This is a genomic window from Promicromonospora sp. NPDC059942, assembly GCF_042731755.1.
GTDB lineage: Bacteria > Actinomycetota > Actinomycetes > Actinomycetales > Cellulomonadaceae > Promicromonospora.
The window spans coordinates 329184-369595 of sequence record NZ_JBHWLR010000002.1 but is presented as its reverse complement, the minus strand read 5'-3'; the positions used below and the strand labels follow the sequence as shown (position 1 = coordinate 369595).

37 protein-coding genes and 2 pseudogenes are annotated in these 40412 nt (G+C 73.8%); 11 read left to right on the top strand and 28 right to left on the bottom strand.

Features of this window, described 5'->3' with window-relative positions; translation table 11 throughout:
• The first annotated feature begins 148 nt into the window (after positions 1-148).
• Positions 149-538, top strand: coding sequence for a hypothetical protein (locus tag ACFV9Q_RS04190; RefSeq protein ID WP_377233294.1), 390 nt, complete (start codon positions 149-151; stop codon positions 536-538).
• 4 nt (positions 539-542) lie between these two features.
• Here ACFV9Q_RS04190 and ACFV9Q_RS04185 read toward each other — a convergent pair whose 3' ends face one another.
• Entirely contained in the window at positions 543-2270 is a 1728-nt protein-coding gene (locus ACFV9Q_RS04185) for an endonuclease/exonuclease/phosphatase family protein (protein ID WP_377233293.1), read from the bottom strand.
• 221 nt (positions 2271-2491) lie between these two features.
• Between ACFV9Q_RS04185 and ACFV9Q_RS04180 the strand changes: the two genes are divergently transcribed.
• Positions 2492-3472, top strand: coding sequence for a hypothetical protein (locus tag ACFV9Q_RS04180; protein WP_377233292.1), 981 nt, complete (start codon positions 2492-2494; stop codon positions 3470-3472).
• Between the two features lie 32 nt (positions 3473-3504).
• Here ACFV9Q_RS04180 and ACFV9Q_RS04175 read toward each other — a convergent pair whose 3' ends face one another.
• From ACFV9Q_RS04175 to ACFV9Q_RS04165, 3 genes are all read right to left on the bottom strand, one after another.
• A complete protein-coding gene (locus ACFV9Q_RS04175; protein ID WP_377233291.1) occupies positions 3505-3987 on the bottom strand; it encodes a hypothetical protein in 483 nt (160 codons plus the stop codon).
• A 172-nt stretch (positions 3988-4159) separates the two neighbouring features.
• Positions 4160-5149 carry a zinc-dependent alcohol dehydrogenase family protein gene (locus ACFV9Q_RS04170; protein WP_377233290.1) on the bottom strand — a complete coding sequence of 330 codons (990 nt, stop codon included), beginning with the start codon at positions 5147-5149 and terminating at the stop codon, positions 4160-4162.
• A gap of 79 nt (positions 5150-5228) precedes the next feature.
• Positions 5229-5855: a TetR/AcrR family transcriptional regulator gene (locus tag ACFV9Q_RS04165; RefSeq protein WP_377233289.1), complete on the bottom strand. Its 627-nt coding sequence runs from the start codon at positions 5853-5855 to the stop codon at positions 5229-5231.
• A gap of 72 nt (positions 5856-5927) precedes the next feature.
• Here ACFV9Q_RS04165 and ACFV9Q_RS04160 point away from each other — a divergent pair, with 72 nt between their 5' ends.
• Positions 5928-6728: an SDR family NAD(P)-dependent oxidoreductase gene (locus ACFV9Q_RS04160; RefSeq protein WP_377233288.1), complete on the top strand. Its 801-nt coding sequence runs from the start codon at positions 5928-5930 to the stop codon at positions 6726-6728.
• A gap of 60 nt (positions 6729-6788) precedes the next feature.
• Here the strand turns inward: ACFV9Q_RS04160 and ACFV9Q_RS04155 are convergent, their stop codons facing one another.
• Entirely contained in the window at positions 6789-8351 is a 1563-nt protein-coding gene (locus ACFV9Q_RS04155) for an alpha/beta hydrolase (RefSeq protein ID WP_377233287.1), read from the bottom strand.
• 359 nt (positions 8352-8710) lie between these two features.
• Between ACFV9Q_RS04155 and ACFV9Q_RS04150 the strand changes: the two genes are divergently transcribed.
• Positions 8711-9613 (top strand): PhzF family phenazine biosynthesis protein, encoded by a 903-nt coding sequence (locus tag ACFV9Q_RS04150; protein WP_377233286.1) that lies wholly within the window; start codon positions 8711-8713, stop codon positions 9611-9613.
• Positions 9614-9617: 4 nt separating this feature from the next.
• Here the strand turns inward: ACFV9Q_RS04150 and ACFV9Q_RS04145 are convergent, their stop codons facing one another.
• Both ACFV9Q_RS04145 and ACFV9Q_RS04140 read right to left on the bottom strand, forming a co-directional pair.
• On the bottom strand, positions 9618-9998 hold the full coding sequence (locus tag ACFV9Q_RS04145) for a zinc-binding dehydrogenase (protein WP_377233450.1): 381 nt from the start codon (positions 9996-9998) through the stop codon (positions 9618-9620).
• Positions 9935-10573, bottom strand: coding sequence for an alcohol dehydrogenase catalytic domain-containing protein (locus tag ACFV9Q_RS04140; protein ID WP_377233285.1), 639 nt, complete (start codon positions 10571-10573; stop codon positions 9935-9937). The genes ACFV9Q_RS04145 and ACFV9Q_RS04140 overlap by 64 nt, the downstream gene beginning before the upstream one ends.
• A gap of 123 nt (positions 10574-10696) precedes the next feature.
• Here ACFV9Q_RS04140 and ACFV9Q_RS04135 point away from each other — a divergent pair, with 123 nt between their 5' ends.
• Positions 10697-11977 (top strand): hypothetical protein, encoded by a 1281-nt coding sequence (locus tag ACFV9Q_RS04135; RefSeq protein ID WP_377233284.1) that lies wholly within the window; start codon positions 10697-10699, stop codon positions 11975-11977.
• On the opposite strand, the gene ACFV9Q_RS04130 is transcribed toward ACFV9Q_RS04135, so the two are convergent.
• Positions 11974-12729, bottom strand: coding sequence for an aspartate/glutamate racemase family protein (locus tag ACFV9Q_RS04130; protein WP_377233283.1), 756 nt, complete (start codon positions 12727-12729; stop codon positions 11974-11976). The two genes, ACFV9Q_RS04135 and ACFV9Q_RS04130, sit on opposite strands and share 4 nt — an antisense overlap.
• On the bottom strand, positions 12726-13934 hold the full coding sequence (locus tag ACFV9Q_RS04125) for an amidohydrolase family protein (protein ID WP_377233282.1): 1209 nt from the start codon (positions 13932-13934) through the stop codon (positions 12726-12728). The genes ACFV9Q_RS04130 and ACFV9Q_RS04125 overlap by 4 nt, the downstream gene beginning before the upstream one ends.
• Positions 13935-14212: 278 nt before the next feature.
• Between ACFV9Q_RS04125 and ACFV9Q_RS04120 the strand changes: the two genes are divergently transcribed.
• The gene (locus ACFV9Q_RS04120) at positions 14213-15709 is read left to right on the top strand and encodes a DUF222 domain-containing protein (protein WP_377233281.1); all 1497 of its coding nucleotides are present in this window, start codon (positions 14213-14215) and stop codon (positions 15707-15709) included.
• Between the two features lie 134 nt (positions 15710-15843).
• Here ACFV9Q_RS04120 and ACFV9Q_RS04115 read toward each other — a convergent pair whose 3' ends face one another.
• From ACFV9Q_RS04115 to ACFV9Q_RS04050, 14 genes and pseudogenes are all read right to left on the bottom strand, one after another.
• The gene (locus ACFV9Q_RS04115) at positions 15844-16632 is read right to left on the bottom strand and encodes a ferredoxin reductase (protein WP_377233280.1); all 789 of its coding nucleotides are present in this window, start codon (positions 16630-16632) and stop codon (positions 15844-15846) included.
• Entirely contained in the window at positions 16625-17176 is a 552-nt protein-coding gene (locus tag ACFV9Q_RS04110) for a sulfite oxidase-like oxidoreductase (RefSeq protein ID WP_377233279.1), read from the bottom strand. Before ACFV9Q_RS04110 ends, ACFV9Q_RS04115 begins: the two co-directional genes overlap by 8 nt.
• A gap of 271 nt (positions 17177-17447) precedes the next feature.
• Positions 17448-17849 (bottom strand): 4-carboxymuconolactone decarboxylase, encoded by a 402-nt coding sequence (gene pcaC, locus ACFV9Q_RS04105; protein ID WP_377233449.1) that lies wholly within the window; start codon positions 17847-17849, stop codon positions 17448-17450.
• 755 nt (positions 17850-18604) lie between these two features.
• Positions 18605-19471 carry an alpha/beta fold hydrolase gene (locus ACFV9Q_RS04100; RefSeq protein WP_377233278.1) on the bottom strand — a complete coding sequence of 289 codons (867 nt, stop codon included), beginning with the start codon at positions 19469-19471 and terminating at the stop codon, positions 18605-18607.
• Complete coding sequence (locus ACFV9Q_RS04095; RefSeq protein ID WP_377233277.1) at positions 19468-21114, bottom strand: lyase family protein; 1647 nt, start codon at positions 21112-21114, stop codon at positions 19468-19470. Before ACFV9Q_RS04095 ends, ACFV9Q_RS04100 begins: the two co-directional genes overlap by 4 nt.
• A pseudogene (locus ACFV9Q_RS04090) lies at positions 21107-21313 on the bottom strand (hypothetical protein); the annotation flags it as partial. The pseudogene ACFV9Q_RS04090 and the gene ACFV9Q_RS04095, both read right to left, overlap by 8 nt.
• Positions 21314-21496: 183 nt before the next feature.
• Positions 21497-21937: pseudogene (pcaG, locus tag ACFV9Q_RS04085) on the bottom strand (protocatechuate 3,4-dioxygenase subunit alpha); the annotation flags it as partial.
• A 100-nt stretch (positions 21938-22037) separates the two neighbouring features.
• Positions 22038-22952, bottom strand: coding sequence for a protocatechuate 3,4-dioxygenase subunit beta (gene pcaH, locus ACFV9Q_RS04080; RefSeq protein ID WP_377233276.1), 915 nt, complete (start codon positions 22950-22952; stop codon positions 22038-22040).
• A 56-nt stretch (positions 22953-23008) separates the two neighbouring features.
• Positions 23009-24331 carry a 4-hydroxybenzoate 3-monooxygenase gene (locus ACFV9Q_RS04075; protein ID WP_377233275.1) on the bottom strand — a complete coding sequence of 441 codons (1323 nt, stop codon included), beginning with the start codon at positions 24329-24331 and terminating at the stop codon, positions 23009-23011.
• A 110-nt stretch (positions 24332-24441) separates the two neighbouring features.
• Entirely contained in the window at positions 24442-25200 is a 759-nt protein-coding gene (locus tag ACFV9Q_RS04070; RefSeq protein ID WP_377233448.1) for an IclR family transcriptional regulator C-terminal domain-containing protein, read from the bottom strand.
• Positions 25201-25438: 238 nt separating this feature from the next.
• Positions 25439-26458 carry an ABC transporter ATP-binding protein gene (locus ACFV9Q_RS04065; protein ID WP_377233274.1) on the bottom strand — a complete coding sequence of 340 codons (1020 nt, stop codon included), beginning with the start codon at positions 26456-26458 and terminating at the stop codon, positions 25439-25441.
• Position 26459: 1 nt separating this feature from the next.
• Positions 26460-27284, bottom strand: coding sequence for an ABC transporter permease (locus tag ACFV9Q_RS04060; protein WP_377233273.1), 825 nt, complete (start codon positions 27282-27284; stop codon positions 26460-26462).
• Between the two features lie 155 nt (positions 27285-27439).
• Entirely contained in the window at positions 27440-28207 is a 768-nt protein-coding gene (locus tag ACFV9Q_RS04055; RefSeq protein ID WP_377233272.1) for an ABC transporter permease, read from the bottom strand.
• 77 nt (positions 28208-28284) lie between these two features.
• Complete coding sequence (locus ACFV9Q_RS04050) at positions 28285-29292, bottom strand: ABC transporter substrate-binding protein (RefSeq protein WP_377233271.1); 1008 nt, start codon at positions 29290-29292, stop codon at positions 28285-28287.
• Positions 29293-29635: 343 nt separating this feature from the next.
• Between ACFV9Q_RS04050 and ACFV9Q_RS04045 the strand changes: the two genes are divergently transcribed.
• Entirely contained in the window at positions 29636-30433 is a 798-nt protein-coding gene (locus ACFV9Q_RS04045; protein ID WP_377233270.1) for an NPP1 family protein, read from the top strand.
• Here ACFV9Q_RS04045 and ACFV9Q_RS04040 read toward each other — a convergent pair.
• Positions 30417-31457 carry an RNA polymerase sigma-70 factor gene (locus tag ACFV9Q_RS04040; protein ID WP_377233269.1) on the bottom strand — a complete coding sequence of 347 codons (1041 nt, stop codon included), beginning with the start codon at positions 31455-31457 and terminating at the stop codon, positions 30417-30419. The genes ACFV9Q_RS04045 and ACFV9Q_RS04040 overlap by 17 nt on opposite strands.
• Before the next feature lie 198 nt (positions 31458-31655).
• On the opposite strand from ACFV9Q_RS04040, the gene ACFV9Q_RS04035 reads away from it, so the two are divergent.
• Together ACFV9Q_RS04035 and ACFV9Q_RS04030 are read left to right on the top strand one after the other, a co-directional pair.
• Positions 31656-32720 carry an alpha/beta hydrolase gene (locus tag ACFV9Q_RS04035; RefSeq protein WP_377233268.1) on the top strand — a complete coding sequence of 355 codons (1065 nt, stop codon included), beginning with the start codon at positions 31656-31658 and terminating at the stop codon, positions 32718-32720.
• Complete coding sequence (locus tag ACFV9Q_RS04030) at positions 32717-33433, top strand: alpha/beta fold hydrolase (RefSeq protein WP_377233267.1); 717 nt, start codon at positions 32717-32719, stop codon at positions 33431-33433. The genes ACFV9Q_RS04035 and ACFV9Q_RS04030 overlap by 4 nt, the downstream gene beginning before the upstream one ends.
• 279 nt (positions 33434-33712) lie before the next feature.
• Here ACFV9Q_RS04030 and ACFV9Q_RS04025 read toward each other — a convergent pair whose 3' ends face one another.
• Both ACFV9Q_RS04025 and ACFV9Q_RS04020 read right to left on the bottom strand, forming a co-directional pair.
• The gene (locus ACFV9Q_RS04025; RefSeq protein ID WP_377233266.1) at positions 33713-34540 is read right to left on the bottom strand and encodes a helix-turn-helix transcriptional regulator; all 828 of its coding nucleotides are present in this window, start codon (positions 34538-34540) and stop codon (positions 33713-33715) included.
• An 82-nt stretch (positions 34541-34622) separates the two neighbouring features.
• Complete coding sequence (locus ACFV9Q_RS04020) at positions 34623-35714, bottom strand: SDR family oxidoreductase (RefSeq protein ID WP_377233265.1); 1092 nt, start codon at positions 35712-35714, stop codon at positions 34623-34625.
• A 178-nt stretch (positions 35715-35892) separates the two neighbouring features.
• Between ACFV9Q_RS04020 and ACFV9Q_RS04015 the strand changes: the two genes are divergently transcribed.
• Entirely contained in the window at positions 35893-37401 is a 1509-nt protein-coding gene (locus tag ACFV9Q_RS04015; protein WP_377233264.1) for an NAD(P)/FAD-dependent oxidoreductase, read from the top strand.
• Complete coding sequence (locus ACFV9Q_RS04010) at positions 37391-39085, top strand: cytochrome bc complex cytochrome b subunit (RefSeq protein WP_377233263.1); 1695 nt, start codon at positions 37391-37393, stop codon at positions 39083-39085. The genes ACFV9Q_RS04015 and ACFV9Q_RS04010 overlap by 11 nt, the downstream gene beginning before the upstream one ends.
• Here the strand turns inward: ACFV9Q_RS04010 and ACFV9Q_RS04005 are convergent.
• Both ACFV9Q_RS04005 and ACFV9Q_RS04000 read right to left on the bottom strand, forming a co-directional pair.
• The gene (locus ACFV9Q_RS04005; RefSeq protein WP_377233262.1) at positions 39048-39230 is read right to left on the bottom strand and encodes a hypothetical protein; all 183 of its coding nucleotides are present in this window, start codon (positions 39228-39230) and stop codon (positions 39048-39050) included. The two genes, ACFV9Q_RS04010 and ACFV9Q_RS04005, sit on opposite strands and share 38 nt — an antisense overlap.
• A gap of 124 nt (positions 39231-39354) precedes the next feature.
• Positions 39355-40212: a phosphotransferase gene (locus ACFV9Q_RS04000; RefSeq protein WP_377233261.1), complete on the bottom strand. Its 858-nt coding sequence runs from the start codon at positions 40210-40212 to the stop codon at positions 39355-39357.
• Positions 40213-40412: the final 200 nt, after the last annotated feature.

Sequence of the window (40412 nt, the reverse complement as noted above, 5' to 3'; positions counted from 1 at the left end):
CAGCACAGCGGGGGCGGAAGGAGCCCCCGCTTTGGGGCCCCCCCCCCCTTGGTCCGGGGGGTTTTCCTTCAGGTGGGGGGGGGGAACCTCTTCTCCCCTCCCCCCCCCCCCCCCCGCCCCACCGCCCCCTCCCCGGGTCGCGCTCGGCGTGCTCTGGCTCAACGAGGGCCACATCAAGTACCGGGCCGGGTTCGGGGCCGCCGACATCCAGCTCGTCGTCGACGGCGCCGCCGCGAACCCCAGGGTGCCCGGATATTTCCAGGTCTTCGCGGAGCACCTGCTGGGCGCGGCGCCGGAAGTGTTCGGCGTGCTGATGCCGCTGCTGGAGACCGGCCTGGGCGTCGCCCTGATCGCCGGGGTGCTGACCCTGCCCCTCGCGTTCGTGAGCGTCGGAACCCTGCTGAGCTATTGGTCGGCCGACCAGCTCACGGAGTCCTACCCGGTCATGGTCGCCCTCGCCGTGGTGCTGGTCGCGTGGCCGGTGCTCGCCTCGCGGGTGTCGGTTCCGGCGCTCGTGCGACGTGTCCGGCGGCGGTGAGCCGCTAGCCCTGCGCCCTCCACGGCCCCCACTTCGTGCCCGGCTTCTCGTTGCGCGTCCACCACTGCGCCTCGTACGCCCGGCCGTCGTGCACGGCCACCGACCCTGCCTCGAAGATGCGGGACGGCGTCCACCCCGCCACGCCGTTCCGCTCGACGATCTCCTGCCACGGGCCGTAGGCGGCGCCCGGCTCCTGGCCGCGCGTCCACCAGGCCGCCCGCCAGGTCGAGCCCTCGTACGAGATCTCGTCGCCCGCGGTGTAGACCGCCGACGCGTCCCAGGCAGGCACGGCCGCCGCGCAGGCGTCGTCGCACACGCTGAACGAGGCGAGCACAGCCTTGTGGTCGGACGGCCAGACGGCGTCCGGGGTGAGGATCTGGTCGGCGCTGTCGTCGTCGACCCGCTCGTTGCGGACGATCGTCGACTGCGGCCCGACCACGACCGCGTCGTCGACCGTGACCCGCTCGTCGGGGGTGACGAACACGTAGTCGATGCGGTCGCGCTCGTCGGCCTCGGGCGCCCAGGTGAGGTCCGTCGTCGGGAACAGCGGGTTGTCGGACGGCCACGTGACGCCCGGGTTCGCGACCGGATCGGGGTGCACCTCGCGGAACGCGTCGACCAGCCCGCCGTCGAGCAGCGCCTGCGTCGACTGCCACGGGATCACCAGGCCGTTGTGGTCCTGCAGGTCGGCGGTCGCCTCGGTCCAGTCCTGCACCGACGGCTCGTTGAAGTCGCCGCCGACGACGGCGATGCGGCCCGCCGCGCGCTCGGCCGCGACGTCCGCCACCAGTGCGGCGGCCGTGGCCGGGCGGCCGGACTGCCGGTTGGCCTCCAGGATCGCGTCCACGTCGGTGACCGGGCCGCCAGGCAGCTTGTCCCACGTGTCCCAGCCGTCGGGCCAGTCGCCGAGGACGGCGCCGCCGTAGCCGCGCGGCAGGTAGGTGGCGTACCAGCGGTACTCCAGGTGGCCGCCATAGGCGACGACCTCGGTGCCGTTCACGTCGAGCACCGCCTTGGTCCACCAGCGGTCCACGGTGCTGGTCTCCAGGATCGGGTACCGCGAGACGATGCCGGTGTCCGTGGCGATCACGTGGTCGTAGCCGAGCAGCGCGGCGACCTGGCGCGGGGCGTCGCCCTGTTCGGGCAGGAACGTGACGTCGGCGTCGGTCTCCTTGAGGACGTCGGCGATCTCGCGCGCGCCGTCGTCGATCTGGGTGCCGCCGTGCCACACGTTGAACGTGAGCACGTTGAGCTCGCTCACGCCGTCCACCTCGGGCTTGGGCTCCGCCGGCGGCACGGCCTCGCCGCCGGTGACGGTGAGGTCGACCGGGCCGGCGAGCACGTCGTAGCCGTCGTCCTCCAGGAGGTAGACGTCGTACTCCCCCGCGCCGATCGAGGCGGCGTTGTGCGTCCAGCCGGACCGGTCCGCCGGGCCCCAGGCGACCGTGCCGGTCGCGTCGGGCACGTACCGCCAGTCGAGCGAGGCCGGCCCGCCCGGCGTCGCGCCGTCGCGGTAGATGCCGATCCAGTTGCGGTCGTGCGCGGCGTCGCCGGCGTCGAACGTGATCGAGACGGACTCGTCGGCCGCGATGGCGGCCCGGTCGAGGCTCAGCGCCGGATCGGCGGCAGACGGCGCGGCGCCGGCCGACGGCGCGGCGGCCACCGCGGCGAGCGTCGCGCCGACGGCGACGGCCGCGAGCGACCGTCGAAGGCGTACAGGTGCGGATGACATCGGTTCTTCTCCCCGGGTCGGAAATCGGTGCGGCCGCGACGCTACGAGGCACGCGTGGCCGGGCCGTGGCCGCGAGGTGAACGCGCCCGGGGTTGATAGGTCGCATGATCACCTTGACCCCCGGACCGCGGACGCAAGAGATTCGACCCCGAACGGCCCGGGCGGTTTCCGCGCCGCCGCGCACCGGAGCGCGGCGACCTCCGGGCCGGAGCGGAGTGACCATGGAACCGGACCGAAAGCTCGTGCTCGACCGGCGCAGCCTGCTCGTGGGCTCGGCGGTGCTCGGCTCGGCGGCCGCCCTCGGCGTCGCGGCGCCGCCCCGTGCGGCGGCCGCAGTGCCGGGCTTCCCCACGTTCCACCGGGTCGGCGCCGCCCTGGACAAGTCGGCGCTGGCCTACAACCCGACGGGCGAGCTCATCTTCCCGTCGATCCGGAACGTCGCCGGCCGGGTCCAGAACCCCCTGGGCGCCTGGTACATGTACTACGCCCCGCACGACGCGCCGGGCGGGATCTGCCTGGCCTACGCCGACTCCCTCGACGGCCCCTGGCGGGAGTACTCGGGCAACCCGGTGATCTCCCGCACCTGGTCACCGCACTACTCGGTGAGCCACGTCTCCAGCCCGCACGCCGTCTGGAACGCGGCGGACGGCCGCCTCTACCTGTACTTCCACGGGGAGAACACCACCACCCGCGTGGCATCCTCCGCCGACGGGCGCAGCTTCACCTACGAGGGCACGGTGCTGACCACCGCGATGCTGCCCTCGAACGTCACCGAGACGTCCTACGCGCGGGTCTTCCCGCACCCCACGAAGTCCGACACCCAGATCATGCTGTTCATGGGCGCACAGGCGGGGACCCGGAAGATCTTCATCGGCTGGTCCAACCGGCTCACCTCGGGCTGGCAGTTCAAGCCCGAACCGCTGATCTCGCCGGCCGCAGGCGAGGGCGGCCAGCTCTCCGGCGCCCACTACTGGTCGCGCAACGGGGGCGGGCACGTGGTCTACCACGGTGGTTCCGGCAGCATGCACGTGGCCGACGTCGGCACCAGCTTCGACCGGGAGAACCACCTCGGGGTGCTCTACACGGAGCCGGTGGCCACCCGCGCCGCGGCGCCGAGCTTCGCCGAGGAGGCCGGCCGGCTGTACATGTTCTACGAGGCCGGCCAGCGCGGGAACACCAACATCGCGGTGGCCCGCGCCTAGGACCGGCACCCGGGTCGGCCGAGCCCCGGCGCTCAGCCGGCCCGGGCGGGTTCGGCGGCCGCCCACCGTTCGGCCCGCAGCAGCAGGAACATCGGCGGGAGCATGAGCAGCACCCACGCCAGCTCCATCCATCCGAACAGCCACAGGGCGAGGTAGAAGACGATCACGCACCAGTACGCGAACCGGGTCAGCCGGCCGCCGCACATCGCCAGCACCCCGACCACCGCCTCGAACGCCGCCAGCAGGCCGATGAAGAGGACCTGGTTCGGCGCCACGACGGCGTGCCACGTGTCGGTCACCCAGACGAAGTAGGACGGGTCCGCGAAGTCGTCGTAGCCGACCCCGGTGACGAGGTTGACCAGGTGCACGACCGCGCCGCCCAGGAGGAACAGCACGCCCACGGCGTAGCGCCCCACGTACCGCGCCACCGCGCTCCGGTACGCCAGCAGTCCCGCGACGAGCGTCGCCACCCCGCAGGCCACCCACAGGATGATCACGAACGTCTCGTCCTGCACGGTCATCACCTCCGCCGGGCCAGTGCCGCGCCGGGCCCGTCCTGCTCTCCTGCCCAGTCTCCGCCGGGCCACCTCCGGCGGGCACGAGCCGAAGGTCCCGCCACCCGGCGGCATAGGTCCCTGGCCTGGCGGGACCCCCGGGTGAAGGATCGGGCCGAGCGTCGGCCGCCCGTCAGTCGAGCACGACGACGAGCGAGCCCGAGGCCCGGCCGGACCGGAGGTCCGCGAGCGCCGCGCCGGTCTCGCCGAACGGGTACCGCGTCACGGTCGGGACGATCCCGAGCGTGTCCGCCAGCCGCAGGAGGGCCGCGCCGTCGGCCCGGGTGTTGGCGGCGACCGTCCGCAGGTCGCGCTCCTGGAACAGGTTCTCGATGTAGGACATCGCGGGGATCTCGCTCATGTGGATGCCGGCCAGGACGACGGTGCCGCCCCGCTCGGTGGCCTGGAGCGCGCACGGCACGAGGGTGCCGGCGGGCGCGAAGACGATCGCGGCGTCGAGCCTGGTGGGCGGCACGGCCGTGGCGCCGCCCACGAACTCGGCCCCGGCCAGGCGGGCGAGCTCCCGGTTCGCCGTGCCGCGGGTCATGACGGACAGCCGCGCGCCGTTCGCCACGGCCAGCCGGGCGGTCAGGTGGGCGCTGGAACCGAACCCGTAGATGCCCAGCATCCCGCCGGGCGGCAGGTTGGCGCGGGTCAGCGCGCGGTAGCCGATGATGCCGGCGCAGAGCAGCGGCGCGACGGCGCCGGGGTCCTGGCCGGTGGGCAGGCGGTAGGCGTAGGCCTCGGGCACGGTGGTGTGCTCGGCGAACCCGCCGTGGGTGTCCCACCCGGTGTAGCGGGAGCCGGGGCAGAGGTTCTCCCGCCCCTCGCGGCACCACCGGCAGGTGCCGCAGGTGCTGCGGAGCCAGGCGATGCCGACCCGGTCGCCCCGGCCGAGCTGCCGCACGGCGGCCCCGACATCCTCCACCACGCCCACCACCTGGTGTCCTGGCACCACGTGCGGCAGGTGCACGGGGAGCTCGCGGTCGATCACGTGGAGGTCGGTCCGGCACACGCCGCACGCCTCGACGCGCACCAGCACCTCGTCGGGGCCCGGCCGGGGCAGCGGGACCTCGCGCAGCCTCAGGCTGCCCGCCGTGTCCCCCGTGGTCCAGGCCCGCATGGCGCCAGGGTCTCCCGGGCGCGCCGCGCGGTGCCAGGGCCCAATGTCCCGGCGTCCCGGGACGGACGGCAGGGACGGCTCAGGACCCGGCCACAGGTTCGGCGCCAGGTTCGACGGCGGTTTCGACGCCGGGCTCGACGACGACCGAGAGCATCGCGGTGACCTGCTCGGCGAGCAGGGCCGGCGGCGCGTCCCGCAGCGCGGGGGTGGTGAGGACGGTGCGCATCAGCCAGACGCCGGCCAGGAGCGCGAGGCCGAGCTCGGCCCGCTCGTCGGCGTCCGGCCCCTGGAGCGCGCCGGCGAAGCGGGCGCCGACGTGCCGCTCGATACCGGCGCGGACGATCTCGGCGGCCCGCGGGTTGGCGGCCGAGCGGAGCATGAGCTCGAACGGGCCGAGGTGCTCGGCCCCGGGCGCGGTCCGCTCGACCAGCGCCTGGGCCGTGGTGCGGGCCAGGTCGGCGGGCCGCTCGGGGTCGGCCGGGACCATCGTCGCCGGCTCGAAGGACGCCTCGACGACCTCCGTGAACAGCCCCTCCTTGGACCCGAAGTAGCGGTTGACCAGCATCGCCGTGACGCCGGCGTCCGCGGCGATCTCGCGGACGCCCACGCCGTCGTACCCGCGGCGGGTGAACGCGACGAGGGCGGACGACAGGATCGCCTGGCGGGTGGCGGCGGCATTGCGGGAGCGTGCGGGGCTCGTGTCCATGCGCCAAGTCTACGTGTGTATACTCGAAGGGTAAGTCTACGAGCGTAGACATACGGGGAAAGGAACGAACTCATGGATCTGCACCTCGCAGAACGACGCGCTCTGGTCACCGGCTCGACGTCGGGCCTGGGCGAGGCGACCGCCCGGATGCTCGCGGCGGAGGGTGCGGCCGTCGTCGTGCACGGCCGCGACGCCGGGCGGGCCCGCGCGATCGCGGACGACATCATCCGCGACGGGGGCCGCGCCTCCGTCGCCGTCGGGGACCTGACCACGGACGAGGGGGCCGACGCGGTCGCCGACGCCGCCCTCGCCGGCGGACCGGTCGACGTGCTCGTCAACAACGCGGGCGCCTACGAGCACCTGAGCTGGGCGGACGCGACGTCGGAGGCCTGGGCGGTCACCTACGACCAGAACGTGATCTCCGGCGTCCGGATGATCCAGCGCCTCGTCCCCGCGATGCGGGAGCGGGGCTGGGGCCGTGTCATCACGATCGGCGGCGGCCTCGGCGGCCAGCCGATGAACAGCCACCCGCAGTACAACGCCACCCTGGCGGCCCGGCACAACCTCGCCGTCTCGCTCGCCCGCGAGCTCAGGGGCACCGGCGTCACCTCGAACGTGGTCGCGCCCGGGGCGATCCTCGTCCCGGCCGTCCGGGAGCTGCTGACCGGCATCGCCGGCGACCGTGGCTGGGGCGAGACCTGGCCCGAGATCGAGGCCGCCTCGGTGCGCGAGCTCGTGCCGAACGACACCGACCGCTTCGGCCGCCCCGACGAGATCGCCGGCGCCGTCGCCTACCTGTGCGGCCCGCTGGCCGACTACATCAGCGGCGCGTCCCTGCGCGTCGACGGCGGGACGGTCCGCAGCGTGCAGTGAGCAGCAGACGACGCGGGGCCCGCAGCTCACGGCTGCGGGCCCCGCGCTGCTATCGCGGCCTCAGCCGGCCCGGCAGGACACGTCCCGCTTCGGCAGGGTGCCGTCCACCAGGAACTTGGTGGTGGTCTCCAGGCCACAGGCGTTGTCGTGCAGCACGTAGGCGCCGTGCCCGCTGTTGTCGACGGTCACCAGGCGCGACCGGTCGCCGAACTGCTCCCGGGCGAGCTGGCCACCGCGCAGCGGCGTGGCGGGGTCCCGCTCGTTCTGCACGATCAGGATGTTCCGCTTGCCCTCGGACGAGATCTCCGCCTGCTCGACGGGCTCGTACGGCCAGTAGGCGCACGGCGTGATGTTGGCCGCCGCGGCGCCGAACATCGGGAACTCCGCCCGGTCCTCGGCCACGGTGTCCTTGTAGTGCTGCACGTCCTCGGACCAGTCGGAGTCGTTGCAGCTCACCGAGAGGAACACCGTCAGGGCGTTGTCGAGCTCCCAGGGCTCCTCGGCCTGCACACCCGGCAGCGCGCCGGTCGGCACGACCGCCGCCAGCTGCTCCGCCGCCGCCTCGGTGTCGTCGGCCAGGACGGACTCCCAGAGCTCGGCGATCTTGGAGTACCCCGCCGGGCTGTAGAGGTACCCGAACGTGCCCATCCGGAAAATCACGCCGTCCACCCCGAGCACCGGCTGCTCGTCGAGCCGCTCGGCGAGCTCGAAGAAGGTGGCCCGCACCTGGGCCGGCGTCCGGCCGAACCCGTAGGTGCCGTGCCGCTTGGCGGCCCACTTCGCGAAGTCGGGGAACGTCTCCTCCATCCCCGGACCCCACAGGCGCAGGACGTCCTGGTTCAGGTGCGTGTCACCGATGTTGCTGTCCAGCACCACGCGGTCGGCCCGCTCGGGGAACATCGCGTCGTAGGTGGCGCCCAGCCCGCTGCCGTAGGAGTAGCCCAGGTAGCTGGCCTTCTCCTCGCCCAGCGCGGCCCGGATCTGGTCCAGGTCGCGCGCCGTGTTGGGCGTGCTCAGGTGCTGGATCAGCTCGGCGTCGGGCGACGCGGCGCACTGCTCGGCGATGCCCTTGACGACCTTCGCCTGCGCTTCGACGGCAGCCTCGTCCACGGCGTAGGGAGGGAGGTTGCCGAAGTGCGGGGTCTCGGCGGTGAAGCCGCAGCGCGCGGCCGTCGAGTGCCCGATGCCGCGGGTGTCCATCGCGATGATGTCGTAGGCGTCCCGCACGCTCTTGGGCAGACCCTTGGACGCCAGCAGCGTGGACAGCGTGAGGCCGGAGCCGGACGGGCCGCCCGGGTTCAGCAGCAGGATGCCGCGGCGCTTCTCCGGGTCGGTGCTGGCCATCCGGGAGATCATGAGGTCGATCTGCCGGCCGTCGGGCTTGGCGTAGTCCAGGGGCACCTGCACGGTGGCGCACTCCAGCACGTACGGGACGGCCGCCTTGGCGACGTCGGCGGGGCAGGCCTCCCACTCGGCGGGCGCCGGGACGGGCGCCTGCGCCGTCACGGCCGACGTCGTCACGGCCGTCGACGTCACCGTCGTCGTCGCCGACGGCTCCTCGGCCATGGCGGGCAGGCCCGCGGCGGCGCTCACGGAGGCGGTCAGGCCCACCGCCAGCAGCACGGCGATCCCCCGCCGCGCTCTGCTCCGAGGTGGCCGGAGCCGCCTGGGGACTCGGGACTCGGTCTGGTCCGGTACGGGTGCGGCAGGCCCGCCCTCGGTTCGGGACGGCTTCGCGCGGTCTGGCATCGTGACCCTTCCTCCAGCGGAGCGGCTTCACCTCCGGGAGCAGCCATCAGTGCAGGTCGACCAGCCCCCGAGGTCGGTCCAGCCAGTCTCCGGGCGGGCCCGGCACGCGGCACAGTGACGAGACGTCACCCGCTCCTGGGAAGATGTCACCCGCGACCCGTGACTTGTGTCACGAGGCCCGGGCACCCCCTAGCATGTGGCCACCGACCGTCGTCGCCGACAAGGAGCCCTTCGTGGACGTCCCGTTCTACTGGGTGGACGTGTTCGCGGCCACGCCGCTGACCGGCAACCCCCTCGCCCTCGTCCCCGACGCGGACGCCCTCCCGGAGCACACGATGGGCGCGATCGCCCGGGAGCTCAACCAGTCCGAGACGACGTTCCTGGTGCGGCCCGACCGCCCCGGCGCGGACCACCGGCTGCGCTCGTTCACCCCGGGCGGCGTCGAGGTCTTCGGCGCGGGGCACAACGCGATGGGCGCCTGGATCTGGCTGGCGCTGTCCGGCCGGCTCGAGGCGGACCGGGAGAAGTTCGTGCAGCAGATCGGCGACGACCTGCTCAACGTGCGGGTCTCGGGACGGCCCCCGGAGGCCGTCGAGGTCTCGATGGAGCAGTCCGCCCCGCGGTTCCTGGGCCGCGTCGAGGACCGGGCCGCGCTGGCCGCCGTCCTGGGCCTGGACGCCGAGGACCTCGACGCCGACCGGGCCGCCGAGGTGGTCTCCACCGGCGCGGAGCACCTGCTCGTGCCCCTGCGGAGCACCGCGGCGGTCGACGCCGCCCAGCCGGACACCGCCGCGCTGCGGGCGCTCCTGGCCGACGCCGGGGCCGAGGGCTGCTACCTCTACACGGTGCAGCTCGACGACGCGGCAGCCGCCGCCCCGGCGGCCGGGATCAGCGCCTACACCCGGTTCTTCAACCCCACCGTGGGCATCGCCGAGGACCCCGCGACGGGCACCGCCGCCGGTCCCCTGGCCGCCGTCCTGGTCCGCGACGGGCTCGCACCCGACCCTGCGCGGATCGTCGTCGAGCAGGGTCGCAAGCTCGGTCGCCCCAGCCTCATCACGCTCGGCGTCGACGGGCCCCTGGTGACGATCAGCGGCTCCGGGATCGTCGTGGCCGAGGGGACGCTGCACCTCTAGGGCGTCAGGGGACCTCGACCACGAGCTTGCCCAGGTTGTCCCCCGCCGCCAGCCGCGCGAACGCGGCGGGCGCCTCCTCCAGCGGGCACACCGCGTCGATCGCGGGCACGACGGCGCCGTCGGCCACCAGGGCGGTGACCTCCTCCAGGTCCGCGCGCGACTGGGGCACCATCAGCACACCCACCCGCTTGCCGGTGGCGCCGCGGAGCACCGGCGCGGCGGCGAACGTCGCCAGCAGCACGCGCGTGCGGCCGCCGACCATGAGGTAGGAGCCGCAGGCCCGCAGCGCCCCGTGCACCCGGTACGGCGAGCGGGAGGCGATCAGGTCCACCACGCGGTCGTACCGGTCGCGCTGGTCGGCCCAGTCGCAGCGCTCGTACGCGATGGTGTCGTCGGCGCCGAGCCGGAGCAGGTGGCCGGCCTTTCCCCGCGGTCCACGGCCGTGACCCGGGCACCGAGGTGCTTGGCCAGGCCGATCACGAACGCGCCGCCCGCGCCGCCCGCCCCGTTGACCAGGAGCCGGTCGCCCTTGTGCAGGCCCCGGGTGGCCCGCAGCGCGATGCACCCGGCCTGCGGGATCGTCGCGGCGTCCGCGAAGGAGAGGGCGGCCGGCTTGCGGGCGAGCAGCCCCGGCGACGTCGCGACGTACTCCGCGAGCCCGCCGCGGTAGCCCGCCAGCTCCCCGAACACGTCCTCGCCCGGGGCGAACGCGGTGACGGAGCGGCCCACCGCGACGACGGTCCCGGCCACGTCCGACCCGGGCACCGGGTTGCGCGGCCGGCGCAGCCCGCCGACGCGGGCGTACGCGGGCCGACCGACGAGGTTCTCGCGGTCCGACCCGTTCAGCGAGACCGCCCGGACGCGGACCAGGACCTCGTCGTCCGCCGGGACGGGATCGGGGAGGTCGCCCACCTCCACCACGTCGGCGCTGCCGTACCGGTCCTGGATGACGGCCCGCACGATGCCCTCCTGTCACGTGGTCGAGGGCCCCCAAGGTAGCGGCGCGAGACGTCCGGCGCAGGTGATCCGGGACGGGTTCACCCGGGTGGTTCTCCGGGCCCGCCGGTCCGCTACATTCTGGCCATGCCTCCCCAGCCGCGCCCCCTCCCGGCCGACGCGCCGACGCCGACCGGACACTTCGCGGAGGTGTCCCCCGGCCCCGTCGGACGGGTCGTCGACGCCCTGCACGCCCTGGCTCTCGGCGCCGCGACCGGCCTGCTGCTCGCCGTGCTGGCCCACGTCGTGGTCGGTCTCCTGGTCGAGAGCGGCGCCGTCGCGGCCCCCGCGCCCCTCGACGAGGCGCTCACGCAGGGCTTCGCCCGCGACCTCGTGGTGCTGCTCGTGGCGATCGTGGCCGCGCTGGCGCTGTCCACGGCGCGGACCTTCGCGCACGCGCGCGCCGTCCGCGACGCGTCGGAGACCGGCGCCGACGGACGGGCCCTGCCGGTCCCCGAGTACCAGGGCCAGGTGGCCTCGGGCGAGACGGCGAACGGGCGGCCGTTCGTGCGCTGGCTGTTCCTGGCCGTCCCGGTGCTCGTCGTCGGCGCCTTCCTCGGCGTCTTCTGCCTCGTGGAGTGGATCGGCGACCCGGACGTCGACGGGCTGGGCGGCGCGACCGTGCTCGCCGTCGGGCTCACCGCCGGGAGCGTCGCGGCCATGCTGCTGGTGCGGTGGTGGCGCGGGCGGCTCGCCGACGTCCACCTCGCGACGCGGCACGCGCCCGTGACGTTCGGGGCGGACCCGGGGATCGAGCCCGTCGAGCTGCCCGCGGTCTACCGCTGGGCAGGGCGCCTCGCCTCGGTCGTGGGTGTCGTGACGGTCGTGGTGCTGCAGGCCGTCTGGCTGGCCGTGGCCGCCTGGGGCGCGCTGTCGGGCCGGGGCCTCGCGATCGGCGGGCGGTTCGTCCTGCTCCCGGGCGGCTCCGAGCGGGCCGCCAACGTCGACGCGGTGGTCGGGTCCCCGGTCTCGGTCGCCGTCACCGTGCTCGTGGCCCTGGCGCTCGGGCTCGCCGCCCTGCGCCTGGTCGCGAACGACCTGCGGTACGTGCTCGCCCGGCGCGCGCTGGTCGCCCGCCTCGACGCGCCGCTGCCGGACGGGCAGCGGCCGCAGCCCGAGCTGACGGGTCTGGTGCTGACGTTCGACACCCCGGTGCGGCGCGCCACGACGACGGTCGCCGCCGTCGGGAGCCTCGCCGTGGCGCTGACGACGACCCTCCAGCCGTTCTGGGACCTGGGGCCCGCGCCCCGCGCCGCGGCGGTCGTGGTCGACGGCGCGACGGCCGGGCGCCGCCGCCGGCTGCGCAACCGGATGCTCGCCGCCTGGCCGGCCGCGACACGTCCGCAGGCGCAGCCGATCCGCGGCTAGCCGCCCGCCCCGGGCCGTGGCCCCACCCACGCCTTCGCCGGGTCGGGCCGGCGGTACGGCCCCGCCGTGCTCGTCGTCTTGCCCAGCGCGACGAGCGACTCCGCGAGCCGCACCGCGCTGGTCACGCTGTCCAGCACCGGCACGCCGAGACGCCGCTCCAGCGCGACGTCGAGCCCGGCGAAGCCGGCGCAGCCGAGCACGAGGGCGTCCGCGCCCGCCGCGACGAGCCGGGCGCCCGCGGACTCCAGGGCCCGAGCCGTCCCGGCGACGTCGCCGATGTCGAGCACGGCGACGTCGGCCGCGGCCACGCCCGCGCACCGCCCGAGCACGCCCGCATTGCGCAGGGAGTCCTCGATGCCGGGCACGGCCGTGGCGACCGTCGTCACCACGCCGAACCGGTGGGCGACGAGGCACGCGAGGAAGGCGGAGGCCTCGGTGATGTCGACGACCGGCACGTCGATCGCCTGCCGCAGGCCCTCCCGCCCGTGCTCGCCGTAGCCGGCCATGATCACGGCGTCGTACGGGTCGGGGTGGGCGAGCACGGCGTCGAGCACCGCGAGCGCCGTCACGTAGCTCTCGAAGTAGCCCTCGGCGGAGGCGGGGCCCCAGGACGGCGTGAGGCCGACGACGGTGGTGCCGGGCGAGGCGGCGCCCGCGGCGACCGACGCGATCGCCTCGGTCATGGCGCGCGTCGTGTTGCAGTTGACGACCAGGAGCGTCGGGCCTGGCCGGCCCGCCGGGGGCGCGGTCACACGAGCTCGCCGTCGGCGGCCACGACGCGGCCGGCGTGGATCACCGTGCGCCCCGGGAGACGGTCCATGACGGCGGACGTCGGCGTCTCGCCGCGCAGGATGACGAGGTCGGCCGGGTCGCCGACGGCGATCCCGGGGTGGTGACCGGCGCCGGTGAGCCGTGGCGTCCGCCCGTCGATGACGGACGCCCCGCCCCAGGTCGCGACGGCGAGGCCGAGCTCGATGAGGTCGTCGCGCGACCAGCCCTGGGAGTGGGCGAGCAGCCAGGCGCGCTCCAGCATGTCGGCGTTGCCCCAGGGGGACCAGTAGTCGCGCTGGCCGTCCATGCCGAGGCCCACGCGCACGCCCGCGGTGACCAGTCGTTCGAGCGGCAGCTCCAGGCGCCCGCCGGGGGCGATCGTGGTGATCGCGACGTCCAGCTCGGCGAGCTCGTCGATCGTCCGCTCCACGGCCGGGAGCCCGGAGCCCAGGGCGAAGGCGTGCGAGACGGTCACGCGGCCCTGCATGCCGAGCGCGCGCACGCGCTCGGTGACCAGGCTCATCGAGAAGAGGCCGAGCTCGCCGGGCTCGTGCAGGTGGATGTCCACGCCCTTCTGGTGGCGTTCGGCGAGCTCGAACACGGTGTCGAGGTGGCGCCGCGGGTCGCGGTCGATCTCGCAGGGGTCGATGCCGCCCACGAGGTCGCCGCCGGCGCGCAGCGCCTCGTCCATGAGCTCCGGCACGCCCGGTTCGAGGTGGATGCCGACCTGCGGGAACACGACGATCTCGACCGACGCCGACGCGGCGTGCGCCGCGCGGGCGGCGAGCACGCCCTCGAACTTCTCCAGCTTCGAGTCGGCGTCGACCTGGGCGTGCGAGCGCACCCGGGTGACGCCCAGCGCGATCATGCGGCGCAGCGTCTCGGTGGCCCGGTCGGCCACGGGGGCCTCGGCCGTGCGCCAGTGCGCGCGGTCGTTCATGATCCGGTCCCAGCGGGTGGGTCCCGCGGTCAGCGGGCGGAAGGGCAGGCCGAGGCGGGTGGAGTCGAGGTGCACGTGCACGTCGGAGAACGACGGGACGAGGATGCCGTCGTCGCCCGCGATCTCGGCCTCGCCGGCGGCGGCCGTGCCCGCCGGGACGACCTCGCGCACGAGGCCGTCGTCGAGCACGACGTCGGCGGGGTCGCCGCCCCACGGGCGGACGGAACGGATGACGGTGCGGGGCATGGGGGTTCCTCCAGGTACGGCGGGGGCGGGCGGACGACGGCGGTGGGGGGGGGGGGGGGGCGGGGTCGGGGGCCCCTCCCGGCCCGCTGCTTTTCTCGGTGGGTGCCGGTCAGCTGCGCGGCACCGAGCGCCGGGGCCGCCGCTTCGCGGACCGAAGAGTTATCCACAGATCTCCTGCTCACCCAAACAACAGCACATTCGTTCGATAGGCTCGTTTCAGCGCCTTCGGCCGACCTGGCCCCGGCGTTCGAGACCGCGCACGAGAGGTGGTGTGAACCATGGCAAGGGAAGAACGTGGAGGCACCCCACGTGCCCTGGAGGACGTCCTGACCGACCTCGATGCGCTCCTGGACGAGCTCACCGCAGCACCACACGAGGCCATGACGACCTCGGGTCTGGTATCGACGTCCGCCCGCCTGCGCGTGGCCGGCGCCCGCCTGGATGCCATGCGCTGGTCGATCCTGCCCCGGATCGAGTCCGCCGGACTGTGGGCGCAGACGGGCGCTCGCACGTTCGCCGTCTGGCTGGCCCGCGCCGAGGACGTCCAGACGGGGACCGCACGACGCGACGTCCGCACGGCCAGGGCCTTGCGCGACCATCTGCCCGCCACGCTGTCGGCGGCTCTGGTGGGTCGGGTCGGCGTCGACAAGCTCCGCGCCCTGGTCGACGTCGCCACCACCAGCACCAACCGAACCGAGGCCCTGGCCGCCCCGGCGGTCGACGTGCCCACCATCGACCGAGCCGGCTCCGTACCTGACCCGGGGCCCGCTGAGGACCCGCCCACTGAGGACGCAACCGCTGGACCTGTGCCTGTACTTGACGAGCCGACCGCGGAGACACCGACGACTTCGGCTGCGCCGACCTGGGAGGAGCAGCTGCTCGACTGGTCGACCCAGAACGGGCCCGACCGGTTCCGCGGTCTGGTGCGCTACTTCGCCCGCCACGCGGACCCCGAAGCCGACGAGCGCGGCTACACGAAGGCCAGGCAGCGCGAGTACCTCGACGTCGCACCCACGCTGGGCGGCTACCACCTGAGCGGGTTCCTCACCGAGGAGCACGGCCAGACGCTGACCACGGCGATCGGCTCGATCATGGGCGCACCGGCCGCCGACGACGACCGCACGCCCGGTCAGCGCCGCGCCCAGGCTCTCGCCGATCTGAGCCGCATCGTGCTCGACACCGGCCGCACCGGCACCGGCGCCTCCGTCCGCCCGCACCTGAGCGTGACCGTCTCGTTGACCGAGCTCCAGGCTCTCGCCGCCCAGAGCGACGGCGAGGAGCCGGGCGCGGGCGGGCCGGGCGAGGCGGGTGTCCCGACCGGGCCGACCCGCCCGATCAGCCCGGACGGCGTCCCTCACATCAAGCGTCCTGCCGTCTTTACCGAGACGAGCACCCCGGTGCCGACCTCGCTCCTGCGCCGTATCGCCTGCGACAGCGAGGTCACCCGGATCGTGTTCGGGGCCGACTCGCAGATCCTGGACGTCGGCCGGAGCAGACGGACGGTCACCGGGCAGCTGCGCCGGGCCGTCATCGCCCGCGACCAGCACTGCGTCTACGGCGAGTGCGACCAACCGCCGACGCGGTGCGAGGTCCACCACGCCCTGCGCCACTGGGCGCACGGCGGCGAGACCTCCACCACCAACGCCGCCCTGCTCTGCTACCACCACCACGACCTCGTCGATACGCAGAACATCACCATGCACTACGACGACGGCTGGTACTTCACGCACCCGAACGGCCACGTCACGCACCCCACCCGCACGTGCACCACATGACCAAGGGAGTCACCGACCCGCGCCGCACGACAGCACACCGCCACCGAAGCAGTTCCGTTGCCGAAGCGCTGCCGAAGCAGCCCGGCCCGGCCGGGCAGCCACACCCACCAGCCGATCATCGACACCAGGGCCGGTCAGCTCCCCGCGGGCCCGAACCGTTCGGTCCGGATCCGGGCCGGGTCGTGGCCCTGGGCCACGAGCATGCGGGCCACCCCTTCGACGAACCCTGTCGGACCGCACACGTACACCCGCGGCTCCAGCTCGGGCGGCCAGCCCCACGAGGCCAGCTCGGAGGACGTCAGCCGGCGCGGGCCCCGCAGCGCCGTCAGGGAGACCGCCCGCGTGAAGATCGTGCTCGCCTCGAACCCGTCGCCGCGGGCCACGAGCGCGTCGAGCTCGTCGGTGTACAGCCGGTCCTCCGGCGTGCGCACCGAGTAGATCAGGCGGAACGGCGTCCGGTCGCCGGACTGGCGGCGTGCGCGGGCCATGGACATCACGGGGACCAGCCCGGAGCCGCCGGCCAGGAGCAGCACGGGCGTGCCCGCGTCCCGCTGCGGGTCCCAGACGAACCATCCGCCGATCGGCCCGCGCACCTCGATGGCCGCACCGGGCGGGAAGTCGTCGACCAGGTAGGGCGACACCTCGCCGTCCCGGACGCGCTGGACGGTGACCTCCACACCCCCGCTGCCGGACGGCGTGGGGCCGCTCGCCAGCGAGTACGACCGCTCGGCGGTGTAGCCGTCGGGCGCGGTGAGGCGGAGGTCGAGGTGCTGGCCCGCCTGGTGACCGGGCCACTGCGGGATGTCGAGCACGAGGGTCTCCGCGGACGCGCTCTCCGCACGTCGTTCCACCAGGGTCGCGACCTGCCAGCCGGACGGGACCGCGTAGCGCTGGCCGAGCCGGGCGCCCACCGCCTCAGTCACCCTGGTACCTCTGCTCGCGCCACGGGTCGCCGAGGTCGTGGTAGCCGAGCTTCTCCCAGAAGCCGGGCCGGTCCGTCGGCATGAGCGTCAGCGAGCGCACCCACTTCGCCGACTTCCAGAAGTACAGGTGCGGCACGAGCAGCCGCGCGGGGCCGCCGTGCTCGGGGTGCAGCGGCGCGCCGTCGAAGGTGTGCGCGATCCACGCCTTGCCGCCCAGCAGGTCGGCGACCGGAAGGTTGGTCGTGTATCCGCCGTAGGAGCCGACCATCGCGAAGTCGGCGGTGGACTCGACGTCCGCGAGCAGCACGTCCAGGGACACGCCCCGCCAGCTGGTGCCGAACTTGGACCAGCGGGTGACGCAGTGGATGTCGACCGTCGGCTTCTCCTGAGGCAGCTCCATCAGCTGCGCCCACGTCCAGGTCTTCGCGGCACCGGACTCGTCGGTGACGGTGAAGCTCCAGGTCCGGCTGTCGACGTTGGGCGTCGGCCCGGCGGAGAGCACCGGGAAGCCCTCCTCCTTGTACTGCCCGGGAGGGAGTGTCACGCCCGCGGGCCGCGGCCGCCCGCGAAAACCTGGGGTGAGCGTGGCCCCGGCGCCGCGGTCGGCAGGGGAACGGTCGGCGGGAGAACGGTCAGCGGGAGAACGGTCGGCGGGAGAACGGTCGGCGGGGGAACTGACGGATTCCGGGGCTGCAGAATCCAGGGCTGCAGAATCCGGGACTGCGTAATCTGGGCCGCCCGGTTCGGGCGGCGTCGCGCTGGTCATGCCCCAAAGATAGTGCGGGACAGGGAGTGGAGTACGGCTGCTGCGGGACTCAGACGAGACCCTCGTCGGCCAGCGCCTGCTGGGCAATCTTGAAGGCGTGGTTCGCGCTCGGCACCGAGCAGTAGATCGCCGTCTGCAGGAGCACCTCCTTGATCTCGTCGACGCTCAACCCGTTGCGGACCGCGGCCCGTACGTGCAGCGCCAGCTCGTCCCAGTGCCCGCCGGCGACGAGCGCGGTCAGCGTGATCATCGAGCGGCTCCGCCGGTCCAGGCCCGGACGATTCCAGATCTCACCCCACGCGTAGCGGGTGATGAGGTCCTGAAAGTCGGCGGTGAACGCCGTCGTGCCCACGATCGCGTTGTCCACGTGCGTGTCGCCCAGCACCTGACGCCGGACGGCGGCGCCGTCGTGACGCCGCACGTCGTCCCCCCGCTCGGGCCGACGACTCAGAGGGCCGCTCAGGGGAACACTGCTCGCGCGAACACCCCCTGCGCGGGCGCTGCCTGAGGGGGTGCCGCCAGAGGGGCCACTGCCTGAGGAGGCACTGCCTGAGGGAGCGCCGCTTGTGCGGGCTCTGCCTGGGGGGACGCTGCTGCCGGGCGCGGCCCCACCACGCACCGTGTCTCCGGTGTCAGGCGGGTCGCCGGTCGGTGCCCCGCCCGCATTCGGCGCGTCGCCCGCGTTCGGCGCGTCGCCCGCATTCGGCGCATCGCCCGCATTCGGCGCATCGCCCGCATTCGGCGCATCGCCCGCATTCGGCGCGTCGCCCGCATTCGGTGCCCCGCCCGCGTTCGGCGCATCGCCCGCGTTCGGCGCATCGCCGCTACGGGGTGCCGCGCCGCTGTCCGGCACGTCCCTCCCGATCGACGGCCCCGACTTGCCCGACCCCTCGCCCTTGTCCGACGACACGTCGCTGCTCGATGCTTCGCCCGCGGTCGACGTCTCGCCCTGGTCCAACGACACGTCGATGCTCAATGCTTCGCCCGCAGTCGACATCTCGCCCTTGTCCAACGACACGTCGATGCTCGATATCTCGCCGCGGTTCGGCCGTTCGCTGCTGCTCAGGACCTTGCTGCTGTCCGAGGCCTCACCGCTGTCCAGGACCTTGCTGCTGTCCGACGCCTCGTTGCTGTCCAGGACCTCACTGCTGTCTGGGACCTCGCCGCTGTCCGGGACTTCGCTGTTCGGGACTTTGCTGCTGTCAGTCACGCTGTCACCCTTCCCCGGACGAGATCGCGCACCAGGTCGGCCACGGCCTGCGGCCGCTCCGCCGGCGCGAGGTGTGCCGCTCCGTCCAACACCTGGAGCCGTGCGCCGGGGACGGCGTCGGCGATCTCCTCGAGCTTCGCGGGCGGGGTCGCCGGGTCCGCGGCGCCCGCGATCGCGACGACGGGGACGCCGACCGCGCCGAGCCGTCCCCGCAGGTCGTGGGCGCCCACGGCGTCGCACACCGCGGCGTAACCGAACCGGTCGGCGGTCTGCAGGCCGGCGAGCAGGCGGAGGACCACCTGCGGTTCACGGTCGAGGAACCCGGGCCCGAACCAGCGCCGCACCGCGGCCTCCACCTGGGTGGGGGTGCCCGCCCGGCGCACGAGCTCGGCCCGTTCGGCCCACCCCGACGGCTCGCCGAAGTAGGTCGCCGTACAGATCAGGGCCGCGCCGAGCACCCGGTCGGGCGCGTCCAGCAGCAACCGCTGACCGACCGCCCCGCCGACCGAGACACCGGCGTACCAGAACGGCGCCCCCACGTCCCCGCGCCGCGCCTGTGCACGCTCGACGACGCCGAGGACCGCATCGGCGAGCTCACCGATGCTGAGCCCGTCGAGCTCGTCCGCGGACGGCGCCGGCGCCGTGCCATGGCCCGGCAGGTCCCAGCCGATCACGTCGAGCTCGCCGGCGCCCCCGGCGACTCGATCGCCGTCGACAGAACCGCTGGCTCCGGCCAGCAGCCCGACCGCGTCGCCCCACAACGCCGCTACCGACGTGCCCAAAGAAGGGCCCAGCACCAGCAGCGGGCGGGTGGCGTCGCGCAGCACGAACTCGACGGCGCCCAGCCTGGGTCGCGCGGTCATGCGCCCTGCCCCGTCTGCTCGGCGTACTGGTCCAGCACACGGCCGACGACGGCGGCAGCCGCCGCGACGTCGGGCGCCGGTCCGGTGCCGGACATACCGTCGGAGATACCGTCGGACATACCGTCGGACAGGCCGCCCGGCAGGCCGTCGCGCAGGTTCCGGGCCACGGCGTCGGTGTCGACCTCCAGACCCTCCAGAAGCTCCGCCGCCGCGTGCGCCGACGCGATCGCGTGCCGGGCGAGCAGCTGCAGGCCGGGCCACTCGGCGTGCCATGCGCCGTCGGACCGCTCGTCCACGGCGAGCCCCGCCGCCCCGAGCACCTGGGCGGCCAGGTGCGGCGCGGCGATCGCGGAGCGCCGCACGAGCACCGACAGCACGGGGTTGCGCTTGTGCGCCATGGCCGACGACGTCCCGCGTCCCGGCGCGGGCGGCTCACGCAGCTCACCGACGCCCGGCCGGACCGCCTGCAGCACGTCGTTCGCGACCTTCCCGAGCGCGGTGCAGGTCTCGGCGAGCGCCGAGGCGATCCGGACCACCGGCGTCCGCGTGGCGTGCCACGGCGCCGGGCCGACCGGCAGCCCGAGCTCCGCACCCCAGGCCTCGACGAGGGCGAACTCCGGGCGCGCGGTCCCAGTGTCGTCTGCCGGCCCCGTCGACCCGGGCGGCCCGGTCACTCCGAACGGCTCAGTCGCTACGGACGGCTCAGTCGCTACGGACGACTCGGTCGCGGCGGACGGCTCGGTCGCGGCGGACGGCTCGGTCGCGGCGGACGGCTCAGTGGCCCCCGGCGGTACGGCCGCTCCATACGGTTCGGTCGCCCCCGACAGCGCAGCCAGCCCGGACAGCTCGCCCGCCGCGCCGCCGTAGGCCAGCGGGAGCGCGTCGGAGACCGCGTCCAGGAAGGCCCGCGCGGCGAGGATGCCCTGCAGCCAACCGGCGAACCGCGCTCCGAGCGTCGTGGGCACCGCCGCCTGGGCGAGGGTGCGGGCGAGGGCGGGCCGGGCGCGGTGCTCGGCCGCGAGGCGGGCCGCCGCAGCGGCTGCTCGGTCGAGGTCGGCCACGGCGGCGCGTGCGGCGTCGCGCAGCACGAGGACCAGCGCGGTGTCGAGCACGTCCTGCGAGGTGAGGCCCGCGTGCACGGCGGGCGCGAGCCGCGGTCCTGCCGCCTCCCGCAACGCGGCGACCAGCGGAATCACCGGGTTTCCGCCGGCACCGCCGGCGCGGGCGAGCTGCGTGGCGAGAGCCAGCGCGTCGTCGTCCGACCCGGCGATGCGCTCGACGACGGCGTCGATGTCAACGTCTGCGTCGATGTCGGGGTCGACGTCGACGTCGACGTCGATGTCGGCGTCGATGTCGGCGTCGAATTCGGCGTCGAATTCGGGATCGGGATCGGCAACGCGGACAGAGGCAACCGCACCGGACGGACCTGCCGAGTCAGCTGCGGGGTCCAGGCCATCACGGACGGCGGACTCGACACCGCCGGCGGCGTCAACGTGGTGGTCGCCCTGGTGCCCGACGACGACGCGCACCCAGGCCGCCTCGACGCGGAGCATCGCCCGCAGCACCGCCACGTCGTCGGTGACCGCGGCCGGGGACCCCGGGCCGAGGTCGGCGCCGGGGGTCAAGAGGCCGACGTCAGGCATCGGCGTCGCCCCGCTGACCGCCGTGCGCACTGCTTCCGTGCGCAGCCGTGCCGTACGTGAGGAACACGGTCTCCTCCTCGCCCTCCGGGCCGCCCTGGAGACGGATGTCGAACCGCAGCGACCCGTCGGGTTCGCGCGATGTGACCAGCGTGGCGCGCCCGCCGGGTTCGAGCGAGGCGAGCAGCGGGTCGGCGGCAAGCAGGCCGGCGCCGGTCGGGTCCGCGTCGCGCAGGGCAGCATCCGCCGGGCCCACGTCGTGCGGAGCAGCACCGGCCATGCCGACATCGTTCAGCGCGACATCGTTCAGCGCGACATCGTTCAGCGCGAGATCGCGCGGACCGACATCGCGCGGAGCGGCATCGTTCAGCGCGGCATCGCGCGGAGCGGCACTGTCCGGGTCCAGGCTGCGCGGAGCGCCGCCCAGGCCGGCGTCCGGCAGGTAGGCGCGGGTGTGCAGGCGGTCCTGCAGGCCGCGCGCGAAGACCGTCACCGCGAAGAAGGGAACCCGACCCGGCTCCGTGGCGCCCGGCGTCAGGGTCCGGAACCAGTAGCCGCCCTCGCGGTCGGTCTCGGCGCGGCCCCAGCCGGTGAAGGTCCCGTCGCGCAGGAGGGAGCCGGACCGGCCGACGACGGCGCCCGCCGGGTCGGCCTGCCAGATCTCGATCAGGGCGTCGGGGACGGGGGCGCCCGCGCCGTCGTACACGGTCCCGTGCAGGCGCACGGCGCCCGGCGTGCCGGGCTCGACCAGCTCGTTGCCGCGCGCGTAGGGCAGGGCGTAGCCGAAGAACGGCCCGACGGTCTGCCCCGGCGTCGGCGGGAGCAGGTCGTCGCGCGCGGGCTCGGACGTCGGTTCGGGCGCCCCCTGGGGCGTCGGCAAGATCGTGGGCTCGGGCGACCCTTCGGAGTTCAGCCCGGCTGTCCGCTCACTCATCGCCGTCCTCCGGCTCGGTCCAGGTGCGGTGCGACCCGGACAGGACGATGTCCCAGCGGTACCCGGTCGCCCACTCGTGCTGCGACAGGTCGTGGTCGTACGTCGCGATCAGCAGCTCGCGGGCCCGGGGGTCCTGGATGGACTGGTAGATGGGGTCCAGGGCGAACAGCGGGTCCCCCGGGAAGTACATCTGCGTGACGACGCGCTGGGTGAGCTCGGTCCCGAACAGCGAGAAGTGGATGTGCGCCGGACGCCACGCGTTGAAGTGGTTCTTCCACGGGTACGGGCCGGGCTTGATGGTCTGGAACCGGTACCAGCCGTCGTCGTCGGTCAGCGCGCGTCCAATGCCGGTGAAGTTCGGGTCGATCGGCGCCGGATGCTGGTCGCGCTTGTGCACGTACCGCCCGGCCGCGTTCGCCTGCCACACCTCCACGAGCTGACGCCGGACGGGCCGGCCCTGGCCGTCGACCACCCGGCCGCGCACCACGATCCGCTCCCCGATCGGCTCACCGCCCCGCTGCACCGTCAGGTCGGACTCCAGTGCGCCGATGTCCCGCTCGCCGAAGACGGGCGCGAACAGCTCGATCGTCTCCGGGTCGGCATGGTGCAGATCCTTGGTCGGGTGCCGCAGGAGCGAGCTGCGGTACGGCGGCCAGTCGCGCCTCGGGCCGAGCTCCTGCGGCGCGCCCTGCGCCAGGCCCTCCTCGTACGCCCGGTGCGCAGCCTCGATCTCGGCGCTGAGCTGCGCCTGCGTGTCGGCTGCCGCATCAGGTGCTGCGTCAGGTGCTGCGTCAGGTGCCGTAGCGGGCGCAGCAGCAGGCGCACCAGCAGTAGCACCAACAGGCGCTGCAGCAGGCAGACCAGCAGGCGCTGCAGTGGCTCCTGAAGCGGGTACTCGTTCCGTCATCTCGTCTCCCTCTCGACGTCGTCGTCGGTCGCCACGCGTGTCCTGCCCCGGCGCACTCACGGCGCCCCCTGCCCGAGCACCGGGCCCCAGCCCGTGTAGCCCTCCGCCAGGAAGCGCCGGCCGGACTCCGAGGCGGTGAGCGTGCGCAGCTCGGCCAGGCGCCGTCGGGCGGCGAAGCCCGTCTCGCCCGGGTGGGAGTGCAGCATGCCGCTCATCCAGGCGGAGAAGTGCTGGGCGCGCCAGACCCGCTCGGCGACGCGGCGTCCGTACTCGTCGAGCACGGCGTCGTCCCGGCGTCCGCCCCGACCTCCCCGAACGCCGGGTCCGCCCGAGCCGGCTGAGCCGACCGAGCCGACCGACCCCGAGCCCGCGCCCGTGCCCGTACCCGCGAGCCAGGTCTCCAGCACGTCGTGCAGCACGACGACGTCCGCGAGCGCCAGGTTCAGGCCCTTGGCTCCCGTGGGCGGGACGGTGTGGGCGGCGTCGCCGGCGAGGAGCATGCGGCCGTGCCGCACGGGTTCGACGACGGACGAGCGGAAGCGCAGGACCGACCGTTCCTCGACGGGACCCTCGACGAGGCGGAACCCGTCGGGCCCGGTGACGCGGCGCTGCAGCTCGGCCCAGATCTGGTCGTCGCTCCATGCGATGGGGTCCTCGTCGGGGTCGCACTGGAAGTAGAGCCTCTGGTGGGTGTCGGTGCGCTGGCTGATCAGGGCGAACCCGTGCTCGGACGCCGTGTAGACGAGCTCGGGGGCGCTGCGCGGCGTCTCGACGATGACGCCGAACCACGCGTAGGGGTACTCGTGGACGAACGTGCGCCGCTGCGCCTCGGGCAGGGTGTGCCGCAGGGTCGAGTGGGAGCCGTCGGCGCCGACCAGCACGTCGCAGCGCAGCTCGTGGCTGTCGCCCTCCGGGTCGGTCCAGAGCACGCCGGGCCGGTCGGAGTCGCCGTCGAGCACGTGCGTGGCGGTCGCGCCCCAACGGACCTGGGCGCCTTCGCGGCCGACACCGTCCGCACCGTCGGCCGCGCGCCGGGTCGCGAGGTCGACGAAGACGTCGGTCTGCGGGTAGAGCCACACGCTGCGGCCGGTGAGGCCGGTCAGGTCGATGCGGTGGTCGGCGCCGTCGAAGCGCAGCACGATGCCGTCGTGCCGGGACCCGTCGCGCAGCACGCGGTCCAGGCCGGCGTCCACCAGCACCTGCACGGCGCCCGCCTCCAGGATCCCGGCGCGGTGTGTGTGCTCGATCTCCTCGCGGGAGCGCGCCTCCAGCACCACGTGGTCGACGCCGGAGCGGTGCAGCAGGTGCGAGAGCAGCAGCCCGGCGGGTCCGCCGCCCACGATGCCGACGACGGTGCGCTCAGGTGCTGGTGCGGGCAAGACGTCCTCCCGAGGTTCGACAGTTCAAGGGTTCAGAAGTTCAGAGATTCGGCAGTTCACAGACCCGGCTTTTCAGAAATTCAGCAGTTCAGAGGTTCGACGTGCCCGCCCTACCGCATCCGCGCCAGGTCGGCCTCGATCGCGGCGGCCGCCTTCAGCAGCGGGGGCAGCACGTGCCGCAGGATCTCCGCGATCTCGCCGCGCCGCACCGGCGCCGACACGTTCACGGCTGCCACCACCCGGCCCGTCCCGTCGCGCAGCGGCGCGGCGACGGACCGCAGGCCGTCCTCCAGCTCCTGGTCCACGAGCGCCCAGCCCTGCCCGCGCACCTCGGCGAGCGCGGCCCGGATATCCTCGGGGTCGGTGATCGTGCGCGGGGTCAGCGCCGCGAGGGTGCCCGACGGCGCGGCCCGCGCGAGGTAGGCGTCGAGCACGGCGGGCTCGGCGTGGGCCAGGATCGCCCGGCCCATCGACGTCGCGTAGGCCGGGAACCGCGTGCCCACCCGGATCGTCGCGCTCATGATGCGGCGCGTGGCGACGCGCGCGACGTAGACGATGTCCGCGCCGTCGAGCACCGCCACCGAAGAGGACTCGCTCACGCGTTCGGACAGCTTCTCGAGGTGCGGGGTCGCGATGTCCGGCAGGGTGAGGCTCGACAGGTAGGCGTAACCGAGCTCGAGCAGGGCGGGCCGCAGCGTGAACGCGCGGCCGTCCGTCGCCACGTATCCGAGCTCGACGAGCGTGTGCAGGAACCTGCGCGCCGACGCGCGGCTGAGCCCCGTCTCGCGCGCGACGTCGCTCAGGGTGAGGGACCGCCGGTCGCCGTCGAACGCCCGGATCACCGCGAGGCCGCGTTCGAGCGACTGCACGAACTCGGGCGAGCGGCCGGGTTCGGTCCCGGGTTCCGTCTCGGGTTCCGTCTCGGGTCCAGTCTCGGGTTCTGCCTCGGCGTCGGTCCCGGCGACGCCCGCGACATCGCTCGCGCCGCCGTCCCGGCCAGCGCCGTCCCGACCCGCGCCGTCCGGACCGGGCCCGGGCCCAGGCACGCCAGGCTCAGGCAAACCAGGCTCAGGCCGATCAGAACCATGCTGACCGGGCCCCGATGGATCAGGCATCCGGTCCCCCCGCCGCTCCCCCGACCGAGCCAATGACAGCGCCCCCGACCGTGCCCCCGACCGCATGGTTGAGCCGCGCCTCCGCGAGGCTGCGCACGCCCTGCTTGGCCTGCTGCACCAGCTCGTACACGTGCGTGCGCAGGCGGGCGAACTCGGGCGCGGAGCGCGTCTCGAGCTGGTCGCGGTCGGGGCCGAGGCCGACCGCGACGTCCTCCAGGACGACCGTGGGCCGGGCCGAGAGCACGAGCACCCGCTCGCCCAGGTAGATGGCCTCGTCGATGTCGTGGGTCACGAAGACGACGGTGATGTCCAGCCGCCGCCACAGCTCGCGGACCAGGTCCTCCAGCTCGAACCGGGTCTGCGCGTCGACGGCGGCGAACGGCTCGTCCATGAGCAGCACCTGCGGTTCGTAGGCGACGGCGCGCGCGATCGCCACCCGCTGCTGCATGCCGCCGGAGAGCTGCCAGGGGTAGGCACCGGTCACGTCGTCCAGGCCGACCGCCGCGAGGGTCTCGCGGACGAGCTGGGCCCGCCGGGCCTTCGCGACGCCCTTCTCGCGCAGCGGCAGCTCCACGTTCTGGGCGACCGTCATCCACGGGAACAGCGAGCGGCCGTACTCCTGGAGCACCACCGCCATCCCCCGCGGCGGCTCGGTGATCGCCGTCTCCCCCAGCACCACCTCGCCCGACGTCGGCGGCAGGAGGCCCGCGACGCAGCGCAGCAGCGTCGTCTTGCCGGCCCCCGAGGGTCCGACGACGCACACCAGCTCGCCCGGGCGTACCTCGAACGTGAGGTCGGTGATCGCCTCGACGGGCGCCGCGCCGCCGTCGTACACCTTGCGCAGGCCGCGCACGGCGAGGCGCGCCCCGCCCGCGGGCCCTGACCTGTCGGCCTGCGCGCTCTTCTCATCCTGCACGGTCTTCTCATCCTGCACGGTCGTCTCGACCAGGCCGGTCCTATCAACCTGTACAGCCCTCTCGACCGGGCCGGCTCCGTCAGCCGAGCTGCTCATCTCAGGCACCTCCGTTCTGTGACCGCCGGTACCCGAGATACCAGCCGAGGACCGTGTTCGTCACGGCCCGGAAGACGAGGGACAGCAGCACCCCGACGACGCCGAGCAGGATGACCCCGCTCCACATCTCCGGGATCGCGAAGCTGCGCTGGAACTGCACGATCGAGAAACCCAGTCCGTCCTTGGCCGCGAACATCTCGCTGATCACCATCAGGATGATCCCGATCGACAGCGCCTGCCGGGCGCCGGTCACGATCTGCGGGCCGGCGCCGCGCAGCACGAGGTGCCGCACCGTCGCCACGCGGCCCAGCCGGTAGGCCCGGGCCGTGTCGCGCAGCACCGGGTCCAGGCCGCGCACGCCCTCGACGGTGTTGAGCAGGATCGGCCACAGGCAGCCCGTCGCGATCACGACGATCTTCATCGGGGTGCCGATGCCGAGGAACAGCATCAGGACCGGCACCAGCACGGGCGGCGGGATCGCGCGGAAGAACTCCAGCACAGGCTCGGAGTACGCGCGCAGGGCGCGCGAGGACCCGATCGCCACCCCGAGGCCGACGCCGACGACGAGCGCCGCCGAGTACCCGGCGAGCAGCCGCAGCACGCTCGGCACCACGTCGGTCGCGAGCCGGCTGCCGCCGAAGCCCTCGCCGGGCGGGGCCTCGAACCACGTCTCGCCGAACGTGCCGACGATCGTGCGCAGGGGCGGGTTGAAGTACACGGTGCTGCGGGCGGTCAGGAACCACCACGCGACGAGCAGCACGACGGGCAGGCCGACGACGAGCAGCACGGACCGCAGGGCCCGCGCGAGCCCGGATCCCCGGCGCACAGCACCCTCGTCCCCGGATCTCGCCGGCCCTCGCGACCGGCGAGGTCGCGACGTGCCGGTCGTGGTTTCGGAACGAGTGCCCGCCGTCGTCTCCGACCGAGCGCCCGTCGTGGTCTCCGACTCAGTGCCCGCCGTTGTCTCCGACCGAGCGCCCGTCATGCCGCACTCTCCCCGCGGACCGAGGGGTGCCAGAACAGGGTCCGGCGCTCCAGCGCGCGGGCCACGACGTTCACCGCGACGCCGAGCAGGCCGGCGACGACCACATAGGCGTACATCGACGCGACCGCCCCCGAGGACTGCGCCACCCCGAGCAGCTTGCCGATCCCGGGCGTGCCGATCAGCAGCTCGCCCGTCACGGTCAGGATCAGCGCCACGCTCGCAGCCAGGCGCAGGCCCGTCATCGCGTACGGCAGCGTCGTCGGCCACACCACGGTGCGGACGCGGGTCAGCGGCGAGAACCGGTAGGAGCGCGCCGTGTCCGAGGCGACCGGGTCGACGTCCTGCACGCCCGCGAGCACCTGCACCAGGACCTGCCAGAAGCTCGCGTAGACGACGAGCAGCAGGGTGGAGGCCATCCCCGTGCCGTACAGCAGGATGGCCACGGGGATGAGCGCGACCGAGGGCACGGGCCGCAGGAACTCGATCGTCGACGCCGTCACGGCACGCAGCAGCGGGACGGACCCGATGACCACGCCCAGCACGACGCCGGCCACGAGCGAGATCGCCAGCCCCGTGAACCACGTGGTCAGCGTCTGCCCCAGCGCCGTCCAGAACTCGCCCCGCCCCAGGCGTTCCGCGAGCGCAGCCAGGATCTGCGACGTCGGGGGCAGGTAGCGCGCGTCCACGAGCCCGAGCCGCGGCACGAGCTCGACGACCAGGAGCAGCGTCGCGACCCCGCCCGCGCCGAGCGCCCAGGCGGGCACGCCCGCGCTCCGACTCGCGGTCCGACTCGCGGTTCGACCGGCAGCCCGAGTGGCGGCAGCCCGAGTGACGGCACGGCTCACGGCAGCAGCGCGCCCACGTCGACGGCCTCGTCGAACAGGCCCTGCTCCAGGCCGAGGTCGGCCAGCACCTGGAACGACGACGCCTCCAGCCCCGGCGCGAACCGCGGCATGACCATGGCCTCCTTCACGGCCGGGTCGATCTCGGTGTAGGTGTCCAGGACCGCGCGCGTCTCGTCCGGGTGCTCCTCGGCGTAGGTCAGGGACTCCTCCATGGCGGCGGTGAAGGCCTTGACGGTCTCCGGGTCGGCGGCGATCTGCTGGTCGGACGTGAAGTAGGCCGCGATCAGCAGGTCGGGGTCGGTCTCCGCGAAGTTGGACGCGACGACCCGCGCGCCGTCCTGCAGCGCCCTGGTCAGGTGCGGCTCGACGATCCACGCGGCGTCGACCTGACCACCGGCGACGGCGGCGGGCATGTCGGGGAACGCCATCTCGACGAACTCCACCGCGGCCGGGTCGCCGCCGGCGTCGGCGACCACCTTGCGGATCGTGGTGTCGCCGATGTTGTTCAGCGTGTTGACGGCGACGGTCCGGCCGGCCAGGTCGGCGGCGTCCTGGACGTCGGAGTCCTCCGGGACGACGACGGCGCTGAAGTCCTCGCCCGCCACGCCCGTCGTGGAGTTGCCGGGCGCCACGGCCTTGAGCGGCAGCCCCTGCGACGACGCGACCAGCAACGACGTCACGTTGCTGAACCCGAACTGGTACTCGCCGGCCACCACGGCGGGCACGATCGCGGCGCCGCCCTGCGCGAGCTCGAGCGTGACGTCGAGGCCCTCGTCCTCGAAGAAGCCCTCCTGCACGCCGAGGTAGATCGGTGCGACGTCGACGATCGGGATGACGCCGACCGTGACCGGCGTGAGCCCGCCGTCCGACCCGGACCCCGACCCGCCGTCCCCGGAGCCGCCGGCACCGGACCCGGCCCCGGACGTGCCCCCGCACGCGGCCAGGAGCAGGACCGCCGTCGCGGCGACAAGAACGGGGGCGGCAGCAGAAAAAGTACGTCGCACTGAGGTTCTCCCTTGAACGTGGTGCTGTACGTGGTGCTGTGCGTGGTGCTCGCGCAGGTGCTCGGTGTACCCGGCGTTCGGTGTACCCGGTGTTCGAAGCACCCGGTGTTCGCTATCCGAACGATTGTGCCCATAAAGAACATAGCGACCCCGGCGGTGCGCGGTCAACGGCGTCCACCCGCGTAAGCGATCACCCTCATTGCCCGGCGTACCCAGCGGCAATACCATCCGTCTGCCCGGCTTTTCACCCGTTCCCACGCGCGGCGCAGAACCTGCGCCGCAGGACCCACAGTGCAGGACCCACAGTGCAGGACCCACAGTGCAGACTCACGAGAGGCCCGTCATGGAACGCACGGACCGTCGACCGACACCTCACGCACCGGCCCGCATCGTCGCGGCCGCCGCCGTCACACTGCTCGCGCTCGTCGCCCCGGCCACGGCCGCGCAGGCCGACCCGCCGCCGAACCTCCCGCAGAACGCCGGCGGGTACGAGCAGTCCTTCTCCCCCGCCTACGACTACGACACCGACGGCTGCTACGCGACGTCCGCGATCGGCCCGGACGGGACGCTGGCGACCGGCCTCGCGATCGGCGGCGCCGTCAACGGGAGCTGCCGCGACCAGTGGGACCTGGACGCGTCGCAGACCTACGCGCGCGACAAGTGCAACAACGGCTGGTGCGCCGTCATGTACGCGAGCTACTTCGAGAAGGACCAGACCATGGACGGCCCCGTGGCTGTCGGCAGCCACCGGCACGACTGGGAGCACGTCGTGGTGTGGGTCGACCAGGCGACCAACCAGGTGGAGCACGTCTCGATCACCGAGCACAGCGGCTCGGCGACGTACCCCCGCTCACAGGTCCGGTTCGAGGGTTCGCACCCCAAGATCGTCTACCACAAGGACGGGCCGAGCACGCACCTGTTCCGCCTGGCCAACGGCAACGACGACCCGCCCGAGAACCACTACGGCACCTGGCGCTACCCGCCGATCGTCGGCTGGAACGGCTGGCCCAGCACGTCGCTGCGCGACCGCCTCATGACCGCCGACTTCGGCGGCGCGAGCATCAAGATCGACGACGGCGACTTCACGTACTGGCTGGAGCGCATGAAGCCGGCCGGCATCCCGTTCAACCCGGCGGCCTAGTCCCGGGCCGGCTCGCGGGCGCTCCGGCGGGCCGGCTCCCCGGCCGGCCGAGCCTGACCGGCCCCAGCTTGCCGGGGTTCATCTGCCACAGCACCTCGTGCACGCCCTGGTCCGAGGCGGTGAGCGTGAGCACGCAGAACAGCTCACCGCCTCGCTCCAGGCCCATGGCCGAGTGCCCGTTGACCTCCAGCGGTCCCGTGGTGACGCCGGCCCAGAAGGTCTCGGCGTAGGCCTCCAGGAGCCGGGCGACCTTCCGGCGTCCGACGACGGGGACGCGCGCCGCGGGCCGGACGACGCCGCCGCTGTCGGCCCGGCTGACGACGTCCTCGGCGAACAGCCGCTCCAGCCCCGTGAGGTCGCCGGCCCGGGCCGCCGCGACGAACGCCTCCAGCAGGGCCCGGCGCCGGCTCGCGAGGACGGTGCCGCGCCGCCCGGACGTGATGTGCTTGCGCGCCCGGCTCACGAGCTGGCGCGCGGCCGCCTGCGAGAGCTGGACGATGTCGGCGATGTCGGCGTACGCGTAGTCGAACGCCTCGCGCAGCACGTACGCGGCGCGCTCGGTCGGCGTGAGGCGTTCCAGGAGGACCAGGACCGCGACGTCCAGGGCCTCTCCCCGCTCCGCGCCGAGCGCCGGATCGTGGCTCGTGTCCACCGGCTCGGGCAGCCACGGGCCGATGTACGTCTCGCGGCGTGTGTGCGCGCTCTGCAGCACGTTGATGGCGAGCCGCGTGGTGGTCGTCGTCAGGAACGCGTGCGGGTTGCGGACGACGGCCCGGTCCGTGGTGTGCCAGCGGATCCAGGTCTCCTGCAGCACGTCCTCCGCCTCGACGACCGAGCCGAGCATCCGGTACACGATCCCGAAGAGCTGCGGGCGGACCTCCGTGAAGACGGCGGCCGCGCCGTCGAGATCCTGCTCTGCAAGGTCCGGCTCTGGAAGGCCCTGCTCTGGATCGCCCGGCGCTGGATCGCCCGGCTCTGAACTGCCTGGCTCTGAACTGCCTGCCTCGGGGGCGCCTGCTGTCATGGAATCACCTCGGGGACGAACGGCCGTCACAGCCGGCGCCCCCGACCGGTCGTACGTGTGAGGCCGATAAAAGCACGGCCCGGATCTCCTGTCCTGCGCTGCGCGAGCCGCCACCCGGCCCGGCAGACCATCGAGATGCATCCACAGGCTCGGTACCAGGCACGACGGAGCAAGTAACAGAGCGAGCAAGGAGAAAACATGAGCGAGCACGTGCTCGAACCGGCGGCCCAGGCATTCGCCGAGGCGACCGCGAAGCCCCCGCGGCTGCACGAGCTGGGCGTCGAGGGAGCCCGCAAGCTCCTGGACGACGTCCAGGCGGCGCCGATCGAGAAGCCGGACGTCGACGAGAAGTGGATCACCGTCCCGGCCGACGTCGGCGACGTGCGGGTGCGGATCGTCAGGCCGCTCGGCACCGACCCGTCCGGTGCGAGCCGGCCGGAGCTGCTGCCGGACCTGCTGCCCACCCCGCTGCCGACCATCCTCTATGTGCACGGCGGTGGATGGATCCTCGGCAACGCGGGCACCCACGACCGGCTCGTGCGCGAGCTGGCCGTAGGCGTCGGCGCCGCCGTGGTCTTCGTGGAGTACACCCGGTCGCCGGAGGCGCAGTACCCCGTGGCGATCGAGCAGGCCTACGCCACGGCGCAGTGGATCACCCGGCACGGCGCCGCCGAGGGGCTCGACGCCACGCGGCTGGCCGTCGTCGGCGACTCGGTGGGCGGGAACATGACCGCCGCCCTGGCGATCCTGGCCAAGCAGCGCGGGGACGTGACCTTCGTGCACCAGTCGATGTACTACCCGGTGACCGACGCCGGGCAGGACACCGGCAGCTACCGCGAGTTCGCCGACGGCCCGCACCTGACGGCCAAGGCGATGGCGTGGTTCTGGGACGCCTACCTGCCCGACCTGGAGCGGCGCGACGAGATCACCGCGTCCCCGCTGCGGGCCACCGCCGAGGACCTCGCCGGGCTGCCCGAGGCGTTCCTGGTCGTGGACGAGAACGACGTGCTGCGGGACGAGGGCGAGGCGTACGCCCGCCACCTGATCGCCGCCGGCGTCCCGACGACGACCGTCCGCTACAACGGCACGATCCACGACTTCCTGATGCTGAACCCGCTGCGCGGCACCGCCGCGACGACCGCCGCCCTGGAGCAGGCCGTCCACGTGCTGCGCAAGGCACTCAAGACCGACCCGACGAACACAGCAGTACCCAACACAGCAGTACCCAACACGGCAGCACCGAGCAAGGGAGAGCAGTCATGACCACACCCACCGTCGTCCTCGTCCACGGGGCGTTCGCCGAGTCGTCGAGCTGGAACGCCGTCGTCGGGCACCTGCAGCAGCAGCTGATCCCGGTGGTCGCCGTCGCCAACCCGCTGCGGTCCGTCGCGGGTGACGCCCAGTACGTGCGCGACGTCGTCGCGTCCATCCCCGGGCCGGTCGTCCTGGCCGGCCACTCCTACGGCGGCATGATCATCACGGAGGCGGCTGCGGGCAACCCGAAGGTCGTGGGCCTCGTCTACGTCGCGGCGTTCACGCCGGACACCGGGGAGAACGCGTTCAACCTGTCCGCCAAGTTCCCCGGCAGCACCCTCGGCGCGGCCCTCCAGGCCTACCCGGTCTCCACCGGCGGCAACGAGCTCGCGATCCGCCCGGAGGTGTTCGGCGAGCAGTTCGCCGCCGACGTCGACGCCGACCTCACCGCCCTCATGGCCGCCACGCAGCGGCCCGTGACCGAGGCCGCGCTGACCGACGACCTGTCGGCGGCCGAGCCGGCCTGGCGCACCCTCCCGTCGTGGGTCGTGTACGGCGAGGCCGACCGCAACATCCCGGCCGAGCTGATCCGCTTCATGGCCGAGCGCGCCGGCGCCCGCGTGGTGACCGGGGTGCCCGGGGCGTCGCACGCGATCAGCGTGTCGCACCCGGTCACGGTTGCCGAGACGATCGTCACCGCGGTCCGCGCCACCTCGGACTGAGCTTCATCGCTGAGCTCGGATCACTGAGCTGGAACATGACGCCGGCCGGGAGCCCGCCCGCATCCCGGCCGGCGTCGTCAGCGCGCTCCGGAGGAAGGTGTGCCCGGACAAGGGTGGCCGGGTGGGCCTTACTTCGTTCGCCTGTGCCACGGGCGTTCTGGCTCAGCCGGACAGTCCGGCTCAGGTGAACTTCGCGGTACCAGGACGATCAGAATTCAGCACGCCCGGCACCCCCGCCCTGCGCACACGCCACCCGACGGCGCTCCCCCCGGCCGGGCCTCAGAGTGCGCCGACGACCGACAGGAGCTGGAGCCGCTCGTAGCTCTCCGTGCCGGGCACCGCGGTGAAGACCGTCAGGGCCTGGTTCTGGTCCGGGTCGAGCAGGGTCTGCCCGTGCAGCTCCACGAGGCCCACCTCGGGGTGGTTCAGGCGCTTGGGCTCGCAGTACGGGCCGACGACGGGGTGCTCGTCCCACAGCCGTGAGAACTCCGGGCTGCGGTCGCGCAGCAGGACGGCGAGCTCGCCCGCCGGTGACCGCGGGCCGGTCTGCGCCTGCAGGGCCGCGAGCCGCGCCGTGAGCGTGCGCCCGTGGTGGTCGTGGTCCTCCTCGGGGACCCGGTCCCGCGCGTGCGGGTCGGTGAACCACCGGTAGGCCCGCACCCGGTCGGGCCCGGTGTACGACGTCTCGTCGCCCAGCAGCGTCACCGCGAGCCGGGTCTGCCGCAGGGTCTCGCCCAGCACGTTCTCGACCTGGGCGGGCGCGTCCGTCAGGCCGTCGAGGATCCGCATCATGCCCACGTTGACGTGGTCACCGCGCCGGACCCGGCGCGGCAGGGCGTGCCCCGCGAGCTCGACCAGCCGGTCCCGCTCCTGGAGGCTCAGGCGCATCCCGTGCGCGATCGCCGCGAGCACCTGCTCCGACGGCACCGGCCCGCGCTGCTGCTCGATGCGGCTGTAGTAGTCGGCGGAGACGCCGCTCAGCGCCGCCACCTCCTCGCGCCGCAGCCCGCTGGTGCGCCGGCGCGGACCGCGCGGCAGGCCCACGTCCTCCGGCTGGAGCGCCTCGCGGCGCGTCCTCAGGAAGTCGGCCAGCTGCTGGCGGTCCATCGCCGTCGCCTCACTCTCGTCGTGCGGGCTCTGCGTGTGCAGGCCCTGCTTCTGCGGACTTCGCTCGGGAACCCGTGCCGGGTCAGGAACCCGCACCCGGGAACCGGAAACCCGTCAGGTCCTCCGAGACGTCCCAGAGCCGGCTCGCGGCCGTCTCGTCGGTCGCGGCGGCGTAGACGCGCTGCGGTGCCGAGCTGCCCGTGAAGTGGCCAACGCCGTCGGGCCCGTAGAACGTCCCGCCGCCGGCCGTGACGTCGGTGACTGCCTGCAGCGCGGGCAGGATGCCCATCTCGACCGGCTGCACGAACACCCCGAGGGCGAGCAGCCGCCGCATGACAGTGTCCATCCGCGGGGGCTCGCCGGCACCCGAGCCGGTGCCCGAGCCGGAGCCCGAGCCGGTGCCCAGGGCCGGGCCGGCCGCGTAGAGGCCGGTGTAGGTGGTGCCGGGGTGGGCCGCGTTGCTCACGATGCCCCAGCCGTGCGCCCGGCTGCGCCGGTCCAGCTCCAGGGCGAACATGAGCTGGGCGAGCTTGGAGAAGTTGTAGGCGCGTACGGGCGAGTAGTCGCGCTCGCTGTTGAGGTCGGTCCAGTCGATCTTGCCGAACCGCGCCGCGGCGCTCGACATCGTGGTCACGCGCGCACCGGCCGTACGACCGTCGCCTGCCCGCAGCAGCGGCAGCAGCCGCCCGACGAGCGCCATGTGCCCGAGGTGGTTGGTCCCGAGCTGGAGCTCGAAGCCGTCGGCGGTCGTGTGCCGGCTGGGCGGCGTCATCACCCCGGCGTTGGCGACCAGCAGGTCGATCGGGCGGCCCTCCGCCAGGAGGCCGTCGGCCAGCGCGGCCACGGACTCCAGCGAGGCGAGGTCGAGCGAGCGCGTGCCGACGACGGCGTCCGGCACCGCCGCACGAAGGCGCTCGACGGCGGCCGCGCCCTTGGCCGGGTTGCGCACGGGCAGCACGAGCTCGGCCCCGGCCCGCGCGAGCCGTTCGGCGATCCCGAGCCCGATCCCGTCGCTGGCCCCGGTCACGAGGGCGCGCCGGCCGACGAGGTCGGGCACGACGACGTCGGTGTACCTCCGGGGCCGGTGCTTGACGGGGCTGCTGGTGACAACGCTGCTGGTCTTCTTCACGGCGGGCTTGGTCACGGCGGGCTTGCTCACGACGGGCTTGCTCACGACGGGTCTTCCTCACGACGGGTTGTCCACCGGTCGGCCGACCGGTCCCGATCAGCGTGCGCGCGGCCGAGGCCCGGATCCAGGTTCGGGTTGTCCGTGGCTAGAGGGGTGTGACCAGCACCACGTCACGTCCGGGCCCGCTGTGTTGTCGAACTGGTAAGACCACCAGGAGGGTGTCATGGAGAAGATTCTGATCGTCGGCGGCGGCTACGCGGGCTTCTACGCAGCGTGGGGCCTGGAGAAGAAGCTCCGCCGGGGTGAGGCCGAGGTGACCCTCGTCGACCCGCACGGCTACATGACCTACCAGCCGTTCCTGCCCGAGGTCACGGCCGGCTCGATCGAGGCGCGGCACGTCATGGTGTCGCTGCGGCGCCACCTGCACCACACCACGATCATCGCCGGCCACACCACCAAGATCGACCACGCGCACCGCACCGCGACCGTCCGCACCAACGACGGCACCCTGCGGGAGATCGCGTACGACACGATCGTCGTCACCGCCGGCGCCGTCACCCGGACGTTCCCCGTCCCCGGCATCGAGCAGGAGGCGATCGGCCTCAAGCACGTGGAGGAGGCCGTCGCGATCCGCGACGCGCTGCTGACCGCGTTCGACCGCGCCGCCCTGCTCCCGCCGGGGATCGAGCGCCGTCGTCTGCTGACGGTCACCGTCGTGGGCGGCGGGTTCACCGGCGTCGAGGTCTTCGGCGAGCTGCTCTCGCTGGCCACGGCCCTGCTGCGCTCGTACCCGGAGCTCGGCCGCGACGACCTGGCCTTCCACCTCGTCGACGCGAACAAGCGCATCCTGCCCGAGGTCACGGACGAGCCCGGCCGCTGGGTCGTGCAGCACCTGCAGGAGCGCGGCGGGCGCATCCACCTCGGCACGCAGGTCGTCTCGGCGGCCGACGGCCGGATCATGCTCTCCACCGGCGAGTCGTACGGCAACGGCCTGCTCGTCTGGGCCGCCGGCAACGGCAGCAACCCCGTCGTCGCGAAGAACACCGACCTGCCGGTCGACGAACGCGGCCTGGTCCGCGTCCGCGCGGACCTCCGCGTCGGCACCGACGACGAGCTCGTCGCCGACGCCTGGGCCGCCGGCGACAACGCCGCGGTGCCCGACCTGGCCTCGACCGTCCCCGGCGCGCGCACCGTGCCGAACGCCCAGCACGCCGTCCGGCAGGGCAAGCTGCTGGCGAAGAACCTGGTCGCCGTCCTGCGCGGCCGAAAGCCCAGGCCGTACCTGCACCACAGCCTCGGCGTGGTCGCGACCCTCGGCATCGGGCGCGGGATCTTCCAGTACAAGCGCCTGGTCATCAAGGGCTTCCCGGCCTGGATCATGCACCGCGGCTACCACGTCCTGGCGGTGCCGACCTGGGAGCGCAAGGTGCGCGTGCTGCTCGTGTGGGTGTCCGCGGTGCTGTTCGGCCGCGACATCATCCCGCTCTCGACGGTGCAGGCGCCCCGCGCGGCGTTCCTCGCGGGCGGCGACCCGTTCGCGGGCTCGGGCCAGCAGCCGACGGCCCCGGCCGCGCCGTCAGCGGCACCGGCCGCCGCACCGGCCGCGGCACCGGCAGGCGCAGCGCCGACGGTTACCGCGCCCGCAGCCACCGCACCGGCGACCACCGCGCCCGCAGCGCCGGCCGCCGACGCCGTCCGCCCCGAGCTGAGCGTGGTGCGCGATGCGGGCTGACCTCCGCCGTCGGGCCGCGGGCCTGCGGGCCCGGGCCGCCGCGCTCGGCGAGCGGCGCGTGCAGCTGCACTGGTCCAACCTGTTCGGCGTGGTGACGTTCACGTGCCTGGTCGTCCTGACGATCACCGGCATCCTGCTGGCGTTCACCTACACGCCGTCGAACGAGCTGGTCACCTACACCGGGCCGTACGGACCGCTGCAGGGGGCGACGGTGACCGAGGCGTTCGCCTCGACCATGCGCATCTCGTTCGAGCAGACGGGCGGCCTGCTGCTGCGCCAGACGCACCACTGGGCGGCGCTCGTCATGCCCGCGTCGGTCATCATGCAGCTGCTCGTCACGTTCTTCACCGGCGGGTTCCGCCGGCCGCGGCAGCTGAGCTGGGTGCTGCTGGTGGCGGCCTTCGTGCTGGTGCTGCTCGCCGGCTGGAGCGGTTACGCCCTGCCCGACGACATGCTCTCGGGCACGGGCCTGCGGATCGTGGAGGGCGTGGTGCTGAGCATCCCGTTCCTCGGGACCTGGATCGCCGGGCTGATGTTCGGCGGGCCGTTCCCGGGCCAGATCATCGAGAACCTGTACCCGCTGCACGTGGCGATCGCGCCGGGGCTGCTCGTCGTCGTCCTGATCGCGCGGGCGGCGCTCACCCTGCGGGACGGGCAGGCCAAGCAGTTCCGGCCGGAGCCGGTCGCGTCGCTCGGGCTGCGCCTGTGGCCCGACGCCGCCTTCCGCGCCTTCGGCATGATGGGCATCACCGGCTCGGTGCTCGTGCTGCTCGGCGCGACCGCGACGATCAGCCCTGTTTGGACCTACGGGCCGGCGTCGGTCAGCGAGGTCGGCGCCGGGAGCCAGCCCGACTGGTACATGGGGTTCCTCGACGGGGCGCTGCGCCTGGTCCCGACGGGCTGGGAGACCGAGTGGTTCGGCTGGACGTGGACCTTCGCCATGCTGGTCCCGCTCGCCGTCGTCGCCGTGTACTTCGGCCTGCTGGTCGTCTACCCGTACGTCGAGGCGTGGGTCACCCAGGACCGCGAGCAGCACCACGTGCTGGACCGGCCGCGCCACTTCCCGGTCCGCACCGGCATCGGCGTGGCGGGCGCGCTCTTCTACGGCATCCTGTGGGGCGCCGCGAGCGCCGACATCGTCTCGACGGAGTTCAACGTGACCTTCGAGTCGGTGATCACCACGCTGCAGGTGCTGCTGTTCGTCGGGCCGGCGCTGGCGTTCGAGGTCACGCGGCGGGTCTGCATCGGGCTGCAGCGCAAGGACCGCGAGATCGCGCTGCACGGGCACGAGACGGGGCGGGTGGTGCGGATGCCGAACGGCGGGTACGCCGAGATCCACCAGCCGGTCGACGACGCCGAGCGGGCGCGGCTGACCGTCGTCCCCGTCCCGGCGGCGCCGGGCCGTACGGACGGCGCGGGGCGACTGCGCGGGACCGAGCGGCTGCGCGGGGCGCTGGCGCGCGGGTTCGGCACGGGGCACGTGGTGCCGGCGGCGGAGCGGGACGCGGCAGGTAACGGAGCGCGGGACGCGGCAGGTAACGGAGCGCGGGACGCGGCGGTCGCCGGAGCACGGGCTGCGGGCCGGGAGCTCGAGGGCGCGAGCGGCCGGGCCGGCGGTGCCGCCGGTGCCGTCGGGAACCGCCGGGCTATCCGCCCAGGGCCGAGAACGCCTCGTACACCATGAACGCCGGCCAGAAGAGGCCCTGGACGATGGCCCAGACGAACTCCCAGAAACCGTCGGCCTGCTGCCAGAAGTAGACCCAGGCACCGATGACGCCGAGCCCGTAGATCGCGCCGCCGCCCGCGGCGCCCGTCCGTGAGTCGCTCATGACCGCACCTCCGAGACCCACGCTACGCCGGGCGCGGTGTGTCCGGCCTGGTGAACGGGCCGGGTGCCGATCCCCTTCGAGGCCCGGGTTTCTTCGCTCTGAGCCGCCTCAAAGCGAAGAAATCTCAGGCCTCGAAGGCGTGCAGGGCCCGCACGAGCCAGTCGACGAGCCGGGCGCGCTCGGCGACGACGCCCTCGGACAGCCGCGCCGCGACGTGCACCACGAGCCATGACTCCAGGTCGCGCAGGGGCTGCGGCGAGCCGTCGGCGTAGGCCAGCGCGTACCCGCGGGTGAGCATCGACCGGCCGACGGCGACGAGCCCGCGGTTCGCGAGCCCGGTCACGCCCCGCGGGGCGGCGGACGACGCGTCGGCCCACTGCAGCAGGAGGATCGCCCGGGTGTGGTCCGCCTCGGGCACGCCGCGTGCGGCGTTGGGCCAGTCGATGACGCTGACCCGTTCGCCGGACACCATGACGTTGCCGGGGTGGTAGTCGCCGTGGCACAGGCGGTCCCCGGACGGCAGCCCGTCGAGCAGGCGCAGCGCGAACCCGCGCAGCTCCCGGGACAGGGTCGCGCCCTCGATGCGGGCGGCCAGCACCTGGCGGACGTCGGGCAGGTCGGCCGGCGCGGGCACCGCGTGGACGGCGAGGTGCGTCTCGGCCAGGGCCCGGGCGAGCGCCCGCACCCGCCACGGCCGACGCCGGAGCACCTCCAGCATGTCCGCGCCGGCGACCCGTTCCAGCACCAGGCCGGGGCGGCCGTCCCAGGTCAGGACGTCGACGAGGCCCGGCGCGACGTCGTGCCCGGCCAGCCCGGCCAGGGCCGCCGCCTCGGCGTGGTGCCCGTCGAACCCGGAGCGGTAGAGCTTCACGACGGCGTCGCCGCCCCAGGCGAACACCTCCGCCTCGCGCCCCGCGCCGATCCGGGGCCCGAGCCCGGCCCCACCGGCGGGGACCGGTCCGGCGGCGGTCGAGTCGGTCATCCGGACAGTGTGGCGGCGTGGCCGACCGCGCCACCACCTCCGTTTCGGGTGGGTCCCGACAATCACCCGCGACCCACCGCTCGTGCCCCTCCCGCCACCACCAGGTGTTGGACACAACAATCACCGCCCGATGCGAACCCCAAGTGGCAAAAAACGTTGTGTTTCACCCCACCCCCCCCGAGGATCGTGGGGCAAGTGAT

What these genes read in the sequence shown, in the direction of transcription:
- ACFV9Q_RS04185 (WP_377233293.1), bottom strand. Translation starts at nt 2,270, where the DNA reads ATGTCATCCGCACCTGTACGCCTTCGACGGTCGCTCGCGGCCGTCGCC.
- ACFV9Q_RS04180 (WP_377233292.1), top strand. Translation starts at nt 2,492, where the DNA reads ATGGAACCGGACCGAAAGCTCGTGCTCGACCGGCGCAGCCTGCTCGTG.
- ACFV9Q_RS04170 (WP_377233290.1), bottom strand. Translation starts at nt 5,149, where the DNA reads ATGCGGGCCTGGACCACGGGGGACACGGCGGGCAGCCTGAGGCTGCGC.
- ACFV9Q_RS04165 (WP_377233289.1), bottom strand. Translation starts at nt 5,855, where the DNA reads ATGGACACGAGCCCCGCACGCTCCCGCAATGCCGCCGCCACCCGCCAG.
- ACFV9Q_RS04160 (WP_377233288.1), top strand. Translation starts at nt 5,928, where the DNA reads ATGGATCTGCACCTCGCAGAACGACGCGCTCTGGTCACCGGCTCGACG.
- ACFV9Q_RS04135 (WP_377233284.1), top strand. Translation starts at nt 10,697, where the DNA reads ATGCCTCCCCAGCCGCGCCCCCTCCCGGCCGACGCGCCGACGCCGACC.
- ACFV9Q_RS04125 (WP_377233282.1), bottom strand. Translation starts at nt 13,934, where the DNA reads ATGCCCCGCACCGTCATCCGTTCCGTCCGCCCGTGGGGCGGCGACCCC.
- ACFV9Q_RS04120 (WP_377233281.1), top strand. Translation starts at nt 14,213, where the DNA reads ATGGCAAGGGAAGAACGTGGAGGCACCCCACGTGCCCTGGAGGACGTC.
- ACFV9Q_RS04100 (WP_377233278.1), bottom strand. Translation starts at nt 19,471, where the DNA reads ATGACCGCGCGACCCAGGCTGGGCGCCGTCGAGTTCGTGCTGCGCGAC.
- ACFV9Q_RS04095 (WP_377233277.1), bottom strand. Translation starts at nt 21,114, where the DNA reads ATGCCTGACGTCGGCCTCTTGACCCCCGGCGCCGACCTCGGCCCGGGG.
- pcaH (WP_377233276.1), bottom strand. Translation starts at nt 22,952, where the DNA reads ATGACGGAACGAGTACCCGCTTCAGGAGCCACTGCAGCGCCTGCTGGT.
- ACFV9Q_RS04065 (WP_377233274.1), bottom strand. Translation starts at nt 26,458, where the DNA reads ATGAGCAGCTCGGCTGACGGAGCCGGCCCGGTCGAGAGGGCTGTACAG.
- ACFV9Q_RS04045 (WP_377233270.1), top strand. Translation starts at nt 29,636, where the DNA reads ATGGAACGCACGGACCGTCGACCGACACCTCACGCACCGGCCCGCATC.
- ACFV9Q_RS04040 (WP_377233269.1), bottom strand. Translation starts at nt 31,457, where the DNA reads ATGACAGCAGGCGCCCCCGAGGCAGGCAGTTCAGAGCCAGGCAGTTCA.
- ACFV9Q_RS04035 (WP_377233268.1), top strand. Translation starts at nt 31,656, where the DNA reads ATGAGCGAGCACGTGCTCGAACCGGCGGCCCAGGCATTCGCCGAGGCG.
- ACFV9Q_RS04030 (WP_377233267.1), top strand. Translation starts at nt 32,717, where the DNA reads ATGACCACACCCACCGTCGTCCTCGTCCACGGGGCGTTCGCCGAGTCG.
- ACFV9Q_RS04025 (WP_377233266.1), bottom strand. Translation starts at nt 34,540, where the DNA reads ATGGACCGCCAGCAGCTGGCCGACTTCCTGAGGACGCGCCGCGAGGCG.
- ACFV9Q_RS04015 (WP_377233264.1), top strand. Translation starts at nt 35,893, where the DNA reads ATGGAGAAGATTCTGATCGTCGGCGGCGGCTACGCGGGCTTCTACGCA.
- ACFV9Q_RS04010 (WP_377233263.1), top strand. Translation starts at nt 37,391, where the DNA reads ATGCGGGCTGACCTCCGCCGTCGGGCCGCGGGCCTGCGGGCCCGGGCC.
- ACFV9Q_RS04005 (WP_377233262.1), bottom strand. Translation starts at nt 39,230, where the DNA reads ATGAGCGACTCACGGACGGGCGCCGCGGGCGGCGGCGCGATCTACGGG.
- ACFV9Q_RS04000 (WP_377233261.1), bottom strand. Translation starts at nt 40,212, where the DNA reads ATGACCGACTCGACCGCCGCCGGACCGGTCCCCGCCGGTGGGGCCGGG.